Below are 56,418 nucleotides of genomic sequence, written 5' to 3'. Positions count from 1 at the left end.
CGAGATCGCGGTCAACTGGGCGCTCGACGGCCACGGCATCCTGATGCGGGCCGAGTGGGACATCGAACGCTATCTTCGCAACGGCCGGCTGGTGCCGGTCCTTCCGCAGTACTACACGCCCGACGCGGACATCTACGCCGTGTACCCGCAGCGGCACCAGCTGGCCGCCCGGGTCCGGGCCTTCGTGGACTTCCTGGCGCTGTCATTCACTCAGCAAGTGGCGGCTGCTAAAACGTAGTGCAGCCGTGTTGAACCAATGCTTTGGTCCGGAAGCGCGGGTTGGGGTGGGAGCGCTCGGCCACATACTCCAGGCGCCGCAGATCCTGGATGGTCATGCGGACATCCGCCGCCTTCGGCCCCTTGGCCATCGGGTGCTCTATCCGCACAACCACAGCGTAGCGATCGCGCAGCAGTTCGACGCGCTCTACAACGGCGACGGCTGATCGCAGGTTCCGGGGTGACATGGCATGCTGATCAGTGATGGAGCAATCAGCAATAACTATTTCATGCTTCCATCAATCAAATCTCAGAATGTCGACCGCAGGGGCACAGGCTCCTCAAGTCAACCACTTCTGAAAGCCGTCATGAAACTTATCGAGGCCATTACCGTCGTTGCAATCGTGGGGCTGCAGGCGCTGGGGGCGGCGCATGCGCAGCCCAAGGACACCTTGCAGAAGATCAAGGAAACAGGCGTCATCAATCTCGGCGGTCGGGAGGCATCCTTTCCGTTCTCGTACAAGCTGAGTTCGGACGACAACCCGGTCGGCTTCTCTGCCGACCTCTGCATGAAGGTTGTCGACGCGGTGAAAGCCAAGCTGGGCATGCCGAACCTGAAGGTGCACTACACCATCGTCACGCCCACCAACCGCATACCGCTGGTGCAGAATGGCGCCGTGGACCTCGAGTGCAGCACGACGACGAACACCGTCGCCCGCGCGCAGCAGGTGGAGTTCGCGCCGACGCACTTCGTGGCCAGCGTGGCCGCCGCCGTCAAGAAGAGTTCGGGAATCAACAGCATGGCCCAACTCGAAGGCAAGACGGTGGCAACCGTCACCGGAAGCACCTCGATCCAGCTGCTTCGCGCTTTCCGCAAGAATGAGAAGCTCGAGATCAACGAGATCTCGGCAAAGGACACGTCGGATGCGTTCCTGCTCCTTTCCTCCGACCGCGCGACGGCCATGATCGTGGAAGACGTGCAGTTGGCCGGCTTGATCGCGCGAACGAGCAACCCGGGTGAGTACAAGATCCTCGACGAGCGCCTTCGAGAAGAACCCTATGGGTTCATGTATCGCAAGGACGATCCGCAGTTCAAGGCGCTGGTTGATGCGACGCTCGCTTCGCTCATGAAGAGCGGTGAGATCAATGAGCTGTATGCGAAGTGGTTCACCCGGCCCGTGCCTCCGGCTGGAGCGAACATCAATCTCCCGATGTCAAACGCCGTCAAAGAGGCCTACAGGAACCCGAACAACCGGGGCGTCTGAAGCGGCAGCCCGGCTGTTCCGCGAACACTGCTTGCGCCGATCCTTTTCGATCACGATGCCGTCGCCATCCGGCAGGCCGCAGCAAAGCGGGGCGCTCGTCGGTTACGACGAGGTGTTGTTCGAGTTGGGCTGATGGAGGCGTCGGTCTCAGGGGCCGAGCCAACGTCCCTCCAGCCATGTGCCGGAGTCGATCGCGCGCCGCGCTTCCCTGACCAGCAGGTCCACCGCGCAGCGTACATGCCGCCCCGTCGCGCGGTCGGCCGGAAGGGCGAGCACGATGGTGCGGGCGATCGGCGGATCGGCCAGGGGCGCGCCCGACAGCTTGCCGGTGCGGAGGTCCTCGGCCACGGCGATCGGTGGAAGGATGGTCAGGCCGTGGCCACCGAGGACGAGACTGCGCTGCACGCTCAGTGCGTTGGTCTCTGCGCAAATGTCCAGCGTGACATTGGCAACCGCGCACGCATGCTCCACCAGTGCCCGGATTCCATGCGGCGCGCTGGGCAGCACGACTTTCTTTCCGGCGAGCTTCGCCAGAGGCATCGGCTTGCTCTTGCGCAGCTTGGCTTCCTTCGGGCCGATGACCCAGAGCGACTCTTCGATCAGTGGTGTGGTCTGGACTTCGGCCGAGCGTGCGGCGCCGTAGAGCAGGGCTGCATCCACCTCGCCGCATTCGAGCCAGCGCAGGAGCGTGCCCGCGTAACCCATCGCGATGCGGACGCGGACACCCGGATATTCGGCTGCCATGGCCGCGACGAGCGGGCTGGACAGCATGTCGATGGTGCTGGGCAGGAGGCCCAGGGTGACCAGGCCGCTCACGCCATTGCCGTTGTCGCTGCCGCCGATCTCCGCGCGGGCGCGCTCGAGTTCCAGCATCGCCCGGCGCGCATAGCCCATCAGCGACTGGCCGGCCGGCGTCAGCACCATGCCGTGCCGGCCACGGTCGAAAAGAGGTGCGCCGATGTCCTCTTCGAGAAGGCGCAGTTGGCGCGAGACCGCGGGTTGCACGAGATGCAGGACCTCGGCGGCCCGGGTGACGTTGCCGGTCTCGGCCACGGTGAGAAAGGCGCGCAGCTGTTTGAAGTCCATGGATGGAATCTCGAATCGTGATGGTTGAATGCCGAATTTCTATTTCTCATGAGGATAGATCAAAAACTATGATTCCTGCACCCGATACCACCCAAAGGCTCGACACGGCTATGAATCACACACCCGCACCGGCCCCTGCCTGGCAGGAGGTCATCTTCAAGGTTCTCAAGGAGGGGGGCGTCAATCAGATCGCGTACGTTCCCGATGCCGGCCATTCGCACGTCATTCGCAGCGCGATTGCCGACCCCGACATCCAGGATGTCGTTCTCACGACGGAGGAAGAAGGCGTCGCCGTTTGCAGCGGCGCATGGCTTGGCGGCGATCGTGCCGTGCTTCTGATGCAAAGCAGCGGCGTAGGCAACTGCGTGAACATGTTCTCGCTGCTGCAGGCGGCCGACTTCCCGTTCTTCACGCTCGTCACCATGCGCGGGGAGTATGCCGAGTTCAATCCGTGGCAGGGGCCGATGGGCAAGGCCACGCAGGCTGCCCTGGAGCTGATGGGCATCCACGTACTCCGAGCTTCGAAGCCCGAGGAAGTGGAAGAGATCGTCAGCGCGGGCTTCGATGCCGCGTTCGAGGCCGGCGAAAAGGTCGCCGTGCTGTTGGGACAAGAACTGATCGGCCGCAAGAAGTGGGAGCGCAAGTGATGAGTCGAGACGCATTGAACAAGCGCGCGGATCGCCGCGAATTCGTAGCCAAGCTCTTGGCTGCGACCCCTGATGCCCTGGTCGTCACTGGCCTGGGCTCGGCTTCTTACGACGTGTTCGCCGCCGGCGATCGGGACAAGAACTATTACCTCTGGGGCGCCATGGGCGGTGCCACGTCGCTGGGCCTGGGCCTGGCCTTGGCGCAGTCCGACAAGCCGGTGGTCGTGATCACCGGCGACGGCGAACAACTGATGGGCATCGGCAGCTTGGGCTCGATCGCGGTGAAGCAACCCAAGAACCTCACGATCGTCGTGCTGGACAACGGGCATTTCGGTGAGACGGGCATGCAGCGCAGTCACTCCAGCCTCGGAGCAGACCTGGTGGCCATCGCCAAGGGTTTCGGGATCGCCGACGCCTATTCGACCAGCAGCGTCGATCTCGTCGACGAGATTGCTCAGGGCATCAATGCGCGCCGAGGGCTGGCCTTTGTGCAGGTGTTCATCGAAGCCGATGAGCCGCCGCGCGCACTGCCGCCGCGCGATGGCCCGTTCATCAAGAACAGGTTCCGTGCCGCGCTCGGCCTCAAGCCGTTCTGAAACCCCGGCCATCGCGCTTGGAAAGACAATGAATGGAGACGGCATGAAGCGCTATCTGCTGCGCATCGGCGGCCAGGCCTGCGAACCTCGCGGCGGCCAGTGGTTTGACACACAGAACCCTTTCACCGGCGAAACCTGGGCGCAGATTCCGCGCGGCGATGCGAGCGATGTGGATGCCGCCGTTCAGGCCGCGCACCAGGCGCTGACGCAAGGTCCGTGGGCCGAGCTCACGGCAACCCAGCGCGGCGCCCTGATGCGCAAGCTCGCCGACCTGATCGCTCGCGACGCCGTCAAGCTCGCCACGACCGAGGTTCGCGACAACGGCAAGCTGCTGGCGGAGATGCAGGGGCAGCTTAACTACATTCCGCAGTGGTTCCACTACTACGGCGGTCTGGCCGACAAGGTGCAGGGCAGCACGCTGCCGCTCGACAAGAAGGGGTATTTCGCCTTCACCCGCCATGAGCCGGTCGGTGTGGTGGCAGCCATCACGCCCTGGAATTCGCCGTTGATGCTGCTGACCTGGAAGGTCGCTCCCGCCCTGGCCGCAGGCTGCACCATCGTGGTCAAGCCCTCGGAGTTCACTTCCGCCTCCACACTGGAGCTTGCGGAGCTTTTCGAGGAGGCGGGCTTTCCGCCGGGCGTGTTCAACGTCGTCACGGGATTCGGTGCCGAGGTGGGCACGCCGCTGGTCGAGCACCCGCTGGTGAGCAAGATCAGTTTCACCGGCTCGGACAGCACGGGTCGCCTGATCAACGAGAAGGCGGGTCGCCACCTCAAGCACACAGCGATGGAGCTGGGTGGCAAGTCGCCCAACGTGGTGTTCGAGGATGCCGATCTGGAACAGGCTGCCTTTGGCGCCATTTCGGGCATCTTTGCCGCGACGGGCCAGACCTGCATTGCGGGTTCGCGTCTGCTGGTGCAAGACAGCATTCACGACGCCTTCGTCGAGCGCCTGCTCGCGGTGGCGCGTGCCGCCCGCATGGGCGATCCGATGAGTCCGGACACCCAGGTGGGCCCGGTGACCACGCCGCCGCAGTACAAGAAGGTGCTGGAGTACATCGACATTGCCCGCAGCGAAGGCGCAACCGCCGTGCTCGGCGGCGAGAAGGGGAGCGCGCCCGAGTGCGGCAAGGGCTGGTTCGTGCAGCCGACGATCTTCACCGGCGTGCGCAATGACATGCGCATTGCACAGGAGGAGGTGTTCGGCCCGGTGCTGTCGATTATCCGCTTCAAGGACGAGGCCGACGCACTGCGCATCGCCAACGACGTGCGTTTCGGCCTGGCGGCGGCCGTCTGGACCAAGGACATCGGGCGCGCCATCCGCATGTCCGAGAAGCTGCAGGCCGGCACCGTGTGGGTCAACACCTACCGTGCCGTGAGCTTCATGGCGCCGTTCGGCGGTTACAAGGATTCCGGCCTGGGTCGCGAGAACGGCATCGACGCGATCCGCGAATACCTGCAGACCAAGTGCGTGTGGATCAACAGCGGTGCGGTCACAGGCAACCCTTTCGTGATGCGCTGACACATTCGAATCAATAGACGGAGACAAGAGCATGAGTGCATCGACGCTATCCCGGCGCGACCTGATGAAATGGGGCGTGGCCGCCACGCTGGGCGCGCCCCTGCCGCACGCCTTTGCACAGTCGGTCCTGCCCAAGGGACCGATCACGCTGGTGGTTCCCTTCTCCGCCGGGGGCGCCACCGACGTGGTTTCCCGCCTGGTCGCGCAAAAGCTGTCGGAGCGCATCGCGCACAGCGTGGTCGTGGAGAACGCCGCCGGCGGCGGCGGCGCCATCGGTGCCGCCAAGGTGGCGAAGGCCGCAGCCGATGGCAGCGTGCTGCTGATGGGCACGGTCGCGACGCACGCGATCAATCCGCTGTCGACGCCGCCATCCCCCTACGATGCCCAGCGCGACTTCGCGCCCATCTCGCTCATCGCGACCGTGCCCAACGTTCTGCTTGTGAGCGCCTCCGTCAAGGCACAGAACGTGCAAGAGCTCATTGCCCAGCTCAAGGCACAGCCGGGCAAATTCAGCTACGGCTCGTCCGGTGTGGGTACACCCCCGCATCTGTCGGGGGAGTTGTTCAAGTCCATGGCCGGCGTGGACATCGGTCACGTGCCCTACAAGGGTGGTGGGCCGGCCATGACCGATCTGGTCGGCGGCCACATTCCCATCCTGTTCGACGTCCTGACGGGGGCGGCATCGCACATCCGCGCCGGTTCAGCGCGTGCGCTGGCGGTAACCACCAGCAAACGCTCGCCGTCCTTTCCGGACGTTCCGACCCTGGCCGAAGCGGGTCTTCCCGGATATGAAACCTATACCTGGAATGCCGTTTTCGGGCCCGCAAAGCTGCAGCGCCCGCTGGTCGAGTTGTTGAGCCGCGAGTTGCAGGCGGTGGTGGCGATGCCGGACGTGCAGGCGAAGTTGAAGGACCTGAGCGCAGTGCCGGTAGGGTCGACGCCCGAAGTGCTGGATGCGCTGGTCAAGTCCGAACTCGGCAAATGGGGCGCGGTCATCAAGTCCATCGGCGGTCTCAAGAGGGAGTGAGCCATGTGTGCCATCACACTGGAGAGAGCATGATGCTCAAGACCGCCGCATTGCTGGAGCGATTCGCCGGGGTTGTCGGCCCCGCACGCGTGTTGACTGATCCGGGCGACACGCAACCTTATCAGCAGGACTGGCGCGGCCGGTACAAGGGCGCGGCCCTCGCGGTCCTGATGCCCGGCAGCACGAGCGAGGTGGCGGAGCTCGTGAAGGCCTGCGCGAGCCTGGGGGTGGCGATTGTTCCGCAAGGCGGCAACACGGGCCTGACGGGCGGTGCTGTGGCGGGCGCCGAGCGGCCGGCCGTGATCCTCAACCTCTCGCGCATGAACCGGATTCGGGACATCGATGCAACAAACAACTCGCTGACAGCCGAGGCCGGCTGCATCCTGGCGAACGTGCGGGAGGCCGCCGATGAGCGCCAGCGCCAGTTCCCACTGCTGCTGGGCAGCGTCGGCAGCTGCGAGATCGGTGGCCTGGTGTCGACCAATGCCGGGGGCACCGGCGTGCTGCGTTACGGCAACATGCGAGAGCTGGTGATGGGCCTCGAGGTGGTGCTACCCGATGGCCGGGTATGGGACGGCCTGCGGGCGCTGCGAAAGGACAACGCCGGCTATGACCTGAAGCAGCTGTTCATCGGCGCCGAGGGCACGCTGGGCGTGGTGACGGCCGCGGTGCTGAAGCTCTTTCCCCGTCTCAATGTCTCCGCAACTGCCATGGTGGCGCTGACGGGTGTCCAGCAGGCGGTCGACCTCCTGCGCTTCATGCAGCAACAGGTGGGCAACCGGATCGAGGCATTCGAGATCATGTCGCGTTCGCAGGTCGAGATGGTGCTGAAGCATGGTCACGGCCTCCAATCGCCGATCGAAATGGACAGTCCGTGGTTCGTGCTGATGGAGATCGCGGACAGCTCGCCGCAGTGGGATGCCGTTGCCGAGCTCGAAAAGACGCTCGAGACCGCCTTCGAGCGCGAATTGATCACCAACGCGGCGGTCGCCACCGACGTGGCCAAGGCCAACCGCATTTGGGAACTGCGGCACAACATCTCGGAGGCCAACAAGCGCGCGGGCTTCACCGTCTCGAACGACACCTCGGTGCCGGTCTCCAAGCTCCCTCGCTTCATCGATCTCGTGACCGAGCGCATCGAGCAGCAGGTGGCGGGGGCCGCGGTGTGTCACGCGGGACACATCGGCGATGGCAACATCCACGTCATCGCGGTGCTGTCGCGTTCGGTCCATGGCACGCCGGAGCAGTGCGAAGAAGCGGCCGCGAAGGTCAACCTGATCGTCCATGAAGCGAGCGTGGAACTGGGCGGCAGCATCAGCGCAGAGCATGGCATCGGCAGGATGCACGTCGAGCGCCTGGAGCTGTTCAAGCCGGCCATCGACCTGCAGATGATGCGGATGATAAAGGCGACCTTTGACCCATCGAGCCTGATGAACCCCGGAAAAATCCTACGGGCCACGCCGTTCAACGCGTGAACTCGAGTTTCCGATCCATCGAGCGGGCCAGGCGCCTGAGTGAACCATCTGTCGCAGAACATCATGCACGAGCACGCCGACTGCAGATTTCGCCAAGGTGTCCGGCCTCGCCGTATTGGTTGCGCAGACCACCCGCCTCGACATTGCGGGACTGTCGATCACGGCGGTACGAAGCCGTCCTGCTGCCACTTCTTCAGCCACGGATCCAAGGGGCAGGATCGTTTCGCCAATCCCCGCCTCCGCGGCACGCTTGACGCTTCCGAGCGATTCGATCTCCGCTACCACATTCAATTGCAGGTTCAGTGGGGCGCACGCCTCATCGATGATGCGTCGCAAGCCGTGATCTCTACCGGGAAGCACCAAGGGGCGACCGGCCAAGGAGGACAGCAAGAGCTTTCGTGGCATTCGTCCTGTAGATACGCCCGATACCAGCACGAGCTTGTCGTCGAGCAGGGGGCGTTTGGAGAGCCCGGCCTCGGGCTCATCGCCGTACATCAGGGCAAGGTCGAGCCTGCCCGACTGAAGCCATTCGCGAAGGAAGCCGCTGTAGGCTTCAATGATCTTCAAACGAACTTCCGGCAGCTGTGTCCGACACGCGCTGAGGATGGGCATGGTTGCCGTCAAGGCCACGGTCGTAGGGAAGCCGATCGCGACATCTCCCCGGGGCACCGTGTCGCATTCCCTCACCGCCGAGCGGGCGCGGTCGAGGTCGGCAAGCACGACCTTCGCATGCTCGAGGAAGACCTTTCCGGCTTCGGTCAGCGTGATGCCGCGGCTCGACCGATCGAACAATTGGGCCCCAAGTTCGCGCTCCAGTGCGGCGATCTGATGGCTGAGCGCCGGCTGAGCCACGTGCAGCTTGCCAGAAGCCTTGAGCAGGCTCCCGGCCTCGCTTGCTCCAATGAAGTACCGAAGTTGTCGCAGTTCCATCGCTATCGGATCCCGGTCTAGCTGATGGCCAGATTATCCATTCTCCAAGTACCTCGCCGCTCTTGGTCAGCGATGCCCGGGCTATCCGATTGGGCGATAGCCGATAGCTGAAATCGGTATTTCCAATATATCGGTGCGCAACCCAGAATTGAGCAACCAGGAGACAAGATCATGAGCATTGACATCGAGCATCTGCGCACGTGGATGGACCGCACAGCAGTCATCGAAGACGTCGTGACCCCCGCGCCGCTTCGCGCAATGACCGCGACCCTAGATCGAGACGATCCGCCGACCGCGCCAGCCGACGCGTTGCCGCCTTGCTGGCATTGGCTCTACTTCCTGCCGATGCATCGGCAATCCGAGATCGGTCCCGATGGCCATCCGATGCGGGGCGGCTTCCTGCCCCCGGTGCCGTTGCCGCGCAGGATGTGGGCTGGAAGTCAACTTCGATTCCTGGGCCCGCTGCGCGTCGGCCAAGCGATTTCGCGCACCTCCCGCATTGCTGACGTGCGAATGAAGGAGGGGCGCACCGGGCCCCTGGTCTTCGTCAACGTGGACCATGAGATCCGAGCGGACGGCGAGCTGGCCGTCGTGGAGCGCCACGACATCGTGTACCGCGACAACCCGAAGCCGGGCGACCCCATGCCCGCGCCGCAGCCCGCGCCGAATGAAGCCGCGTGGACGCGCGACATCGTGCCGGACGATGTTCTTCTGTTCCGCTACTCAGCGCTCACGTTCAACGGTCACCGCATTCACTACGACCGCAAGTACGTGACCGAGGTGGAGGGCTACCCCGGCCTCATCGTGCACGGTCCCCTGATCGCCACGTTGCTGCTGGACCTGTTGCGGCGCAACCTGCCCGGCGCGGCGGTCAAGGCCTTCTCGTTCCGGGCTGTCAAGCCGCTATTCGACATTGCGCCCTTTACCGTTTGCGGCCTCCAGGAGGATGCAGAGACGGTGAAGCTCTGGGCGCGTACCCCGGAAGGCCATCTTGCGATGGAAGCAACTGCCAACCTGTATTGAACGCACCTTCAAGGAGACACACATGTTCAACGAGACCGACGACCACCAGGAAATCCGCGACGCCGTGCGCGCACTGTGCCGGCAGTTCCCCGACGAATACTTCCGCAAGGTCGACGAGCAGAAGGCCTATCCGGAGACCTTTGTCGACGCGTTGATGGAGGCCGGCTGGCTGGCCGCGATGATCCCCGAGGAATATGGCGGGACCGGCCTCGGGCTCACTGCCGCGACGGTGATCATGGAAGAGATCAATCGCTCGGGCGGCAATGCGGGCGCGGTGCACGGCCAGATGTACAACATGGGCACGTTGCTGCGCAATGGCAGCAAGGCCCAGAAGGACAAGTACCTGCCGGGCATCGCGGCCGGCAAGCTGCGCATCCAGTCGATGGCGGTGACCGAACCCACGACGGGCACCGACACGACCAAGATCAAGACCACCGCGGTCAAGAAGGACGGCCGCTACGTCGTCAACGGGCAGAAGGTGTGGATCTCGCGCGTGCAGCACTCGGACCTGATGATCTTGCTGGCGCGCACCACGCCGCTGGCAGAGGTGAAGAAGAAATCCGAAGGCATGTCGATCTTCATCGTCGACCTGAAGCAGGCCATCGGCAACGGCCTGACGGTGCGGCCCATTCCCAACCTGGTCAACCACGAGACCAACGAGCTGTTCTTCGAGAACCTGGAGATCCCGGAAGAGAACCTCATCGGCGAGGAGGGCAGGGGCTTCAAGTACATCCTGGACGGCCTGAACGCCGAGCGCACGCTGATCGCCGCCGAATGCATCGGCGACGGCTACTGGTTCATCGAGCGCGCACGCAAGTACGCCTGCGAGCGCATCGTTTTCGACCGCCCCATAGGCAAGAACCAGGGCGTTCAGTTCCCGATCGCCGACGCCTTCATCGAGGTGGAGGCGGCCAACCTGATGCGTTTCGAGGCGGCGCGGCGCTTCGATGCGCACCAGGACTGCGGCGCGCAGGCCAACATGGCCAAGTTCCTGGCGGCCAAGGCGAGCTGGGAGGCGGCCAACGTCTGCATGCAGACGCACGGCGGCTTCGGCTTTGCGAACGAGTACGACATCGAGCGCAAGTTCCGCGAGACACGGCTCTACCAGGTTGCGCCGATCTCCACCAACCTCATCTATGCCTACGTGGCCGAGCACGTGCTCGGGCTGCCGCGGTCGTTCTGATCCAAGGAGATCCTTCATGAAACGACCCTTGGATGGAGTGACGGTCGTCACGCTGGAGCACGCGATCGCGGCTCCCTTCTGCACCCGGCAACTGGCGGATCTCGGTGCCCGCGTGATCAAGGTGGAACGGCCTGGGGTGGGCGACTTTGCGCGCGCCTACGATGAGCGAGTACAGGGCATGGCATCGCACTTCGTCTGGACTAACCGGTCGAAGGAGAGCTTGACGCTGGACGTCAAGCAGCCCGTCGCCCAGGAGGTGCTCGCCAAGCTGCTCGAAGACGCTGACGTGCTCGTGCAAAACCTGGCGCCCGGTGCAGCTGCAAGACTGGGGCTCTCATTCGAAGCCTTGCACGAGATGCATCCGAGGCTCATCGTGTGCGACATCTCCGGCTACGGCGACGATGGTCCATACCGCGACAAGAAAGCCTACGACCTGCTGATTCAGAGCGAGTCGGGATTCCTGTCGGTGACCGGTTCGGACGCGGAGCCTGCGAAGGCTGGGTGCTCCATCGCCGACATTGCCGCGGGAATGTATGCATACACCGGCATCCTCGCTGCGCTGATCCAGCGCGACAAGACCGGCGAGGGCAGTCGGATCGACGTGTCGATGCTGGAGAGCATGGTGGAGTGGATGAGCTATCCGCTCTACTACGCCTACGAGGGTGCGGCGCCGCCCCCGCGGGCGGGTGCCGCTCACGCCACGATCTATCCGTACGGCCCCTTCCCGGCCAGCGACGGCACGGTCATGCTCGGCCTTCAGAACGAGCGGGAGTGGGGCGCCTTCTGCAAGACCGTCTTGGAACGGCCCGAACTGGCGACTGACGAGCGCTTTGCTTCCAATTCCAGGCGTGTGGCCAACAGGGATGCACTGCGAGCGCTCATCGCGGACGGGTTCTCGTCGCTGACAGTGGAGCAGGTTGTCCAGCGACTGGACACAGCGCAGATCGCCAATGCGAGCGTGAATGACATGCACGACGTCTGGGACCACCCCCAGCTGAAGGCGCGCAATCGCTGGACCACGGTTCCGACGCCGAGCGGGCTCATCTCCGCGCTGTTGCCCCCGGGCAAGACGCAGGCCTACGCACCGCGCATGGACGCTGTGCCGGGTCTCGGTGAGAACACTGACGCCATTTTGCAGGAGCTCGGGTGGTCGAGCGTGGCCATCGCGTCTATGCGCAGCGCGGGCGCTATCTGAACTCTTAACAAATACTGGAGACAAGTGACATGAAGCTGAATCAAACGCCGGTCTGGAAGATGACCGTCTCGACGGTTGTCGGGTTGACCTTGTCTTGTGCCGCCTCGGCGCAGGGCTACCCGACCAAGCCAATTACCCTGGTGGTTCCTTTTGCTGCGGGCGGTCCGACGGACGTCGTGGCGCGGACTTTGGGCGCGGCCATGACCAAGACGCTTGGCCAGTCGGTGATCGTGGAGAACAAGACGGGCGCAGGCGGCACCATTGCCGCCGCCTACACCGCACGGGCCAACCCCGACGGCTACACCTTCCTGATCCATCACAACGGCATGGCGACGGCGCCAGTCCTCTACCGAAAGCTCAACTACAAGCCGCTCTCCGATTTCGAATACGTCAGCCAGGTGATCGATGTGCCGATGACGCTGGTAGGACGCAAGGACCTGCCGGCCAAGGACTTCAAGGAGCTGATGGTCTACGCGAAGGCGAACGGCGACAAGATCAACCTTGCCCATGCAGGGTTGGGCGCGGTCTCCCATCTGTGCGGCGTCCTGTTGCGCCAGGCAATGGGTGTGTCGATGACCACCGTGCCTTATCAGGGCACCGGCCCTGCCATGAATGCACTGCTGGCTGGGCAGGTCGACTTGCTGTGTGATCAGACCACTTCGACCACGCCATACATCAAGGCGGGCTCCATCAAGCTCTATGGCGTCACGACGTCGTCCCGACTCAAGACGCTTCCCGACACGCCAACGCTAGCCGAGCAGGGGCTGAAGGACTTTCAGGTCGTCGTCTGGCACGGCATCTATGCGCCAAAGGGGACGCCCAAGGAAGCGGTGGACAAGTTCGGTGCCGCACTGAAGACCGCGCTGAAGGATCCCACGGTTGCCCAGCGCCTGGTGGAACTTGGGGCAGTCGTTCCCAGCGATGCAAAGTTGACGCCGGCGGGTCTTCAGACGTGGCTCCAGCAGGAGACGACGCGATACGAACCCGTCATCAAGGCGGCAGGCCAATTCGCCGACTGATGCGCCATAGCGCGTGACATGCAGCTGTAAAGGAGAGTGCCCATGAAGGTCCTGGTCCCCGTCAAACGGGTCGTCGATTACAACGTCAAGGTGCGCGTGAAGAGCGACGGCACCGGGGTGGACATTGCCAACGTCAAGATGAGCATGAACCCGTTCGACGAGATCGCCGTGGAAGAAGCCGTTCGCCTGAAAGAAAAGGGCGTGGTCACCGAGGTCATCGCCGTCTCCTGCGGCGATGCCAAGTGCCAGGAAACTCTGCGCACCGCCATGGCCATCGGCGCCGACCGCGGCATCCTGGTCGAGACCACCGAAGAGCTGCAACCCCTGGCCGTGGCCAAGCTGCTCAAGGCGCTGGTCGAGAAGGAACAGCCACAACTCATCATCCTGGGCAAGCAGGCCATCGACGACGACGCCAACCAGACCGGCCAGATGCTCGCCGCCCTGACCGACCTGCCGCAAGCCACCTTCGCCTCCAAGGTCGAAGTGGCCGACGGCAAGGCCACCGTGACCCGCGAAGTCGACGGCGGCCTGGAAACCATCCAGCTGAGCCTGCCGGCCGTCATCACGACCGACCTGCGCCTGAACGAGCCGCGCTACGTCACCTTGCCCAACATCATGAAGGCCAAGAAGAAGCAGCTGGACGTCTTCAAGCCCGAAGACCTGGGCGTGGACGTCAAGCCCCGCCTGAAGACCCTCAAGGTCAGCGAGCCGCCCAAGCGCGGCGCCGGCATCAAGGTGCCCGACGTCGCCACCCTGGTGGACAAGCTCAAGAACGAAGCCAAAGTGATCTGAGGAAGACAACGACATGACCGCACTAGTTATTGCCGAACACGACCACGCGACCGTCAAGCCCGCGACCCTCAACACCGTGACCGCAGCGCTCGCCTGCGGCGGCGACGTGCACGTGCTCGTCGCCGGTGCCAATGCCGCCGAAGCCGGCAAGGCCGCCGCCCAGATCGTGGGCGTGGCCAAGGTCATCGTGGCCGACAGCCCCAGCCTGGCCGAGAACCTGGCCGAGAACGTTGCCGCCCAGGTGCTGGCTTTACAGGGAAGTGGGGCGGCCAACTACAGCCACATCCTGTTCCCCTCGACCGCCAACGGCAAGAACGTCGCGCCGCGCGTGGCCGCCAAGCTGGACGTGGCGCAGATCTCCGACATCACTTTGGTTGTGAGCCCCGACACCTTCGAGCGCCCGATCTACGCCGGCAACGCCATCGCCACCGTGCAGAGCACTGACGCCACCAAGGTGATCACCGTGCGTACCACCGGCTTCGACGCCGCAGCCTCCACCGGCGGTAGTGCAACTGTCGAAACCGCCGAAGGCGTGGCCGATTCGGGCAAGTCCAGCTTCGTGGGCCGCGAAGTCACCAAGAGCGACCGCCCCGAACTCACCGCCGCCAAGATCATCGTCTCCGGTGGCCGGGCGCTGGGCAGCGCCGAGAAGTTCACCGAAGTGATGACGCCTCTGGCCGACAAGCTGAACGCCGGCCTGGGCGCCAGCCGCGCGGCTGTCGATGCAGGCTACGCACCCAACGACTGGCAAGTGGGCCAGACCGGCAAGATCGTGGCGCCGCAGCTGTACATCGCCTGCGGCATCTCGGGGGCCATCCAGCATCTGGCCGGCATGAAGGACTCCAAGGTGATCGTGGCGATCAACAAGGACGAAGAAGCGCCGATCTTCTCGGTGGCCGACTACGGGCTTGTGGCCGACCTGTTCACGGCGATGCCGGAACTGGTTGCATCGCTGGACTAGGACCATGGACACCGCCGCGCGCAGCCTTGAGCTTCGGCAGAGCGGCCCTCGGCTGCTGCAGGGCGCTGCGGGCGACATGGAGGTCATCTTCGATGTCCCGGTTCGTTCGCCACTCGGCATCGCGATCGTGGCCCATCCGCAGCCGCTACTGGGCGGCAATGCCATGCACAAGGTGCCTCACCTGATCGCCCGGGCGCTCTGCGAGGCCGGATGGCTGGTCGCGCGGCCGAACTTCCGGGGCGTAGGGCGCAGTGCAGGCACGCATGGCGAAGGCATCGGCGAGACGGACGACGTGCTGGCGTTGCGCAAACACCTGGTGGATGACTATCCTTCATTGCGTCTCGGTCTGTTCGGCTTTTCTTTCGGCGCCTTCGTCCAGGCGCGCGTGGCAAGCGCACTCGCCGAGGACGGATCTCCGGCGTGGCGGGTCTGCCTCGCCGGCATGCCGGCGGGCGAGGTCGCAGGGCAGCGCCACTACGACACACCCGCGAATGTTCCAGATGCACTCGTCATCCACGGCGAGAGAGACGAGCGCGTGCCGCTGGCCTCCGTCTTCGACTGGGCAAGGCCGCAGCTGCAGCCCGTCGTCGTGGTGCCGGGTGCCGACCATTTCTTCACCGGACGGCTGCACGTCCTGCGCACCCTGGTGCTGTCCCATTTCGCAGGCTGAGCTGCCTGACCTGACCAAACCTATGACACCGACCAATGCCCTTGCGACGGCAAGAACCTTCCTGTTCGTTCCAGGCAACCGCCCCGAGCGCTTCGAGAAGGCATTCCAAAGCGGCGCAGATGCCGTTGTGATCGACCTCGAGGACAGTGTGCCGGCGGCGGCCAAGCCCACGGCGCGCGAGGCCATTGCCCAAGCGTGGCAGGGTCTCAGGAAGTATTCCATCCCGCTCGTGATTCGCATCAACTCCGCCGACCAGGTGGCGGGACGTGAAGATCTTGAATGGCTGGCGGAGCTGAAGGCACCCGATGCGGTCATGGTTCCGAAGGCGGAATCCGTGGAAGCTCTGTCTCACGTGGCTGCGAGCGCGCCAACGGCGGCAATCCTTCCGCTGATTGAAAGCGCGGCGGGATACGCTGCACTTGATTCGCTTGCAGGCGCGGCGAATGTGCTTCGCTTGGTGGTGGGTCATATCGATTTCATGGCTGACACCGGTTTGCAGTGCTCCGAAGGGGAGCCCGAGCTGATGCCCCTGCGCTTCGCCGTCGCCATGGCAACGCGTGCCCACAAGCTGGCGCCCGCCGTGGATGGCGTCACCATCGACATCGCGAACGACGAGTTGTTGCGCGGCGATACGCGGCGCGCGCTTCGACTGGGCTTTGGTGGCAAGCTTTGCATTCATCCGCACCAGATTGCAGTGGTTCACGAGTCGATGTCGCCCAGTGCAGCGGAGGTGGCATGGGCCGAACGCGTGCTTGCCGCCGATGCGGCCTCGGGCGGTGCGGCCGTGCAGCTTGACGGGCGCATGGTGGATCTTCCCGTCGTGCTCCAGGCTCGCCGCACGCTCGCGCGAGTCGGCGGCCGGCTGGCAGGTTGAGTTGCCATGAGCTCTCGCGAACTTCCTGCTTTCATCGAAGGATTCGGCCCGGTACGGCCGTTCCAAGGGCTGGCGCAGGCCCCAGCCGTGATCACGCGGGCAGCGGCGAGGGTCTGTCCCGCCGTCGCCGGCCGGGACAAGATGTTGCGCGACATCGAGGCAGCCTTCGATGCCTGCAACATCGGCGATGGCGCGACCCTGTCGTTCCACCACCACCTGCGCAACGGCGACCAGGTGCTCAATCAGGTGCTTGCCGTCGCAGCGCGGCGCGGGCTCAAAGACCTCGGGATCGCCGCGAGCTCGCTATTCCCGGTGCATGCGCCGCTTGTCGAGCACATGCGCAGCGGCGTTGTCTCGCGGCTCGCCACTGCCTACGTTTCGGGGCCGGTGGCTGTGGCTTTGTCACAAGGCGCGCTGGCAACGCCGGTGGTCATGCAGACTCACGGTGGGCGGGCACGGGCGATCGAGGCTGGCGAACTGCATATCGATGTCGCCTTCGTAGCCGCGCCGGCGGCGGACCGGCATGGCAACCTGAGTGGCGCCTTGGGGCCGGCGGCCTGCGGGCCGCTCGGCTATGCAATGGTCGACGTCCAGTACGCCGATCGGGTCGTTGCCGTTACGGACCATATGCTTCCACACTCGGTGTGCCCGGTGGATATTTCTCAGGAGAAGGTCGACTTCGTTGTTCGCGTTGCTTCGATCGGGGACCCGGCAGGAATTCTCTCGGGCAGCACGCGGCCGACCACCGAGGCGGTGGGTCTGCAGATCGCCTCCACCGCCGCCCAGGTGATTGCGGCGTCGGGGTTGCTGCGTGAAGGCTTCTCCTTCCAGACCGGTGCTGGCGGTGTGTCGCTCGCCACCTCGATCTACGTGAAGTCGCTGATGATCGAAGGCAAGGTACAGGGCAGCTTCGGCGCAGGGGGTGTCACCGGCTACCTCGTCGACATGCTGGAGGCCGGGCTGTTCCGGACCGTTTTCGACGTGCAGTGCTTCGATCTGAAGGCCGTCGAGTCCTACAGGACGGACCGCAGGCATCAGGCGATGTCCGCCTCGCTATACGCCAATCCGCACAACCGCGGTCCTGTGGTCGATCAGCTCGACGCGATGCTGCTCGGCGCCGCCGAAATCGATCTCGACTTCAACGTCAACGTGACGACCGGGACGGACGGCATCATCCTCGGCGGATCTGGGGGGCACGCCGATACGGCGGCCGGCGCCAAGCTGGCGCTGGTGGCAACCCGACTCGCCGCCAACGCAGGGCCGAAGATCGTGGAACGGGTGGGCTGCATCACGACGCCCGGCGCGACCATCGACGCCGTGGTGACCGAAGCTGGCGTCGCCGTGCATCCGTCTCGCGAGGATCTTCGTGATCGCTTGCGCGCCGCCGGACTCGAGGTGCTCGGAATCGAACAGCTCAGGGCACGCGCGCTCTCCAGCATCAGCAGTCCGCAGCTCCATGCTCCGAGTCAACAGGATGCGCGGATCGTTGGCGTCGTCCAATACCGCGACGGCACCGTGATGGACGTGATACGACAGAGCGCCGGGGCACGCCGGTTGGAACGATAGGTTTGACATACGGAAAAGTTCCAGCGAACGGAATTAATTGGTGTCGGGCGCCCTGCAGTGATGCGGGTCTGCATTGTCCGGCTTGATGCGCCGCACATAGCGGCCCATGCACAATGCCGGCGTGCAGAACATCCTCGACCCCAAATGGCAACTGTTCGTGAAAGTGGCGGACGCTGGCAGCGTCTCGGGCGCGGCGCTTGCGCTCGACATGCAGCAGTCGGTGGTGAGCCGGCACATCACGCGCTTGGAGCAGGAGTCCGGGACGCGCCTGTTCCGCCGGACGGGCCGCGGCGTCGTTCTGACTGAATTCGGGCAGCAGGTCTACCCGCGGGTGATGGCGTTGATTCGCGATGCGGAGCAACTGGCCGATGACATGCGCACGAACAGCGGAACGCCGGTGGGCGACGTGCGCTTCGGCCTGCTGCCGTCCACGGTGGCCGTACTGGCCGGCCCCTTGTTCTCGGCCGTCCGCAAGTCCTGGCCTCAGGTCAGATTGCATCTCACCGAAGGATCGAGCGCTCAACTGGAGGAGTGGCTGACCCAGGGCCGTCTCGACCTTGCCTTGCTGCTGCGGGAAGAAGACACTGCCGCGCCGGAAGAGACGGTGCTCACGCGTCTGCCGCTCTATCTGGTGGTGCCGGCCAAGGACCCGCTGGCCGGACGAAAGACGATCGACTTCGATGACGTCGCGGGCTTGCCGTTGGTGCTGCCGAGCGAGCCGCACCCGCTGCGCGCACGCCTCGGGAAACTCGCGCGGCAGAAGGGCCTGACGCTCACGCAGGTGCTGGAGGCCGACTCGATCCGGCTGCAGCACGAGATCACGGCCAGTGGCGGCGGATACGCGATCACGGCCGGCACGCTGACGGCCAACGAGGCGCGCCGGCTCGCGGCTGTTCGCATCGTCCGTCCCGCGCTGTCGCGCGCGGTCGTGCTCGGGGTCACCCAACACCGTGCGCATACCAAGGCAACCTGGGAAGTCATGCGCCTGCTGAAGTCCATGGCGCCAGCCATGCTCAAGTCGGCACGACAGAGCTAACCAGATATCCCGAATCGGGAAAGCTGCTTTCATCGCTGCCGTGTCGTCAGGAGGAGGGCGGTTGCCTACGATCGTGTCCATTACAGGAGACATCGCTTTGGGCACCCCCCTATTTGCAGACACCATCCAGGTGCCGCCGACCCTATTTCTCACGGATGCAGACGTTGCTCGGCTGACGGACTGGCGTGCCGCCTTCGATGCCTTGCGCGCTGCATACGCCAGCACCATTGCCGCGTCCATGGTGCCGCCGCGCTCCATGGCTCGCGGCGACGGCACCTGGCTGCGCGGGCTCACGGCCGTGTCGCCAAGCGGCAGGCACATGGGCTGCAAATTGATCTCCGCCAGCATGAAGGCCCGTCGTGCCAGCTATCTCATCTCGCTCTTCGACCAGGAAACAATGGGCCTGGCCGCTCTCATCGACGGCAACCGCATCACGGGCATCCGCACCGCCGTCACCGCCGCGGTCGCGGTTGATGCTGCGGCACCTTGCAAGCCGCTGAAGGTCGCGGTCATCGGGTCGGGATTCGAAGCGAAGGGACTCCTCGTGGCCCTGGCCGCCGTTCGAGATGTCGCACGCGTTCGTGTCTTCAGCCCGACGCCCGTGAACCGGCAGAGATTTGCTTCGACCATTCACGAGGAGTACGGCCTTCACATCGAAGCTGCTGCGTCGGCGTCCGAAGCGATCGATGGCGCGGACGTCGTGCTCTGCGCCGCGCGCAGCCGCGACGAGTCACCCGTGATCCGCGGCGAATGGCTGGCGCCCGGCATGACCGTGGTGTCGATCGGCTCTACGCTGCCCGAGCAGCGCGAGGTCGATGAGCAGGCCATCGCCCGTGCGTCCCTGATCGTTGCCGACATGCCCGAAGAAGTCGCCCACGACACCGGCGACATGCTGGCAGCGACCCGCGCGGGCGTGCAGTTCGCCGCCAAGCTGGTCTCGCTGGCCGATCTGGTGGGTCGCAAGGCCACGCGAAAGCCGGACGACATCGTTCTCTACAAGTCCGTCGGCTCCGCGCTGCAGGACGTCATCACCGCCGAGATGCTGCTGGCGCGCGCGCGCGCCATGGGAGTCGGTACCGAGCTCGCCCACAGCATTGTGCCGGTCGCCAAGTAATTCATACCCAAGGAAAACCATGCCCAACTATCAACGCAAAGACGCCCGCGCCTGGGCGCGCGAACACCTCGTCGGCTGCTCCGCCGTCACCATACCCAGCTACTCCGCGGACCTGAGCAAGCTGAACGAGAAGGGCATTCGCCACGACATCGCGCTTGCCAAGGAACTCGGCTACAGCTACACGCTTCTTTGCGCCGAAGTGGCGATCACGCCCGAAGAGAATGCGCAGTTCACGGCCTGGGCGCGCGACACGGTGGGCAGTGGCCTGGGCCTTTTTTTCCATGCGGCTTTCGGCACGCTCGCGGAAAACATCCAGGCCGTGAAGCTCGCGGAGAAGGCGGGCGCGGACATCGTGCTGCTGTCCTATCCCCCGCAGTTCTGGCCGACGACAGAGCAGGAGATCTACGACTACACCAAGCAGTTCTGCGATGCGACGGACCTGGCCGTGATGCTGTTCCCGATTCCGCTCTGGGGCTTCGAGCGCGTCCACCCGGCCGGCATGTCCGTCGAGCTGGTGCGCCGCCTGCTGAAGGACTGCCCCAACATCGTGGCGATCAAATCGGAGCAGGGGTTCCCGCTGCCTGCGGGCTTGTGCGAGATGTACCACCACTTCCGCGACGAGGTGGTGATCAGCTGCCCCATCGAGGGCGATGCCATTCCGCTCATGAGCGTGATGAAGCTGCAGTTCTCCGGAACCAGCAACACGCAATGGATGAGCACCTACTACCCGCGCGCCTTCGAGCTGGCGAGCAAGGGCGAGTGGGAAGCCGCAATGGAGCTGTATTGGAAAGCCAATCCGGCGCGCAGCGCCAACGGCGCCGCCGCCCAGAGCTACGCCGGCGGAACCGGCGTGTTGAACCGCACGATGTGGAAGTACCAAGATTGGCTGGCGGGCTTCAATGGCGGGCCCCTGCGTGCGCCGGCGATGCGTGTCCCGGACCGCCTCATGAAGATGCTGCGCCAAGGTCTGGTGGCGTCCGGCCTGCCGGTCACCAAGGACCCGGACAGCGCCTACATGGTCGGCCGCCACCCGTGCTGAAAGAAGGCACCATGCGCCACCTCCTCAAGGACCCGGAACTCTTCCGCGCCGCTGCCCATGTGGGCGGCGAGTGGATCGGCGCCACGCCGCACGGCACGTACACGCTGCGCAATCCGGCCGACAACGCCGTCCTGGCCGAGCTTCCCCGCTTCAGGGAGGCAGAGACCGCCAACGCGATCGAAGTTGCCCACGCGGCTTTTCTGTCCTGGCGCAAGACCACGGCCAAGCACCGTTCGGAAGTGCTCCGCCGCTGGTACGAACTAATGATCCAGCACCGCGACGATCTTGCAACGCTGATCACGCTGGAAGAGGGCAAGCCGCTCGCCGAGGCGAAGGTGGAGATCGACTACGCGGCCTCCTTCTTGCAGTGGTTCTCCGAGGAAGCCAAGCGGGTGCGCGGAGATGTGATCCCGGCACCGAAGGACACCCAGCGCATCGTGGTGCTGAAGGAGCCGATCGGGGTCTGCGCGGCCATCACGCCCTGGAATTTCCCTGCGGCGATGATCACGCGCAAGGCGGGGCCGGCGCTGGCGGCCGGCTGCAGCATGGTGGTCAAGCCCGCGAGCCAGACGCCGCTCACCGCTCTGGCGCTGGCCGAACTGGCCCGGCGCGCCGGTGTGCCCGCGGGGGTGTTCAACGTCCTGACGGGAAACGACACCCGCTACATCGGGAATCAGCTGACATCGCATCCCCTTGTGCGCAAGATCACCTTCACCGGGTCGACGGAAGTCGGCCGCCTGCTGCTCGCGCAGGCCGCGGGGACGGTCAAGAAGTGCTCCATGGAGCTGGGCGGCAACGCGCCGTTCATCGTCTTCGACGACGCGGATCTTGACGAGGCCGCGGATGGTGTCGTCGCTGCGAAGTTCCGCAACACCGGCCAGGCTTGCATCAGCGCCAACCGGGTGCTGGTCCAGTCGGGTGTATACGACGCCTTCGCGGCCAAGCTCGTGGAGCGCGTGGCCAAGCTCCGTGTCGGAAACGGCCTGGAAGCGGGCGTGCAGCTGGGACCGCTGATCGACGACGCGGCCGTGGCGAAGGTCGAGGAACACATCGCCGATGCGATTGCCAACGGCGCCACCGTCTTGCACGGCGGCAAGCGCCATGCGCTGGGCGGCCGCTTCCATGAGCCGACAATCATCTTGGGAGCGACGTCAGGGATGGCCGTGGCTCGCGAGGAAACCTTCGGTCCCGTTGCGCCGCTGTTCCGCTTCGAGCATGACGAGGAAGCTTTCGAGCTTGCGAATGCCACCGAATTCGGCCTCGCCGCCTATTTGTACAGCCGCGACGCGGCCCGCATCTGGCGCGCCTCTTCTGCCATCGAATCGGGAATGATCGGAATCAACTGCGGCCTGATCTCCAACGAGGTGGCCCCCTTCGGCGGCGTGAAGCAGAGCGGCCTCGGCCGCGAGGGCTCGCACCACGGCATAGAGGAATTCCTCGAGATCAAGTACCTTTGCTGGGACGGGCTGGCGCCCGCCTTCGGTTGACGCCTTCCAGAAAAACCAGGAGACAAAAAATGAAGCAACAGCTTCGCCCCGCGTGGCTTTACTTGCTTTTTGCCGCGATCGCCATGGTTGCCATGACCAGCATGGCCCGTGCACAGCCGAACGTGGCCAAGATGGTCGTGCCCTTTCCGGCCGGCGGCGTCACCGACCAGGTGGCGCGCATCATGGCGGAACACATGGGCCGCCAGCTCGGCCAGGTCATCATCATCGACAACAGGCCCGGCGCCGGCAGCCGGCTGGGTGTCGAGGCCGTCATCAAGGCGCCCGGCGACGGCACGACGCTGTTGTTCACCAATTCGAGCTACAGCATCCTCCCGGTGGTCGATCCGAAGATTTCCTTCGATCCCGCGAAGGCGCTGGCGCCGGTCAGCATGGCAGCCACCTATGGCCTGCAGATCGTCACGAAGAAGGACATACCCGCGAACACGCTGGCCGATTTCATCGCGTATGCGAAAAAGAATCCCGGCAAGCTCAGCTACGGCAGCGCGGGCATGGGCAGCGGCGCGCATTTTGCCGGCGAGTACTTCAAGTCGCTGACCGGAACGTTTCTCGTGCACATTCCCTACCGGTCCACGGCAGGGGCGCTGAACGATGTCGCCGGTGGCCAGCTGGACATGGCGTTCGATGCGTCGGCCAAGCCGCTGGTCGACGCAGGGCATGTCAAGCTGCTGGCGGTCACCAGCAGGCAGCGCGATCCGCGCTTTCCTGGCACGCCAACGGCAACCGAGGCCGGGGTCAAGTCCTTCGTGCTCGAATCCTGGGTGGGCTTGCTGGCGCCTGCAACCACCCCTCAGCCGGTACTCGAGAAGCTGAACAAGGCAGCCGCTGCGGCTTTGGCCGACCCCGCGGTGCAGAAGCGGTTCGCAGAACTCGGGCTGCGGCCCGAGGGCGGCAGCTCCGCCCGCTTTGCCGACGCGATACGCGACGACCTCGTGCTCTATCGCGGGATCGCCAAAGAGTCCAAGCTCCAATTCGAATGAGAAACATCATGAATCTTCCAGCCATCCATCGCGTGGTCACCGGCCACGACGCCCTCGGCAATGCCGTCATCACCAGCGATGGACCGCTGCCGGTCGTGGCAGAGATCAAGGCCATTCCGGGCACGGTCTTCCACGAGGTCTGGGCGACCACGGGCGCGCCGGTGCGCGTCGACAACGGCCCGGACCCGACCACCGGAGCGCTGACGCTGCCGCCGCCGGCGCTTGGAACGCGCTTCCGCTTCGTGGACATTCCGCCGGACAGCGACGAGCTGTTCAGCCGCAGCGCCGACCAGCTGCGCGCAGGTTTCAGCGAGATCGGGGACATGGCGGCCTCCACGGCCGACCGTGGCGCGCCGCATCCGCTGATGCACCGCACGGAAAGCGTTGACTACGGCGTCGTGATGGAGGGCGAGATCACGCTGGTGCTGGACCAGGGCGAGGTGCAGCTGCGTGCCGGCAGCGTCGTTGTGCAACGCGGCACCAACCATGCCTGGGCCAACCGCTCCGGCAAGCCATGCCGGATGCTCTTCGTCCTGATCGACGGCGCGTACGATCCCGCCATCGGTCAGGCGCTGGCCGGGCGGGGCTGAGGCGAATGTTGCGATGCTCTTCGAACTGAGAAAAGCATGAAATTGGCATCCCTGAAGGGCGGCAAGGACGGCCGCCTCGTCGTTGTGTCGCGCGATCTGCAGCAATCGGTGGACGCGCGGGCGATCGCGCCGACCCTGCTCGACGCGCTGGAACGCTGGGCCGAATGCGAGCCGCGGCTTCAGAAACTTTATGCACGGCTCAATGCGGGGCACGTGGATGGCGCATCCGCGTTCGATCCGCGCCAGGCTGCCGCGCCGCTGCCGAGGGCGCCGCAGTGGTGCGACGGCTCGGCCTTCCTGAACCACGGCCGCCTGATGGAGACGGCATTCAACCTCTCACCGATCCCCGACATGGAGACGATCCCGTTGATCTACCAGGGCGGCTCCGACGACTTCCTGGGCGCTACCGACGACATCCCGCTGCCGGACGAGGCGCATGGCATCGATTTCGAAGGCGAATACGGCGTGATCGTGCGCGAGGTACCGCTTGGCGCTTCGGCGCAACTTGCGCGCAGCCGCATCGTGCTGCTGGTACAGATCAACGACGTGAGCCTGCGTGCCTTCGGCCCACGCGAGATGAAAACCGGCTTCGGATTCTTCCAGGCGAAGCCTTCCTCCAGTTTCGCGCCGGTGGCGGTGACGCCGGACGAGATCGGCGAGCATTGGCGGGATGCGCGCGTGCACCTGGACCTCCGCATCGAATGCAACGGCACATGGTTCGGCAACCCGAACGGCGCAGAGATGAACTTCGGCTTCGACGAGCTGATCGCGCATGCGGCCGCGACGCGCCGCCTGTCCGCGGGCACGATCATCGGCAGCGGGACGGTCTCGAACGCAGGCGGGCGGAAAGGCTCGGCCTGCATCGCGGAGCGCCGTGCCATCGAGACCATCGAACACGGGGCCCCGAAGACGCCGTTCATGCGCTTCGGCGATCGCGTCCGAATGGAGGCGCGCCAGGACGGCGGACCGGTTTTCGGCGCCATCGACCAGCGCATCGTTCGCGCGCCCACGCCGCCGCAGGCGTGAGCGGCACGTATGCACCATCAACTGGGTTGAATCCGATGCGAATCCTTATCACCGGCGGTGGCGGCTTCATCGGCGCCCACCTCGCCGACCTGCTGCGTGAGCGCGGCGAACTCGGCGGCCGGCGCATCGAAGCACTGGCGCTCGCCGATCAGAGCTTGCCGGACACGGCAGAGGAGGGCGCCATCCGCGGCGATCTTGGGGAGCCTGCCGTGATGGCGGAGATCGCGGCGTTCCGGCCCGACGTGGCCTTTCACCTTGCGGCCGTCCCTGGAGGTGCGTCCGAGGCCGACTACGCGCTCGGGCGGCGGGTCAACCTCGATGCATCGCTTGCGCTTTTCGAAGCCCTGGCTGCGACCGGCACGAGACCCACCGTCGTGTATGCGAGCAGCATCGCGGTGTACGGCACTGACCTGCCGGAACTTGTCACGCCGACAATGCCGCTGCGACCGCCGCTCACGTATGGTGCCCATAAGCAGGTGTGCGAGATCTTGCTGGCGGATTTCACACGCCGTCGTCTTCTCGAAGGCCGATCGGTCCGACTCCCCGGCATCGTCGCTCGCGCGAAGAGCAGCACGGGGCTCACCTCCGCGTTCATGAGCGATATCCTGCATGCGCTGAAGGCGGGCGTCCCTTTCACCTGTCCGGTAGGTCCCGAGGCCACGGCGTGGTGGATGTCGGCGCGGCGCTGCGCCGAGAACTTGGCCCATGCGGCGGTGATGGATGTCTCGCACGCTGACCCCGGGCGGGCTTGGCCACTGCCTGTGCTGCGTCTCTCGATCGGGGACATCATCGACACGTGCTCGGCCCGCTACGGCGAGTCCCGTCGCGCGTTGGTAGCATTCGAGCCCCGACCTGACGTGGAGACGGTGTTCGGGCGCTATCCGCGCCTCGACGATGCATCGGCCCGCGCGCTGGGGCTGCGGGACGATGGCTCGGCGGACGAGTTGGTGCGCCGGGCATTAGGCGAGATCCACTGATTTCAGCGAGCCGCGGCTTCGGCGCGCTCAGTTCACCGGAGGCAGCTCGACCGTGAACGTGGCCGTGCGATCCCCACTTGCCCTCTTGATCCGCAGGCCGCGTGCGTTGATCTTGGCAACGTCGTTCGCATTGCGATGCACGACGGTGACCTGATTTCCAGCACAAGCCAACAGACCCGCGAAGATGGTTCCCATCGCGCCGCACCCTACCACTGCAACTTTCATCGTCTCTTTCCAAACCTCTGTGTTGCATGACCCGTGGGCCATGGATCAAAAGGCGACGTTCCCGCCGGATGCGTTGAACCGTGCCGCTTTTCGCCCGGCCTGGTTAGTCCTTGTACAGAGCTGGTTTCACTACGCCGCCGCAGCTGCCAAATCCGATGGAAACGAACCCCGCCTTGTGCGCGTGCCCTTCGATGACAACTTCGTCCCCATCAAGCAGCCAACCGCGCACTTCGCCGTTGCCCAGGTCGAGTGGCTTGGTGCCGCCCGCAGTGCGCTCGGACAGGCAGGCCATGCTGTCGGGCGTCTCGCCGGACAGGGTGCCACTCGCCAATAGGTCGCCAGCACGCAGGCTGCAGCCGTTGCTGGTGTGGTGTGACAGCATTTGCGCGAACGTCCAGTACATGCACTGGAGATCCGAGACATTCACGCGGCGACCAGGTGCGCCCTGCTCGCGCATGGCCGCCGTACGCAGGTTAGCGGACAACTCGACAGCGAGACGTCCCGAAGCGAGATCGGCTTCAGACACGAGATAAGGAAAGAGCGTCGGATCGTCGTCGGTGCGCACTCTGGCCGGTGAGCGGAATGGCACCAGCGCCTGCGAGGTGACGACCCAAGGCGACACGCTGGTCATGAAGCTCTTGCCCAGGAACGGTCCCAATATCTGCTCGAACCATTGAATGCCTTTGGCAGACCAGTCGTTCACGAGGCAGTACCCGAAGATGTGTTGCTGCGCCTGACCGACTGGAATTGGAACAGCCAGCTCGTTGCCTCGTCCGATCAGTGCGCCAAGTTCGACCTCGTAGTCCAAGGACTCGACAGGCGCGCACACGAGTTTTCCATCGGCACGGCGCCATTGCCCTGTAGGACGAACGACCGGCGTGCCGTTAACCCTGATGGTCGAGCTTCTGCCGTGGTACGCAACGGGCAAACTTTTGAAGGCTGCAGGAACAGGCTCTGCCAGACCTTTGAGCCGCCCCAGCCGGTCTGTATGCGGCAGCGAGGTCAGGAAGTCGGTGAAGTCGCCGATGTCACAGGGCAGCTGCATCGAAGCATCGGATTGGGGTATGAGGGCTTGAGTCAGCTTGCCGGCATTCGGGTTGTGCTCGCTGAGGAGTTCAGAAAGCGCGCTACGCAGGGACGTGGACGCCTCCTTCCCCATCGCCATGAACTTGTTCAGCCTATCGAGCGAGGCAGTCCTTGCGATGTCCACAACGTCTCCGGAGAAGGCCCCGAGTTCCAACGCGGCGTCAAGGTCCAGGATCTGATCGCCAATGGCGACTCCCCCTCGCTGGCGGCCGCCTTGCTTGAAGACGCCGAACGGCAGGTTCTGAATAGGAAACTCACTGTGCCCGTTGGCGGACTGCACCCAACTGCGTCGCGCGGGATCGTGGGTGTGATCAATCAAATCCATCTCATTGCTTTCAACTGAATTGTTTGACATTTTTTTGATTGTTGTAGTCGGCGAGTGCCAGGCTTGAGAGTTGGCAGAGCGTTCTAGTCTTCGACAACCCTTCCTAGCTGCTTGATTTTTCTCAGAGATCCAGCACCAGCTCGGCGTCGAGCGCGCGAGACACGCAAAGGATGATGGAGGTGTTGGCGCTGCGCTCTTCCTCACTCAGGACGAAGTCGCGATGGTCTGCCTTGCCCGCGAGCAGCGGGGTCTCACAGGTGCGGCACAAACCTTCACGACATGAGCACGGCAGCTCTATCCCGTTGTCCTCAAGCGTCTGGAGGATCGAGCGCCCAGCTGGCACCATCAATGTGGTGCCTTTACGGCTCAGCTTGATTCGAAACGCGCCATCCGCAGCGGCGTCGACCTTTGCGCCCTGAGCCGAGAATCGTTCGAAATGCACGGAGCCAGACAGACGGTCTGCGGCTGCGGTTTCGACTGCATCCATCAGGGGCCCAGGGCCACAACAGTAGAGGTGAGCAGCATTCGGCACGGAAGACAGGAGGTGAGCAAGACTGGGAGGTCCCCCTTGCTCTTCGTCGACGTGCAGGTGGACTTGGTCGTAGTGCTCGGCCAGCCTCCAAAGGTAGGCTGCCCGGGCGCGCGTGCGTACGGAGTAGAGGAGACGCCAGCTCTGACCATCGGCCTTGCAGGCTTCAATCATGCTCATGATCGGCGTGATGCCGATGCCCCCAGCGATGAACACATGCTCCTCGGCCTGAAGATCGAGACCGAACAAGGACCGCGGCGCACTGATCTCGAGCCGGTCGCCTTCGCGCAGCCGTTCATGCACATGTCGCGAGCCGCCGCGGGAATCATGCGCAAAGCCGACCCCGATGCAGTAGCGCTCCCGCTCGTGGGGCGCATTGGTGAGTGAGTATTGCCGGCACAGTCCTCCAGGCAAATGCACGTCCACATGTGAGCCCGCGGTGAAGGCGGGAAGCAGTCCGCCATCAGCGGAACGCAATTCAACGCCCACCACCGCCTCGGCCTCATGCGTGAGGCGTGACACAACGACGTCCAACATCATCATGTGCCCCGGCGGGGCGGAGCGATCGACTGCTCGGTCACGCCCGCCGCTGATGAGGCCTCGGCGGCCTCTTGCTCCAAGCGACGTTTGACGGCCCAGCGGAACTGGGACAGCGCAGCATCCATGGCAAAGGGCATCATCTTGAATGCCGGGTCCAGTGAGAGATTCTTCTGTTGGGCGGAGATGATGGCTCGGTCTTCTTCGAAGGCGGTGACCACATTCTGGTGAATCGACTTCGTCACTTCCGGTTTGTCGATCGAGAAGTTGTGCGGGTGCGAGAAGAAATAGTGGGTCGAGTTTTCCGTCTCGGGAGTGATCGCTTGGCAGCCGCGAAACTCCGCTGCGTCAACGCGGCGGCCTTCCGGTGCGCCGGTGCCGGCCGGCGCGTTTCCCGAGTCCATCAAAAGGATGGCGGGGATGGTGAAGTTGTAGATGTTCCAGCGGTCGACCTTTCCATTCCAGTCCTTCACCGCCTTCACAAATGGAGGCGGTTCAGTATTCAGCGCCCAACGCGTGATGCGGACGCCGTCTTCGAGCCGCTCGACCTTGGGAGGATGCTCGGCGTAGTCCACGCCCCCGCCCAGAGTGGTCGGATGTACGAAGGGCAGATGCGAGAAGTCCAGGAGGTTGTCGCAGATAAGGAGATAGTTGACGTCGTAGTGGATGTACCCATCGAGCCCTCGCCAATCAGGATGGTCCAGCCAAGGGGTTTCGGGAATCAGCGCGGGATCAGCCTTTGCGGGATCACCCATCCATATCCAGATCCAACGGTGTTGCTGCACCACAGGAAAGGTTCGAACCTTTGCCTGCGGGGGAACTCTGGGCTGGGCGGGCGCCTCGATGCATTGTCCGGACGCGTCGAATTTGAGGCCGTGATACATGCACCGCACGCAGTCGCCCTCGCGCTTTCCCATCGACAGCGGGGCGCCCCGATGGCAGCAACGATCTTCCAAGACGGTCAGCTTGCCGTCGGACGTGCGGTACATGAGGATGGGTACACCGATGATCGTCCGTGCGAACAGACCGTCCGTTTTGACTTCGTGATCCCAGGCCGCTACGTACCAGGTGTTCTTGATAAACATGCTTGTCTCCTAAGGTGCCCAACTTGCGCAGGCGAGCATTAACGATACGATTGGGATCGAAATGAGTCAACCTCATGGTGCTCATAAATAGAATGAGAGTTGCTCATTCAAATGGCTCCCGAATGCTCAGGAAGCGCTATGCCGACAAACGATGCACGCCTCAGGCAACTGGATCTCAATTTGCTGACGATCTTTGACGCGCTCCTGCGCGAGCAGAGCGTCACACGCGCGGCCGAGGGTCTGGGAGTCACGCAAAGTGCGATCAGCCATGCGTTGAACAGATTGCGCGACTTCTTCGATGATCAGTTGTTTGTCAAGGCGCCAGAGGGCATGGTCCCCACCCGCAAAGCGGAAGCATTGAGAGCTGCGGTTGTCGACGTTGTGGCCGCCGTCAGGCAGCGCATCCTGTCAGAGGCGGCGTTTGATCCGGCCACATCGCGAAGAGCTTTTACGCTTTGCATGACAGATATGGGTGAACTGGTCTTTCTGCCGCCGCTGCTCAAGCAGTTGCGAGCTCTTGCCCCCAACTGCCGTGTTCGAACGCTGCAGGTCCCCTCCGAGCAAATAGAAGGCTTGCTTGCCGCCGGGGAGGCGGATCTTGCGCTCGGATCTATCCGTACAGCGCCCGAAGGCCTGTATCGTCAACGGTTGTTCATGCACTCCCTGGTGACGATCGTGAGTGCCCGCAATCGAGATGTGGGGCAGCGATTGACACTCAGGCAATTCGAGAAGATGTCTCATGTTGTCGTATCGCTCGCCGGGCGCCATGGTGACGCCTACGACAGCGCGATCGAGGAGCAGGGCATCAAGAGGACCGTCTTTTTGGCGACCCCGCACTTTCTGACCGTGCCGTTGTTGCTGGAGCAAGAACCTGACCTGATCGCCACCGTGCCCTTGGAGTTGGCAAACGTTTTTCAACGGTATGGCACCGTGCGCGTTGTCCGGGCACCCGTGGAACTGGTGCCCTATGCTCTCAACCAGCACTGGCACCCTCGCTTCCATCACGATCCTGCGGTGATCTGGATTCGTGAACTGGTAAAGCGGACTTTCGAAGGCTATCCCGACCACGGCCGCGGTCGATGATTCTCCAAGGTTGCTCTGCGCGTCACTCGGTCATGGTTTCAGCGCCCGGGAGAACTGCAATATTCGCGGAGCAGCTCGACAAACGCGTTGGGCGCTTCCAAGGGGGGGAAGTGACCGCACGACAACACGACATGCTTCCCGTGCGGCAGTTTTTCTGCAATGCCGCTTCCTACCTCCGGCGGCACCAAGACGTCCAAGTCGCCCGATACAACCAGCGTGGGCGTGCTCAGCGAAGCCAAAAGAGGCCCCAGGTCGGTATCTCGAAGCACTGCGCATGCGCTCGCGTAACCTTGAGGGTCCATCGCCGCGAAGACGTTCCGAACCGTGTGAATTTCCGGATGTCCTCCGCTGCGAAACGGGCCGCTGACCATCCGCTCGATCATGGCTGACGCCAGCGGCTCCATGCCAAACTCCATGGCCGCCTTTGCGCGCGCGTCCCATCCACCGGGGGGAGGCGAGAGCCGCGACGCGGTGCTGCAGATCACCAATGCGGTGACTCGTTCCGGCGCCAGACTCGCCGCTTGCACCGCGGCCATGCCACCGATGGAGACGCCGCAGGTGGCAAACCGCGGGAGTCCCAGCTTGCTGGCAACGTGCAGGATGTCCTCGGCAAGCAGGGCCAATGTGTATTCGCCGGAAGTTGCCTCGCTGCCGCCGTGTCCGCGCAAATCGAACCGGAGCACTTGAAAGTGCTTGAGAAGCCCGGGAACGACTTGGTCCCAGAGGCTGAGGTCTGAACCGACGGGATGCACCAGGAGCAGGCTTGGCTTGGACGGGTCGCCTTCCAATCGGTAGTGGAGGCGCGCGCCGTTTGCGTTGACTTGTGGCATCGAGGTCGTGGATGAGTTGCAACGGTGAGAGGTTCAAGGCTGGGCATTCATCTCGGCGGCCCCAGCGATCGTTACTCCGCAATGATGATTCTTCGGTCCGCATCGCATCACGCCCGAACGGGCATTACCACGAGCGATGAGGTCCCGCTCGCGATCAGGCGAGAGCGATCTGCATCAAAGAGCTTCGCGTGCGCAAAGGCAATCTGCCGTCCGACCCTGTCCACGCCCGCCACCGCGACGAAATGGCCCTGGTGGCCGGCGCTCTGCATGTTGATGGTCAGGCTAACGGTGGCGCAGGTGTAGCCGGGCTGGAGCCGCGACAGCACTCCCATCGCCATCGAGAGGTCCAGCATGTTTGCCAGCGTGCCGCCACCCACCACGCCGTTGCCCTGCGTAGCACTGTGCGGCGCGGTGAACCTGATCACGAGTTCGCTTTCATCGCTCTCGACCAGCAGGGCAGACAAGCCGGCCAGTGCGGGATTGACCTCCAGGGGAATGTTTCGCCCTCCAGAGGCTACCGCCTCTGCGATGTAGGAACGGGTTGGATTGTCTGCCGCTGGCTGGGTTTCCGACATCTCGCTTCACTCCCGGCTCAGCCCAAAAGGGTCGAGCGCGCATAGTCGGGCGTGGCGACTTGAAATCCGAGGTCCTCGACGATTCTTGCGGCCTTGGTGACGAGCTCCGCGTTGTCGCGCGCGAGCATGCCGGGCGCGACGTACAGGTTGTCCTCGAGGCCGACGCGTACGTGCCCGCCGAGGATGGCAGCCACCGCTACCGTCGGAAACTGCTCCGGGCCGACACCAAAGGCGCTCCAATGCGCTCCCGGGGGAAGCAGGCGCTGCATCTCGGCCAGGACTGTCGGCGTGGCGGGTGCGCCCCAGGGGACTGACATGCAAAGCTGGAAGTACGCGCTTTTTGGAATAGCACCAGTCGCAATCAGATGGCTCGCCAGGCGCGCATGGCCGAAGTCGAAGACTTCCAATTCCATGGTGACGCCGCACGCCTGAATTTGCGCAGCCATTTCGCGCAGATGATTGGCTGGATTGACGAAGACCGCGTCGCCAAAGCTCATGGTGGCGACGTCGAGGCTGCAGATGTCCGGCCTGAGTTTGACGACGTGCGCGACCCGTTCGCTTGGCGTCATGAGTTCCGCGTTGGGAATTGGTGCCACTCGAAACGGAGCATCGGTAGGCACCGTCAGCATCGTGCCCGGACCGGTCGTGAGGTTGATCAGCACGTCGCACCGGGAGGCGCGGATGCGCTGCACGACTTCCTCGTAGTAGGCGAATTTGGTGGAAGACTTGCCCGTCTCCGGGTCTCTCACGTGGATGTGGACGATAGACGCACCAGCTTTCGCGGCATTGATGGCCTGGTCCGCTATTTCCTGAGGCGACGCGGGAACGGCGGGGTTTTTCGCCCGGGTGTCTGCGGCGCCGGTCAAGGCACAAGAAATGATGACGGGGGAACGCTTGCTCATGTATGACTGCCAAGGGTTGAGGTGAAGGAGTGGCTGGAGCGGCACCGTGGTTGCGCGCTCCCGAACTTGTACGAGACGAGCCGTATCGAAATGACTATATGATCCATGTGCGGTCAAGTCAACTGGAGGTGAGTCCAAAATCCCAGAAGTCTTCCTAGGGTAAACACTGAAATACCACGTAGAAAACGAGACGTACAGTATCGTAATTGTCCAACTACAGGAGTCGCAGTGAAGCTCGGAAGATTTGTGATGCAAGGGGTCGATGGCCCCGTTCAACGCATTTGCCTGGTGCAGCCGGAGCAATCTCGTGTCATCGACCTGCGCGCCGCGGAAGTCCTGAGGCAGCAGTCGCGCGGGGCAAGCCGCGACGCCGCACTGCGCTACGCCTCGGCCGTGTTCCCTGAGAGCATGTCGGCAGCCATTGCTCTTGGCGAGGAGTTCCTTGAGACGGCTCACGAAGCCGCCACCCGGTTTGGGAACGATGCCTCGAAGTCGATCGAAGGCTTGCAATGGGCCGCGGCTTGTGACCCGTCCGTGGTGCGCGACGGCCTCACGTTCGTGAAGCACATCCGCCAGTTTCATGAGCGAATGAAGCTCACGCCTGCGCCTGCGTTGCTGCAAGTGCCCGGCTATTTCAAGGGCTCGCCCTGGACGGTGATCGGGCACGAGGCCGAGGTGCCTTGGCCGGCGCGCGCTGAGAAGATGGACTACGAGTTGGAGATTGGGTGGGTCATGGGACGCACCGCCCACAACATCACCCCCGATACAGCACGCTCGCACCTGTTCGGCGTAACGATCTTCAATGACTTCTCGGCTCGCGATCTGCAGGCCAACGAGTTTGCGATTGGCATGGGTCCAACGAAGAGCAAGGACTTTGCTTATGGCATCGGCCCCTGGATCACTACGATCGATGAATTCCCTGACCTCAACCGCATCGGTATGTCCGTTCGAGTGAACGGCGAGACATGGGGCGAAGGCGACAGTTCGGAGATGCTCTGGAGCGTCGAAGAGCTGATCGCCTACGTATCCCTGGGCGACTATGTGCAGCCTGGCGACGTGATCGGTTCCGGCACGATGGGCAACGGTTCTGCGCTTGAACTCGGTCGCAGCCTCAGTCCTGGCGACGTGGTGGAACTGGAGGTCTCGGGTGTGGGCGTGCTGCGCAACCGCATGGGACCGCGGGAGCAAGACACCTGGTGGCCGACCCCGCGCAAGCCTTTCATGTGAGCAGCCAATGAAGACTTTCTCCCTGGGAACCTTCTCTCACGAAGGAGGCGATCGATTTGCCGGCATGTGCATCGGCGATCGTGTCTTGCCCCTGCATGCCCTGTACACCGTGGCGCTGGAATACGGGGCCGAATGGTCCGCGAATGCATCTGTGCTCGACCTGCTGCAGGACTGGGATCGCAACCTGATGGTGCTGCGCGCGCTGCGGGAGCGCATCCCTGCGCAGCACACTTGTGAGGTGCCCATGTCGAACCTGCGGGTGCATCCTCCCGTCGATCTGCCTCGGCAGGTGCTTTGCACCGGAGCCAATTACCGCAAGCATGTGGTCGATCTGACGCTGGACATGGGTGTAGGGCCACCGGGGCTCGAAGGGCCGGCACTGCGCAAGTGGGCCGAAGACATGATGGATGAACGGAAAGCGAACGGCGAGCCCTACGTCTTTCCGAAACTGCCGTCGGCCATCACGGGAGCGTTCGACTCCGTCGTGCTTCCTGCAACCACCCTCAAGCCCGACTGGGAACTGGAGCTCGCCGTCATCATGGGCCGCCCCGCTCGCAACGTGACCCGCGAGCGCGCGCTCGACTACATAGCGGGCTACGCGATCGTGAACGACGTGTCTGCGCGCGACCTGATCGCACGCACGGATTACAAGATGTTGGGAACCGACTGGCTCAGGTCCAAGTCTGCGCCGAGTTTCATGCCCTTCGGCCCCGTACTCGTGCCCGCCTGCTTCGTGCCCGATGCGCAGGATCTGCGCATCACGCTGAAGCTGAACGGGCAGACCATGCAGGACGAGTCCACGGCTGACATGCTGTTCGACGTGGCCCGGCAGATCGAATACATCACCGCGCATGTGCAACTCTGGCCCGGCGACCTCGTCGCGACCGGGTCGCCTGCCGGGAACGGCACCCACTACAACCGATTCCTCCGCGAGGGTGACCTGATGGAGTCGTCCATCGAAGGGCTTGGCAGCCAGCGCAATGCGTGTGTCGGACCCTTGACACCGCAGCCGGCCTGATCGCGCAGCTCGCGCACTTCGCGCAACCGAACAACTCGAAATACCGATACTGAAAAGGGAACTGGGCGTGAATACTGAAGCAACGATCGAGCAACTGCGCGACAAAGTCTCCGCGCACGTACGGCCGGTCCGCCGCATCGTCACCGGCGAGAACGAGAAAGGCAAATCCGTCTTCGTATCGGATGGGCCGGCGCCGAACCACACCACGGATCCGAACACCCCCCTTGCCCACGTGCTGTGGGTGACGGGCGAAGCCTCCGCACCAGGGCCCGATCCGGCTCCCGCTGGACAAGCCTTCGGCTTTCACTCCAAGGGGGGGTCCCTCCTTCGCGTCGTTGACTTCCCGCCCGATGAGGCCTACGAGCCGGCGAAATTGGCGCGGTTCCTGGATGAGCACGGGGTTCGGGACAAAGGCGACGCCCGTCACTTCTGGTTCCACAAGACGCAGTCGCTGGACTATGCCATCGTGTTGGAGGGCGAGATCCATGCCCTCATGGACGAGGGGGAAACGCTGATGCGTGCCGGCGACATCCTGATCCAGAGAGCGACCAACCACAGTTGGGCGAACCGATCAGGCAAGCCCTGCCGAATGGCTTTCGTCCTGCTCGACCTGGATGTCGATGCGGAAGTTGGCTCGAAATGAAAACCTGGCCTCTGTGCTCGGCGGTCGCTGCGCTGTTCCTGGCAGCAGCGTGAGTCACCGCGGCGCGCTCGGCCGCGACCTGATGGTTTTCTAGGACGGGCCGGGGGCCAGATAATGATGCCTACGAAATAGCCATCGGGAATTCCTTGCCTACCAAAACATCTTCCCAAGGGACCGCAGCCAAGGCTCGCGGCCGCTCACCCGCAGTCAAGCTGGCCGCCGCGCCAGGTCCCGTCGCGCCGCGAACACGCTCGCCCGGGCGTGCTCGCAGTGATTCGTCGCGCATGGCCATTCTGGAAGCTACGCTGAAGCTTCTGGAAGCGACGCCTGTGCAGCAGATCTCGATCGAATCGATCGCACGCGAGGCAGGGGTTGGCAAAGCGACCATCTACAGGTGGTGGAACTCGAAAGCTGCGGTGGTCATAGAGGCATTTCTGCACACCCACCTGAGTCACACCACCATGCCGAAGGTCGAGAGCCCGCGCGAGGCCCTCACGCGCCATGTGCATCTGCTGGTCGAGGAGTACAGCGGCTGGTCCGGGCGCATCGTTTCGCAGATCATGGCCGAGGGGCAGAGCGACCCAGATGTACTGCGTGAGTTCCGTGAACGTTTCTGGTACGGGCGGCGAGCGGTTGTCCGCGAGGTTCTTGAAGATGCGCGTCGCCTGGGTGAAATACGCGATGACCTGGACACGGAGTTGCAGATGGACATCCTGTATGCGCCAATCTATTTCCGGCTCCTCATGAGGCACTTGCCATTGGACAAGAAATTCGCAGACCAGCACTGCGCTGCCATCATGCAAATGCTGACGCCCGTCGGCAAGGTTGCTGGCGCAACACAAGCCAAGAAGCGCAAGCTCGCCTGAGGCGGGGGGCGGGGGCGTGCGCGTCAGCGCCCAAGCAGAGAGCTCTCCACCAGCCCCTCGTAGCTCGTATTGGCTCCCGGCAGACCAACGCGGCGTCGCTGCTCGATGAGCAGCTCGATGCCGGCCCGATCTGGAACCAGAGAGGCAGGTGTGGCACCAAGCATGGCGTCCACCGCTGGCGCGGGGAAACCTGCCGACGTCAGTGCCTGTCGTGCGGCCTCAGGTGCGATTCCCATGCTTTGGCGAGCATTCTCGAGGTTGCGAAGCCAGGCCGAAAGAGCAGGGCGCATCCGTTCCAAAGCCGCCGAGCTCACGACAAGGCCCTGTCCCGGAAATGCCGGGTAACGTTCCTGCACCGTCGCGAGCCGGGTAAGACCCGCTGCAATGGCCATTCCGTCAAACGGTGGGCCCAGCAGCGTGGCGTGGCCTTGCCCAGAGATGATGGCTTCGTATCTTTCCTTTACGCCGCCCACGGGGGCCAACACATACGCTTCAGGGCCAACTTCAGCATCGGCGAGCATCGCGCGCAGAGCCACAATGAATCCATTGCGAGGCGCATCGACCAGGATCGTGGCGCCACGCAGATCCTCCAAGGACGTGCGATCTCGCTGTCCGACAACGGTCAAGGGCGTCGTGCGCTCAAGCTGCGCCACAACGCGAAAGTCCTGCGGCCCATCGCGCAGATTCCAGTCCATGACGTTGTCAATGGCCGTGACCACGGCGTCCGATTCACCGGACGCCAGTGCAGCGAACTGTTCATCGGATGACGTGTTGCGCCGGGAGAGGACAGTCACTTCGTTGGCCATCGTCAATCCCTGGGCGACGATGGCCACCGGCGGAGGAACGAACCAAAGAACTCGCAGTGTTGGTGACATAGGGTTTTGTTCGATTCGGTCTCAGGTCAACTCGAGCTTGATTCCGGAACGCTTTACTACCGGAATCCACTTCGCTCGTTCAGAGCGGATGAAGGTGGAGAAGTCGGCAGGCGCGCTCCCCACGGGTTCTCCACCGTAGTCGCGGTACCTGCTTATGACCTCCGGCTTGCGGGCCAAAGCAGCGCACGCAGTAGCGAGCTTGTCCAATATCGGTTTCGGCGTGCCCGCGGGTGCAAGAAGGCCGAACCAAGTCGATGCGTCGTATTCCCCCATGCCCAACTCCTCGAAAGTCGGCACGTTCGGAAGCAGCGGATGCCGCCCCTTGCCGGTCACGGCTAAGGCCTTCAGCCTACCTGCCTGGATATTGCTCATCGAGGCAGCAAGAGCGTCAAACATCACTTGCGTCTCGCCTCCCAGAAGCGCCGTGTACGGACTGGTCGTGTTGTACGGCACAAACTGGTAGCGGGTTCCCGTGATCGCTCCAAACCACTCGCCCAGCAAATGCTGGAAAGTGCCGATACCGAGGGTTCCAGCAGAAATGGCTCCTGGCTTGGCTTTGGCCAACGCCACAAGCTCGGACGCCGTGGAGGCGGGCAGGTTCGGGTGGGCAACGATCACGCTGCGCAAGGTGGTGAGCTGACTGATGGCTTCGAAATCGTCGGGCTTGTACGGAAGCTTCGTGTACAGCTCCGACATGTAGCAAAGCGAACTCGGTATGCCGACAAGCAGGGTGTAGCCATCCGGAGGTGACTTCGCGACCAGCGAAGTGCCTATGGTCGTTGCTCCACCCGGTCGGTTATCGACCAACACAGACTGCCCGAGCAAAGATGTCAGCCCTGCGGCCCAGAAGCGCGAATCCGCGTCGAGTCCCGACCCGGGTGGGTTCGCGACCACGATGCGCACGGGCTTGTTGGGATAGTCCTGCGCTGCCGACGGGCCTGCAAAGGGTGTCATCAGCATCGCGGCGCCAGTGCCCAGCGCCTGCCGTCTCGAGATCGTCATGGGTTGTCTCCGCAGTTGCGACGCAGTGAGTGATTTGCGCCAGGTATTTGCGGTGATTATTGCAATACGCTGCGTATTGCAAATATGGGGAAACCACCTAGGCGCGCTTTGGCGGCTTAGACCGTATTCGCCGCGAATGCAGTAGGCATCTCACAAGACCGATTCGACGTTTCGTCGCGAGGGTTTGCCCTAAATTGTTATCGAGACGAGTCGTCTAGTATTGAATCCGACGCGGTCAACCTCTGACCGGGCTTGCAACATTCGAAAGGAGCAAGGATGAACATCCTCGGACCTGACTCTCTGGTCTTTGGCGTCGATGACGTCGCAGCCTGCATTCAGTACTTCACAGACTACGGCCTGACGCCAGTCGACGTCAGTGATTCCGGTGGCCGCTTTGAGGCTGTCGACGGCACCTCCATCGTCATCGCACGTCGGGACGACGCGTCCTTGCCTGCACCCATGGAGACTGGAACGATGCTGCGCAAGACGATCTATGGCGTCGCGGATCGCCAGTCGCTGGACGCCATAGCCGATGAGCTTGGTCGCGACCGCGAAGTGAAACGCTTGGCTGATGGTTCCATCGAAGCCAGCGACGACATGGGCTTCGTGCTCGGGTTCCAGGTCTCGGTTCGGCGCAAGATCGACTTGCCTGGCGAAGCGGTGAATTCGCCCGGCAGCAAGCCGGCACGCAGCCCGAACGTCCTGGGCGTAAGCCCGAATGCAGAGCACCGGCCTCTGACTCTCTCGCACGTCGTGTACTTCGTACCCGATCAAGCCAAGGCCGCCAAGTTCTACGTGGACCGGCTCGGCTTCCGATGCACCGATCGATTCATCGATGCCGGCAGTTTCCTGCAACCGGCAGGAACGTTGGACCACCACACGCTCTTTCTGATCCAGACGCCGGCCTTCATGAAGGGCGTCGAGCATTTCACATTCCATCTCTCGGGTCCCACCGCGGTGCTTCAACGCGGCACCGCGTTTGCAGCCAAGGGCTACCAGAGCTATTGGGGTCCCGGCCGGCACAAGTTCGGCTCCAACTGGTTCTGGTACTTCAACAGCCCGGTGGGCTGCCACGTGGAATACGACGCGGACATGGACCTGCACGACGACAGCTGGATCGCACGCGAAGCACCCATGCAGGTCGATGAATCGCAGATCTTCCTCTTTCAGCACCGCGAGAAGTGGGCCCCGGGCGGCCCACCGCCGCCGGGAGGCGAGGCGCATTGAAGGACGGGCGTGCGCGCGTACCTGTGCAGGCTCGACGAGCTCCCTGACCAGGCGGCTCGTGGCTTCGCTCCCGAAGGCACCTCGCGAAAAGCGATGTTCGTAGTCCGGCACGGCGGCCGCGTGAGGGGATGGCTCGACGCCTGCCCGCACGTCGACGGCGCACCGCTGGCCTGGCGCAAGGATGCCTACCTGAGCGCCGACGGGAATTCGATCGTTTGCTATGGGCATGGCGCGGTGTTCGACATCGACACCGGGGTCTGCACCAGGGGGCCATGCGTGGGGCAGGCGCTCACGCCTGTGGCGCTGGAATGCGATGAGGGGGCGTTGTGGATCACATCACCGCACGCCGCCAAGTGACAAATTTTCCGAGGGCTTCCAAATGAATTCGACAACTGGTTTGCGGGCGCGTGCTGCCCTCATGGCCGCGCACTGCGCGGGGATGATCGACATCGTTGCGCTGCCCGTGTGGGTCGGAACGCTCATCGCGCGGTTCGGGTTCGACCCGCAGCAGGCGGGTGCGCTGGCCACCCTGTTCCTGGCGGGCGCGGTTGCGGCGAGCTTGAGCCTGGCACCGCGCTTCAATCGCTTGCGTGGCCGCCGCTGGATCGTTCCCGCAGGCTATGCCGTCTCGGCCGCCGCGTTCCTGGCCTGCATGCGCACCAGCCAGTTCGAAACCCTCGCGGTTCTGCATCTGCTGGCGGGCATTGCAACGGGCGTCGGGTTGAGCATCACGCATGGCACCGTCGCACTCACGAGCAATCCGCATCGGCTGTTCGGCTTCATGCAGGTCGCGGTGGGCGTGCTTGGCATTGCCTACATGGCAGCCGCTCCGCAGATCATTGCGCAGGTCGGAGGCGCAGGGCTCTTCGCCATCTTCGGCGCCATCATGCTCGCGGCGAGCGCCGTCACGGCTTTTGCATTCCCGAACGTGCGACTCGCCCAGGCGGAGGCCGCTGTGCCCGGCGTGCGGCCGGCGCGGCTGCCGAAGGCGGCGTGGTGCGCCATGGCAGGCATCAGCCTGATGAACGTCACGCAGGCCATGGTGTTTTCGTTCATGGAGCGGATGGGTGCCGACCGCGGGTTCACACCGTCCGATCTGCATGTCGTGCTGATCGCGGTGGGCGTCGTCAACCTGGTGCCGGGCGCGGTCGCCGCGTTCCTGCAGCACCGGATCGAGGCCCGCCACGTCGTGCTTGCCGGCGCGGCGGCACAGGCCATCCTGGCGGTGGTCCTGGTTTCAAGCACAGCATTCCCCGCCTATGCGGCGAGCGGTGCCTTCTTCGTCTCCGCGGTGATCTTCACGCACATCTTCACCTTCGGCGCACTGGCGAAGCTGGACCCCTCGGGGCGAGCCGTGGCCGCGACGCCCGCCATGCTGATGATCGGTTCCGCCATCGGCCCCATCCTGGGCGGCACCCTGGTGAAGTTCTTCGGCTACGGGGCCATCGGCTGGGCGGCCGTGGCCATCGATGCCGTGGCCTTCTGCTTCTATCTGCAACTGCGAAACCACTCTGCGCAATCCGATGCGCAGGTGGCAAGGATTCACCCACAAACATGACTGAACAGGAGACAAATCCATGAACAAGACCAAGCGCGTGCTCGTGGTCGGAAGCGGTATCGGCGGCGCCACCGCGGCCTATGCGTTGGCCAAGGCCGGCCTGGAGACCCATTGCATCGACATCCAACCGGCGAGGTCGACGCTCGGCTCGGGGATCTGTCTGCTTCACAACACCATGCGAGCCCTTTCGGAGATCGGCCTGGACGAGCCTTGTCTCGAGAGCGGCCTGCGCTTCGAGGTGTTCAAGCAATACGATGCGGCCGGGCAATTGCACATGTCCAACCCGACACCGCCCGGCATCGGCATCCGCCGTCCCGAACTTGCGCGAATCCTCGAGACTTCAGCCGGCGAAGCGGGCGCGAAGGTGGAGCGCGGCCTCACCGCCAAGAGCGTGACCGACCGTGGAGACCACGTGGAAGTCGAGTTTTCCGATGGGCGCGAGGCTGCCTACGATCTCGTGGTTGCAGCGGACGGCGCCTACTCGAAACTGCGCGCGCAATTCTTCGGTGCCGAGCATCGCGTGTGTTTTGCTGGCCAGAGCGCCTGGCGCTTCAATGCACCGCGGCCGCCCGAGGTCGATGGCTTCTGTCTCTATCGCTCGCCCGATGGCAAGCGCACCGTCGGCGCGCTGCCGACGTCGAAGGAGATGTGCTACCTGTTCTTCCTGGAGAACAGTGCCCAGCACCTGCATTGGCCGGACGACCAGCTGGATGTTCTCGTCCGCGAGCGGCTGGCCGGCTTCTCCGCCCCGGTGATCCAGGATGCGCTGGCGCTGGTCACGAGCCCGCAGCAGGTGCTGGTTCGCCCTTTCGACGTCACGCTCGTGCCGGCCCCGTGGCATCGTGGCCGGGTCGTGCTGCTCGGAGATTCGGCGCACTCGCCGACCCCGCAGATGACGTCCGGCGGCGGCATGGCGATTGAGGACGCCGTGGTGCTCGCCCAATGCCTGAAGGGCGAGACCAACATCCCAGAGGCCCTGGCGGCCTATACGAACCGCCGGTTCGAGCGCGTCTCCACGGTGTGGAATGCCTCGTTGCAGCTGTGCAAGTACGAGCAGGAAGCGGTGCCGAATCCGCAAAGATCGGCCGCGCTCATGCTGCAGACCTACCAGTACCTCGGCCAGCCCATGTGAGTGTCCCCCGCGGTCGCGAAGGGCGGAAAATCATGGGCATGAAGTCCATCGTCGACGCGGCCTGGCACCACTTCGTGAAGGTGGCGGAGCTGGGCTCGGTGTCGCGCGCAGCCGTGGCGGCGGATGTTCCGCAATCGGTGGTGAGCCGGTGCATTGCCCAACTCGAGCGCGACGCGGGGTCCCCCTTGTTTCGCCGGACGGGGCGCGGCGTGGTCCTGACCGAACTTGGCGAGCAGCTGTACCCGCGGATTCAGCGCCTGATCGCCGAGTCGGAGAGCTTTGCCGACGAAGTCCGCGCGAGCAGGGGGGTGCCGGTGGGCGACGTGCGCCTGGGTCTGTTGCCCTCGACGGTGCCGTCGCTCGCGGGCCCGCTCTACCAGCGCGTCCTCCAGCAGTTTCCCCAGGTGCGGTTGCACCTGACGGAGGGCTCCAGTTCGCAGCTGCAGGAGATGCTGGACCAGGGGCGACTGGACCTGTCCTTGCTGCTGCGTGACGGTGGCGAGGCGAGCGCGGACGAGCCGGTCCTGATGGAGGGCGCTCTATGCCTCGTGGCCGCCAGCAGCGACCCGCTCGCAAGTCGTCAGGAGATCCGCTTCGAAGAAGTCACCCGGCTGCCGCTGGTGCTGCCGACCGAACCTCATCCGCTGCGCGAGCGGCTGGTTGTACTCGCGCGCAAGATGGGTCTGAGCTTGCGCGTCGTCGCCGAGGCGAACTCGATCCGCCTGCAGCACGAGATCGCGGCGTCCGCTGCCGGCTTTGCGATCACCGCCCCGTCAATCGCTGCGCACGACAAAGGCCGGCTCGCCGCTCTGAAAATCGTGGAGCCTGTGCTGTCGCGCGCGATCGTGCTCGCGGTCGCCCGCCACCGGCCACACACGCTGGCGACGCGAGAGATCCATGCGCTCCTTCTGTCGATGGCACCCGCGATCCTTTCGCAAGAAGGCTCCGCCGCCTGAGCTTTCGCCGGAGTGGATAGCTGCTATCGCGTGCGCACTCTCGCTCGTTGCGCACGGCGAACCTAAAGTGCCTCTCATCGTTGCTGTGCCTCGATGAGGACAGCTTTCAATCCACCACAAACGAATCGAGACAAACATGCTTCCCTACAAGCGCGCAGACGCCCGGGCCTGGGCCCGTGACAACCTGGTCGGCTGCTCTTCCGTGACCATCCCGAGCTATTCCGCCGATCTCAAGCGACTGAACGAGCGCGGCATCCGCTATGACGTCGCGCTGGCCAAGGAGCTCGGGTTCAAGCACACGCTGCTGTGCGCCGAAGTCGCTATCTCGCCGGAGGAGAACGCGCAGTTCACTGCCTGGGCAGCGGAGACCGCGGGTCCGGACTTCGGCCTGTTCTTTCATGCCGCCTTCAACACGCTGGCGGAGAACATCCAGGCCGTGAAGCTGGCGGAGGCGGCCGGCGCCACCATGGTGCTGCTGTCCTATCCCGCGCAGTTCTGGCCGACGACGGAGCAGGAAGTCTTCGACTACACCAAGGAACTGTGTGACGCGACCAAGCTGGGCGTGATGCTGTTTCCGTTGCCGGCTTGGGGCTTCGAGCGCATCCATCCGGCAGGCATGTCGGTCGCGCTGGTGCGGCGGCTGCTCGAGGCCTGCCCGAACATCGTGGCGATCAAGTCGGAACAGGGCTTTCCGCTGCCGGCCGGCATCTGCGAGATGTACCACCACTTTCGCGACGAGGTCGTCATCAGCTGCCCGATCGAGGGCGACGCCATCCCGCTCATGAGCCTGATGAAGATGCAGTTCTCCGGCACCAGCAACACGCAGTGGATGGGCGACTACTATCCGCGCGCCTTCGAGCTGGCCCGCACCGGAAAGTGGGAGGAGGCGATGGAGCTGTACTGGAAGGTCAACCCGGCACGCGGCGCCAACGGGGCGGCCACCCAGGCCTACATCGGCGGCACATCGGTGTTGAACCGGACCATGTGGAAGTACCAGGACTGGCTTGCCGGCTTCAATGGCGGGCCGCTGCGGGCTCCGGCCATGCGCATCCCCGATCGGTTCCTGAAGATGCTTCGTCAGGGGCTGGTGGCTTCGGGACTGCCGGTGACCTCCGATCCGGACAGCGCCTTCATGGTCGGGCGGCATCCTTGCTGACGCGGTTGCTGGATAGCCAATGCTAGAAAAACGAGACAAGACCATGACATTCCTGAGACGCCGCACATTCATCGGCGGGGCAGGCGGCCTGCTGCTTTCATCGGTGCGCGCCGCGGAGGCTGTCCGTGTGATCGTGCCTTATGCCGCGGGCGGTTTCACCGACATCGGCGCGCGAGTCATCTGCGAGCAGCTCGGCCAAGCGCTGGGACAGCCCGTGATCATCGAGAACCGGCCAGGCGGCGGCACGCGGATCGGAACTTCCGCCGTGTTCGGCGCCAAGCCGGACGGCAACACGCTGCTGCTCACCAACATCGCCTACAGCATCCTCCCGCTGGTCGATCCTTCGGTGAAGTACGACGCGCCAACGGCCGCCGCACCGGTGGGCATCGCTTCGGTCTATCCCATCGCGGTGGTCGTCAATGCGCAGCTGCCCGTCAAGACGCTGCAGGAATTCGTCGACCACGCACGCAAGAACCCGGGCAAGCTGACCTACGGCAGCGCCGGCCCGGGCAGCGGGGCGCACCTGGGAGGCGAGCTGTTCAAGTCATTGACCGGCACCGATCTGGTCCACGTGCCGTTCCGGTCCACCTCGAACGCGCTCACCGAGGTGGCCGCGGGCCGGGTCGATCTCACCTTCGACGGCACGGCGCTCGAACTCGCGAAGACCGGCAAGGTCAGGATCCTCGCGGTGTCGGGCACCGACCGCGATCCGCGCATGCCGGACGTTCCCACCGTCGCGGAAGCCGGGCTCAAGGGCATGGAGACGAACTCCTGGCTCGGCATCTTCGCGCCGCCGGGCACGCCCGCGGCAGTGGTCGAGCGGCTGAACCAGGCGCTGAACACCGTCCTGCAGAAAGAAGCGCTGAAGGCCCGCTTCCGCGAACTCGGCATGGTCCCGCGTTCCGGCCCTCCAAGCCTGCTGATCGATCAGGTGCGCCACGACACCGATCTGTACAGGCGCGTCATCCACGAAGCCAAACTGAAATTCGAATGAGCTCCACCAACCCCAAACTTCCCGAGAGCGCCGCGGCCGAAGCGCCCGTGTTCGTCTCCTCCGAAACCGCGGCTGCCGTTTTCCAGTGGCTGCCGGCGGTGCGTGCCTTGCAGGACACCTATGCACGGCCGATGGGACCGAACGCGGTGCCTCGGCGCACCATTGCCGCGGGCGCCGCGGAGCGTGCTTCGCTGCGGACCATGACCGCGGTGCCGCCGGGCTCGCGCTACTACGGCGCCAAGCTGATGGGCATGGCCTTCGGTGCGGCGGGCCGGCAGCTCGAGTACGCCGCCGTCCTGTTCGATGCCACCACAGGCTCGCTGGCCGCGATCGTGGACGGCAACCTCGTCACCGCCTACCGCACGGCCGCCACGTCGGCCGCCGCCCTGGATCGGCTGGCGCCGGAGCGCCCTGCAAGCCTCGCCGTCCTCGGCAGCGGCTTGGAAGCGCGCATGCACACGCTCGCCATCGCCGCGGTGCGCGAGCTGCACGAGATCAGGGTCTACAGCCCGACGAAGGCTAAGCGCGAGGCCTTCGCCGAGGCACTGGGCGCTGAGCTTGGGGTTCGTGCGCACGCCGTCGAATCGCCCGCAGAAGCCGTGGGCGGCGCCGACATCGTGCTGGCGGCGGCCCGTTCTTATGGCGAGGAACCCATCCTGCACGGCGAGTGGCTCGCGCCTCATGCAACGGTGGTTTCCATCGGATCGACGCTGCCCGACCAGCGCGAAGTCGACAGCAGCGTGGTGGCCCGCGCCGGCCTCATCGTCTGCGACAACGTGGAGGAAGTGCTCGAGGAGTCCGGGGACATGCTGGCGGCCCGGCGGGACGGTGTCGAGCCTGACGCCAAGTGCATCAGCCTCAATGACCTGATGTCCGGCAAGGCAAGCGGCGCCCGACGCGAAGGCGAGGTGGCCATGTACAAGTCGGTCGGATCCGGCCTTCAGGACGTGGTGGTCGCCGGGATGATCCTCGATCTTGCGCGCGCCGCCGGCCTGGCGACGCCGCTACCGATCCGATTCGAAACCAAGCGCATCGGCTGATGCAAAGAATCATGAAGAACCTGCTCAAAGACCCCGAACTGTTCCGCGCCGCCGCCTTCGTGGGCGGCGAGTGGATCGATGCCACGCCGCACGGCAAGTACACCTTGCGCAACCCGGCCACCGATGAACCGCTTGTCGAGCTCCCCCGTTTCCGGCAGGACGAGACGGCGCAGGCCATCGAGGTGGCGCACCGCGCCTTTCTCGACTGGCGCAAGACCACGGCCAAGCACCGCTCCGAGGTGCTGCGCCGCTGGTACGAGCTCATGGTCCTGCACGGCGACGATCTGGCGACCTTGATCACCCTGGAGGAGGGCAAGCCGCTGGCCGAAGCCAAGACCGAGGTGCAGTACGCGGCATCGTTCCTCCAGTGGTTTTCCGAGGAAGCCAAGCGGGTGCGCGGCGACCTGATTCCCGCGCCCAAGGACACCCAGCGCATCGTGGTGCTGAAGGAGCCGATCGGCGTCTGCGCGGCGATCACGCCCTGGAATTTTCCCGCGGCCATGATCACGCGCAAGGCCGGTCCCGCGCTGGCCGCGGGCTGCAGCATGGTCGTCAAGCCCGCGAGCCAGACGCCGCTCACCGCACTGGCATTGGCGGAACTGGGCCGGCGCGCCGGCGTGCCCGCGGGTGTGTTCAATGTGGTGACCGGCAACGACACGCGCGACATCGGCAGCCAGCTCACGTCGCACCCGCTCGTGCGCAAGATCACCTTCACCGGCTCGACCGAAGTAGGGCGCGTGTTGCTCGCGCAAGCCGCGGGCACCATCAAGAAATGCTCGATGGAACTGGGAGGCAACGCACCCTTCATCGTCTTCGACGATGCGGATCTGGATGCGGCCGCGGACGGCGTGGTGGCGGCCAAGTTCCGCAACACCGGCCAGGCCTGCATCAGCGCCAACAGGGTGCTCGTCCAGGCGGGCGTGTACGACGCATTTGCCGCGAAGCTGGTCGAGCGCGTTCGCAAGCTGCGCGTCGGCAATGGCCTTGAGTCAGACGTGCAGCTCGGCCCGTTGATCGATGACGGGGCCGTTCGGAAGGTCGAAGAGCACATCGCGGATGCCGTCGCGCACGGTGCGACCGTGCTGCATGGCGGGCACCGCCATCCGCTGGGAGGCCGCTTCTTCGAACCCACCGTGGTTGCGGGTGCCACCTCGCAGATGGCGCTGGCGCGCGAAGAGACCTTCGGCCCTCTCGCGCCGCTCTTTCGCTTCGAGAAGGACGAGGAGGCGTACGCGATCGCCAACGCGACCGAGTTCGGGCTTGCCGCCTATCTCTACAGCCGCGACGCCGCGCGCATCTGGCGGGCTTCGGCGGCCATCGAGTCCGGGATGATCGGCATCAACTGCGGGTTGATCTCGAACGAAGTGGCCCCGTTCGGCGGCGTGAAGCAGAGCGGGCTGGGGCGCGAAGGCTCGCACCACGGCATCGAGGAGTTCCTGGAGATCAAGTACCTGTGCTGGGATGGCCTTGCGCCAGCGTTCAGCTAAACACTCAGGGTTTCGGTTGGGCGCAGGGCTGCGGCGGTCGATGGGCCCTTGGCGCCCATCGGCAGCAGGAAGTACGCGAGGGCCGGCAGCAGCACCAGCGCGCCGAGCATGTTCCAGAGGAACATGAACGCGAGGAGCACACCCATGTCGGCCTGAAACTTGATCGGGCTCGCAATCCAGGTAATGACGCCCACCGCAAGCGTGAACCCGGTGAGCATCACCACCTTGCCGGTGAAAAGCAGAGACTGGTGATAGGCCTCCGACAAGGACTTGCCATCTCGCAGTTGCGCGAGCGTCACGGACAGGATGTACAGCGCGTAGTCGACCCCGATGCCGACCCCCAGGGCGATGACGGGCAGGGTCGCCACCTTGATTCCCATGCCCAAGGCAACCATCAAGGCTTCCGCCAGGAAGGAGGTGAGCACCAGTGGTAGCACGGCAACCACCACTGCACGCCAGGACCGGAACGTGACGAAGCACAGGACCACGACAGCGCCATAGACGAGGAAGAGCATCTGCCGCCATGCGTCCTTGACGACGATGTTGGTGGTGGCTTCAATGCCAGCATTTCCTGCAGCCAACAGGAAGCGCACGTCAGTGGTGTCGTTCTCACGGGCGAAATTCTCCACGTGCTCCCGCACGCGGGTCAGCGTGTCGGCGCGGTGATCCCTGAGAAACACATACATCGTCAACAGGTTGCACGCCTCGTTGTAGAGACCCCTTGGGGCGCCGGCCGTCACTGTGTTCAGCATGTCCTGATTCGGAAGAAACTCGAACCATTTCGGATTTCCCTCGTTCAAGCCGGTGAGCACGCGTCGATTCAGCAGTGCGAGCGTGTTGGTGCTCTCGACACCTTCCAGTTGGCGCAGCTCCCACTCCAGCGCGTCGACCTTGTTGAGTGTTTCGTACACGGAACACTGGCCGTCCGGTACCTTCACCATGATGGCGAGCACATCACTGGACGCGCCGTAGGCGGCATTCATGAAGGCGACGTCGCGGTTGTAACGGCTGTGGGAGCGCAGCTCCGGGGCCCCTGGATCCAAATCGCCGATCTTCAGGTGCGTGCTCGCAAACATCCCTGCGACCGCCATGATCAGGCCCGTGATCACCGCCACACTGGCGTATCGCTTGCGCGTGAACAGATCGAGCACGGCCCAGACGGGGTGTTTCGTCCGGCCGGGTTGCTGCGATCTGAGGCTGCGTTCGGCCGCCTTGGCGCTGACACCGGTGTAGCTTAGAAGCACCGGCAGCAGGATCAGGTTGGTGAAGATCAAGGCGCCGACTCCCAGACTGGCCGCGATGGCCAGTTCACGGATGGACTGGATGTCGATGACCAAGAGCACGGCGAACCCGACGACGTCGGCGAGCAGCGCCGTCAAGCCCGCGAGAAAGAGGCGCCGAAACGTGAGTCGGGCCGCAACCAGCTTGTGCATGCCGCGGCCGACGTCCTGCATGATGCCGTTCATCTTTTGCGCGCCGTGGCTCATGCCGATTGCGAAGACGAGAAACGGCACGAGTATCGAATACGGGTCGAGCGCGAATCCGAGCGTCGGGAGGAGCCCAAGCTCCCACACCACGGCGGTGAGGGATGCGACCAGTACGAGCGCAGTCGATCGAAGGCATCGCGTGTACCAGAAGACCATGCCTGCCGCGATCACGACGGCGAAGCCGAAGAACATCACCACGGAGCGCACGCCTTCGATCAGATCGCCGACGATCTTGGCGAAGCCGACGATATGTATGGTCAGGCCTTGCCCCTCGTATTTGTTGCGAAGTTCCTCGAGGCGGGTGGCCAGCTGGGTGTAGTCGAGAGGTCGTCCCTCGGGGTCTTTCGCCAGCAAGGGAACGTAGATCACGCTGGAACGGGCGTCCAATGCCACGAGCTGCCCAATTTCTCCGGATCGAGCGATATTGGATTGCAGATTCGCGAGGCTTGTGGCCGAGCCGTCGTATCCGTCGGGGATCACCGGCCCACCTTCGAGACCGTCTTCCGTGACACCAACCCAGCGGGTCGTGGGCGTCCACAGTGACTTCATCTGGTTGCGTGCCACACCGGGGATGAGGAATACCTCGTCGCTGAGCCGGCGCAGCGCATCAAGATACGCGGATTCGTAGATCGTGCCGCCGGGGTTCGCTACCGCGATCCGAACGGCATTGCCGAGGCCGCTCAGGTCCGTCTGGTGCTTCAGATAATTCTGAACGTATGGATGATGGACAGGAATCGTTTTCTCGAAACTCGCGTTGAGCTGCAGCCGCGTTGCTTGCCAGCCGAGCACGAGGGTGATCAGTGCGCACAGACACATGATGACCCGCCGATGATTGAAGATCGCGCGCTCGAGAAACGAGCCGGAAGCCGGATCTAGTTGCGCCGCGGAATCGGCTCCGCTGCCGTTGGAAGGATGCATGATGATCAGGAGGTGGTCTTGCCAGCAAGGGGCGGGAAGAGATGCGCGCCCTCGACGCTGAGGGCGAGAAGTGCTTCTCCGGGAAGAGGCAGCACCCCGGTGAGAGGCGGAAGCGGCGGAAGCTTCATCACCTCCAGTGAGGCGCCCGTGTCGGAGATCAACTGCCCTGCCTGGCTCGCAAGCACGAAGCTGCCGTCGGGGCGCAGGCCGGAGGCAACGATGGCCGCCGCCGAAGGGGATGGAAGCTGCTGCCAGGTGCTGCCGGCGTCAGGGGAGCGCCAAACATTTCCGCGCATGCCTGCCGTGACCATGCCCTCTCCGGAAGGCAATTCAAGGGTGAAAAAACTGCCTTGGTAGGGCAGGCTCAGCTTGCGGAAGCTGCGGCCACCATCGTCGGAGCGCAAGACGAGGCCCTGTTCGCCAGCGATTGCGACGACCTGGCCGCGGCGTCGCACTGCGTAAAGATGCAAGCCCTTCGGATTGTCCAGCAGGCTTGAGCGCACCGACCACGTGTGACCCCCATCTGAGGTGGTGAGTGCGAGGCCGTAGGCGCCCACGACGAACACTTCGGAGGGGCTGGAGACGACGAGGTCCAGCAATGGCTTGTCAGGGCCGTCCGCCATCATCCGATCGGCAGCCTGGCGCTGGGCTGCATCTCCCCCGCGCATGGCAGCTTCCTGCATCTTCAGGGCGATCGCGCGTCCGTCCAGGAGGCGTGTCCAGGTCAGACCGCCGTCCGTGGTACCGAGGACGGTGCCACCGTGACCCGTCGCATAGCCCCGCCGATCATCCGCGAACGCGACGGCAGTGAGCGACACGCTGACCGGCACCTGGGCTTGCCCCCACGTGCGACAGCCGTCGTCCGAAATCACTGCAATGCCTCGCTCGCCGACCGCCACAAAGCGGTCTCCTGCGCGCGCGACGCCCAGCAACACCGCGCGAGAGGGCGCCCGCACCGTCAAGGCGCGTCGATCCAGAGCGGGACTCACCGGGGCGGCCCAGGCACCGCCGCACGTTGACAGCGACACAACGAATGTGCGCCGCTTCATGCCGCGATCTCTTGCACGCGCGAGCGCCTTCCCGTCCGGGAATAGCCGCAGGGCAGTTGCGGCACAGGACATTGTCTGGAACTCACTTGAACGTCTCCATTGCTTTTTTTGGGGGGCGGCTCGGAGCCACTCCACGAGATTGTCGTTAAGAAACGAGACGAATCGTCGCGTAGCTGATATTAGGTTCTGATGTTTGCAGCGTCAATCGGGAATGCACTCGACAACTAGTTCGTCGCTCTTGGGGTAAACACCACATCGCGTTTGATGATTCGATACGTACAGTTTTGTAATTAGCTCGGCCTACATCGGCCGCGCTGAACGAGGCCCAGCTGCGGTGCGCCGGAACGTGGCTTCCGGTACCGACGCGATCAAGCACTTCCAGTACACCAACGAGGAGATCCAAGTGAAAAGAAATCGTCTGCCGTCGTCCGCAAAACTGCGGCGGCTTGCGCTGGGGGCGACCGCATGCGTAGCCGGAGCCAACGCCTTCGCCGTCGAGTTCGATACGGGGAACCCCGATCTCAGTGTTCGATGGGACAACACGGTCAAGTACAGCGCCGCCGCCCGTCTGCAACGGCAAGATGCAGCCTTGCTCAGCCGTCCGAACAACGATGACGGAGACCGCAACTTCAACAAGGGCCTGGTCTCGAATCGTCTCGACCTGCTTTCCGAGTTCGACGCTGTGTACGCGAAACGCTTCGGCCTGCGCTTCAGCGCAGCTGGCTGGTACGACGACGTCTACAACCGGGCGAACGACAACCCCGGGTTCTCCGGCGGGGCGTTTCCCAATCAGGCTTCGGTACCGTTCAACGCATTCACGAACACGACGCGGCGGTTGCATGGCCGCAAGCTTGAGGCGCTGGACGGATTCTTGTTCGGCGGCTTCGACATCGGTTCCGTTCGGACCACGGTGAGGTTCGGACAGCACAGTCTGGTCTGGGGTGAAAGCCTGTTCTTCGGAAACAACGCCATCGCGGGCGGCATGAACCCGGTCGACGTGACCAAGCTCGTATCCGTCCCGAATACGCAGTTCAAGGAGGCGATTCGTCCGGTGCCGCAGGTATCGGCTCAGTTCCAGATCACTCCGTCCTTCTCGGTCGGTGCGTATTACCAGTTCAAGTGGCGCCCCAATCGTCTGCCGGCAGCCGGGAGCTACTTTTCGGGAGTGGATACCAATCCTGAAGGTGCGGAGCGACTTCTGCTCGCGGGGCCGGGCAGTCCCTTCGCGGCAAATGCCCCGCGCCTGGACGACCAGCGCGCACGCAACAGTGGCCAGGGCGGTATCCAGCTACGGCTGCGCTCCGACGAGACGGACTATGGCCTGTATCTGATCCGCTTCCATGAAAAGACCTTCCAGCAGGTCATCTCCGTTGGAATGGCGCCCAGCGCCTTCGGCGGCGTCATCCCGGGTCCGCTCAGCTACCGGCTGGTGTATCCCCAGGGGATCACGGCACTTGGCGCGAGCGCTTCACGCACCTTCGGAGATGTCAATCTGGCCGTCGAAGGATCGATCCGCCACAACCAGGATCTCGCCAGCAGCAGCGGTGCCGTAGACAAGTCTTTCTTTGGCGGGCCGGCGAGCAATAACAGCGACAACCCGGCCTATGCGGTCGGAAAGACGGCACACCTCAATTTCAATGTGCTGTGGACTGTCCCGCGCACGTCGCTCTTCAACGAGGCGACGTTCCTGGGCGAGATTGCCTGGAACCGTGTTCTGTCGGTCAGCAAGAACCCCGGCGCGGTAGATGCCAACTCCACCCGCGACGCCGTCGCGCTGCGCATGCAATTCGAGCCGTTGTATCGGCAGGTCGTCTCCGGACTGGATATTGGCGTTCCCATCGGCATCGGCTATAGCCCCAAGGGCTCTCGCTCACGCGCGCTGGGTGTCGCCATGCCTCCGGAGAACGGTGGCGACCTCACTGTAGGTCTGAACGGCACATATCTCGGGGTGTGGAAGTTCAGCCTGGCCTACACGCGGTTCTTCGGGCCCAAGGGGACGTTGTTGGACGCGGAGAACAATTTCTCCTATCGCCAGTTCCTGCGCGGTCGTGATTTCGCCGCTCTCTCGATGAGTCGCACCTTCTAACATCTTCCACAAGGACATTTCCATGACATTGACCACGATCAAACGGAGCGCTGCCATTCTCGCTGTGCTCTCCTTCGTCGGGGCTGCCCAAGCCGGTGTGAGCGCCGCCGAGGCTGCCAAGCTCAAGGGCGAGCTGACCCCCCTGGGAGCCGAGCGAGCCGGCAACCGTGACGGCTCCATCCCGGCATGGACTGGCGGCCTGACGGCAGCGACACAGGATTTCCGCAACGGCGGCCGCAGGACAGATCCTTTTGCATCCGAGAAAGCGACGCTGCAAGTCACGGCCAAGAATATGGATCAGTTTGCCGACAAGCTGACGGAGGGTACAAAGGTCATGCTTCGAAAGTATCCTGACAGTTTTCGGGTGGATGTGTACCCCACGCATCGCACTGCCGCGGCTCCGCAATGGATGTACGACAACACCTTCCAGAATGCGACACGAGCCACTGTTCAAGAAGCATCCGCCGGCCCGGTAACCAAGGGCGCGTATGGAGGCATCCCGTTTCCGATTCCGAAGACCGGGGCCGAAGTGATGTTGAACACCCAGGTCCGTTGGCGCGGTGCAGCGTGGAATCAGCAAAGCAGTGGCTACCAGGTGACTGCGGATGGCCGTCCGGTTCTGGTGCACACAGTGAATGTCGATAACGTTGCACCCTATTACTACCGGGAAGGTTCGGCAGAGAACTTCGATGGCGCTTACTGGATGGTGCGAGTTGCCACTTCGGGCCCGGCTCTGCGGGCTGGGGAAGCGATCCTTGGGCACCTTCTCGTCGATGAGAGCAAGACCGCGACCTGGGTCTACTTGACGGGACAGCGACGTGTCCGCAAGCTGCCCAACTCTTGTTGTGACACGCCACATCCCACGTCAGCAGGCATCGTGACATTCGATGAGATCGAGACCTTTGCGACCCGGTTGGATCGCTTCGATTGGAAGTTGGTGGGCAAGAAGGAGATGTATATCCCATACAACTCAAACCGGCTTCTCGTGCCAACGAAGGACACCGATGTGCTGGGCGCGCACCATCTTCAGCCTGAGCATGTCCGCTGGGAACTGCACCGCGTTTGGGTTGTGGAGGCCGAGCTGAAGCCAGGGCAGCGTCACACTTCCACGAAGAGCCGCTACTACATCGATGAGGACAGCTGGTGGCCGGTTCTCGCCGATCGCTGGGACGCAAATGGACAACTCTGGCGCATGCCTTTTTCCATTCCCGTTGCGATGCCCGATATTCCCGCGGTCGTAGGCACCGCCTGGGGCACCTACGATCTGCTGTCGGGAACGTATTTCATCGCCGAATTGATGAACTCCTCCAAGGAGCAATACCGCATGTTGCCCCAACCCTTGCCTGAGAAGCATTTCTCTCCTGACGCCTTGGCAGGGGACAGCGTGCGTTAGGTTCTAGTCCCAGGTCGCATCAGAAGGGGCTTCACTGACCCGGCAAGCCTCAGCGCCCTCACTTCACCGCAGGCAGTTCGACCGTGAACTCCGCGCCGCCTCCCGGGTGATTGCGAACGCTCAACGTTCCGCCGTGCTGATCGATGATCCCGTAGCTGATCGAAAGGCCAAGCCCGGTGCCTTTGCCGACTGGCTTGGTGGTGAAGAACGGATCGAAGATCCGGGACAGCAATTCCGGCGCAATGCCCGGTCCGTTGTCGCGCACGGAAAGTAGGTTGCTCGTGGAGCCGGCCCGGGCCTGGATCCACAGATGCGGCGCGCGCGGAGGCTGGGCCGTGCTGGCCGCATCCACGGCGTTCTGGATCAGGTTCATCACGACCTGCTGCAATTGTCCGAGGCTGCCTGCGACCACGCAGGGCGAGGTCGGCTGCCAATCGACCTTCAGCGGCTGCGCGGAGCCCTTGGACACCCAGAGAATGGCACGTTCGGCGACGTCGTTGAGATCCACTCGTTCCCGCTCTTCCGGATCCATCGCCGAGAACCGCTTCAAGCCGTTCACGATAGCTGCGGTGCGCTGCGCACCCTCCAGCGTGCCTTCGATCAGGGAGGGCAGGTCGTCCAGCAGATGCTCGATGCGCAGCCGGGTGCGCAGCTCAAGCAAGGTCTGCGGGTCCTTGCCTTCGTGAACGGCCGCCATGTAGGTGCGCAGCTTGTCGCTGTAGCGACTCAGCGCATGCACGTTGCCGAGCACGAAGCTGATCGGGTTGTTGAGTTCGTGCGCGACGCCCGCCACCAGCCGGCCCAGCGACGCCA

General features: G+C 64.0%; 55 protein-coding genes (2 of these 55 only partly in view). 41 read left to right on the top strand and 14 right to left on the bottom strand.

Features of this window, described 5'->3' with window-relative positions:
- The 3 genes from BLR24_RS06610 to BLR24_RS06600 form a co-directional block, all read left to right on the top strand.
- On the top strand, nt 1–238 hold the 3' end of the coding sequence (locus tag BLR24_RS06610) for a LysR substrate-binding domain-containing protein (protein ID WP_093014402.1). Its footprint begins 692 nt before the window's first position; only the last 238 of its 930 coding nucleotides appear in the window; the start codon falls outside the window, past its left edge; it ends in the stop codon at nt 236–238.
- Nucleotides 239–248: 10 nt separating this feature from the next.
- A complete protein-coding gene (locus tag BLR24_RS30620; RefSeq protein WP_175543199.1) occupies nt 249–443 on the top strand; it encodes a hypothetical protein in 195 nt (64 codons plus the stop codon).
- Between the two features lie 141 nt (nt 444–584).
- Nucleotides 585–1,481, top strand: a complete 897-nt coding sequence (locus BLR24_RS06600) for an amino acid ABC transporter substrate-binding protein (RefSeq protein WP_093014396.1) — start codon at nt 585–587, stop codon at nt 1,479–1,481.
- Between the two features lie 147 nt (nt 1,482–1,628).
- On the opposite strand, the gene BLR24_RS06595 is transcribed toward BLR24_RS06600, so the two are convergent.
- Nucleotides 1,629–2,567 (bottom strand): LysR family transcriptional regulator, encoded by a 939-nt coding sequence (locus BLR24_RS06595; RefSeq protein WP_093014393.1) that lies wholly within the window; start codon nt 2,565–2,567, stop codon nt 1,629–1,631.
- Nucleotides 2,568–2,677: 110 nt separating this feature from the next.
- Here BLR24_RS06595 and BLR24_RS06590 point away from each other — a divergent pair, with 110 nt between their 5' ends.
- From BLR24_RS06590 to BLR24_RS06570, 5 genes are read left to right on the top strand one after another with little or no spacing between them, the layout of a single operon-like run.
- The gene (locus BLR24_RS06590; protein ID WP_093014817.1) at nt 2,678–3,214 is read left to right on the top strand and encodes a thiamine pyrophosphate-binding protein; all 537 of its coding nucleotides are present in this window, start codon (nt 2,678–2,680) and stop codon (nt 3,212–3,214) included.
- Nucleotides 3,214–3,810, top strand: coding sequence for a thiamine pyrophosphate-dependent enzyme (locus BLR24_RS06585; RefSeq protein ID WP_175543198.1), 597 nt, complete (start codon nt 3,214–3,216; stop codon nt 3,808–3,810). Before BLR24_RS06590 ends, BLR24_RS06585 begins: the two co-directional genes overlap by 1 nt.
- Nucleotides 3,811–3,853: 43 nt before the next feature.
- Nucleotides 3,854–5,332, top strand: a complete 1,479-nt coding sequence (locus BLR24_RS06580) for an aldehyde dehydrogenase (protein ID WP_093014811.1) — start codon at nt 3,854–3,856, stop codon at nt 5,330–5,332.
- 31 nt (nt 5,333–5,363) lie between these two features.
- On the top strand, nt 5,364–6,359 hold the full coding sequence (locus BLR24_RS06575; protein ID WP_175543197.1) for a Bug family tripartite tricarboxylate transporter substrate binding protein: 996 nt from the start codon (nt 5,364–5,366) through the stop codon (nt 6,357–6,359).
- 29 nt (nt 6,360–6,388) lie between these two features.
- The gene (locus BLR24_RS06570) at nt 6,389–7,834 is read left to right on the top strand and encodes an FAD-binding oxidoreductase (protein WP_254787190.1); all 1,446 of its coding nucleotides are present in this window, start codon (nt 6,389–6,391) and stop codon (nt 7,832–7,834) included.
- Here BLR24_RS06570 and BLR24_RS06565 read toward each other — a convergent pair.
- Entirely contained in the window at nt 7,808–8,764 is a 957-nt protein-coding gene (locus BLR24_RS06565) for a LysR substrate-binding domain-containing protein (RefSeq protein ID WP_093014386.1), read from the bottom strand. The genes BLR24_RS06570 and BLR24_RS06565 overlap by 27 nt on opposite strands.
- A gap of 171 nt (nt 8,765–8,935) precedes the next feature.
- On the opposite strand from BLR24_RS06565, the gene BLR24_RS06560 reads away from it, so the two are divergent.
- From BLR24_RS06560 to BLR24_RS06480, 17 genes are all read left to right on the top strand, one after another.
- On the top strand, nt 8,936–9,787 hold the full coding sequence (locus BLR24_RS06560; RefSeq protein WP_093014383.1) for an HTD2 family dehydratase: 852 nt from the start codon (nt 8,936–8,938) through the stop codon (nt 9,785–9,787).
- A 22-nt stretch (nt 9,788–9,809) separates the two neighbouring features.
- Nucleotides 9,810–10,970, top strand: coding sequence for an acyl-CoA dehydrogenase family protein (locus BLR24_RS06555; RefSeq protein ID WP_093014380.1), 1,161 nt, complete (start codon nt 9,810–9,812; stop codon nt 10,968–10,970).
- Between the two features lie 16 nt (nt 10,971–10,986).
- Nucleotides 10,987–12,165 carry a CaiB/BaiF CoA transferase family protein gene (locus BLR24_RS06550; protein WP_093014377.1) on the top strand — a complete coding sequence of 393 codons (1,179 nt, stop codon included), beginning with the start codon at nt 10,987–10,989 and terminating at the stop codon, nt 12,163–12,165.
- Nucleotides 12,166–12,224: 59 nt separating this feature from the next.
- A complete protein-coding gene (locus tag BLR24_RS06545; protein ID WP_254787202.1) occupies nt 12,225–13,184 on the top strand; it encodes a tripartite tricarboxylate transporter substrate-binding protein in 960 nt (319 codons plus the stop codon).
- A 42-nt stretch (nt 13,185–13,226) separates the two neighbouring features.
- Nucleotides 13,227–13,976, top strand: a complete 750-nt coding sequence (locus tag BLR24_RS06540) for an electron transfer flavoprotein subunit beta/FixA family protein (protein WP_093014371.1) — start codon at nt 13,227–13,229, stop codon at nt 13,974–13,976.
- Nucleotides 13,977–13,989: 13 nt separating this feature from the next.
- Nucleotides 13,990–14,937, top strand: coding sequence for an electron transfer flavoprotein subunit alpha/FixB family protein (locus BLR24_RS06535; protein ID WP_093014368.1), 948 nt, complete (start codon nt 13,990–13,992; stop codon nt 14,935–14,937).
- A gap of 4 nt (nt 14,938–14,941) precedes the next feature.
- Nucleotides 14,942–15,607 (top strand): alpha/beta hydrolase, encoded by a 666-nt coding sequence (locus BLR24_RS06530; protein WP_093014365.1) that lies wholly within the window; start codon nt 14,942–14,944, stop codon nt 15,605–15,607.
- Nucleotides 15,608–15,629: 22 nt separating this feature from the next.
- On the top strand, nt 15,630–16,481 hold the full coding sequence (locus tag BLR24_RS06525; protein WP_093014362.1) for an HpcH/HpaI aldolase/citrate lyase family protein: 852 nt from the start codon (nt 15,630–15,632) through the stop codon (nt 16,479–16,481).
- 6 nt (nt 16,482–16,487) lie between these two features.
- Nucleotides 16,488–18,047: a citrate lyase subunit alpha gene (gene citF, locus BLR24_RS06520; protein WP_093014359.1), complete on the top strand. Its 1,560-nt coding sequence runs from the start codon at nt 16,488–16,490 to the stop codon at nt 18,045–18,047.
- A 106-nt stretch (nt 18,048–18,153) separates the two neighbouring features.
- Nucleotides 18,154–19,083, top strand: coding sequence for a LysR family transcriptional regulator (locus tag BLR24_RS06515; RefSeq protein ID WP_093014356.1), 930 nt, complete (start codon nt 18,154–18,156; stop codon nt 19,081–19,083).
- Between the two features lie 97 nt (nt 19,084–19,180).
- Nucleotides 19,181–20,197 carry an ornithine cyclodeaminase family protein gene (locus tag BLR24_RS06510; RefSeq protein WP_093014353.1) on the top strand — a complete coding sequence of 339 codons (1,017 nt, stop codon included), beginning with the start codon at nt 19,181–19,183 and terminating at the stop codon, nt 20,195–20,197.
- A 19-nt stretch (nt 20,198–20,216) separates the two neighbouring features.
- Nucleotides 20,217–21,236 carry a dihydrodipicolinate synthase family protein gene (locus BLR24_RS06505; RefSeq protein WP_093014350.1) on the top strand — a complete coding sequence of 340 codons (1,020 nt, stop codon included), beginning with the start codon at nt 20,217–20,219 and terminating at the stop codon, nt 21,234–21,236.
- Nucleotides 21,237–21,247: 11 nt separating this feature from the next.
- The gene (locus BLR24_RS06500) at nt 21,248–22,723 is read left to right on the top strand and encodes an NAD-dependent succinate-semialdehyde dehydrogenase (protein WP_093014805.1); all 1,476 of its coding nucleotides are present in this window, start codon (nt 21,248–21,250) and stop codon (nt 22,721–22,723) included.
- Between the two features lie 29 nt (nt 22,724–22,752).
- On the top strand, nt 22,753–23,721 hold the full coding sequence (locus BLR24_RS06495; protein WP_093014347.1) for a Bug family tripartite tricarboxylate transporter substrate binding protein: 969 nt from the start codon (nt 22,753–22,755) through the stop codon (nt 23,719–23,721).
- Between the two features lie 8 nt (nt 23,722–23,729).
- Nucleotides 23,730–24,311, top strand: coding sequence for a cupin domain-containing protein (locus tag BLR24_RS06490; RefSeq protein ID WP_093014802.1), 582 nt, complete (start codon nt 23,730–23,732; stop codon nt 24,309–24,311).
- A 36-nt stretch (nt 24,312–24,347) separates the two neighbouring features.
- Nucleotides 24,348–25,337, top strand: coding sequence for a fumarylacetoacetate hydrolase family protein (locus BLR24_RS06485; RefSeq protein WP_093014344.1), 990 nt, complete (start codon nt 24,348–24,350; stop codon nt 25,335–25,337).
- Between the two features lie 35 nt (nt 25,338–25,372).
- Complete coding sequence (locus tag BLR24_RS06480; protein WP_093014341.1) at nt 25,373–26,314, top strand: NAD-dependent epimerase/dehydratase family protein; 942 nt, start codon at nt 25,373–25,375, stop codon at nt 26,312–26,314.
- Between the two features lie 27 nt (nt 26,315–26,341).
- Here the strand turns inward: BLR24_RS06480 and BLR24_RS06475 are convergent, their stop codons facing one another.
- The 4 genes from BLR24_RS06475 to BLR24_RS06460 form a co-directional block, all read right to left on the bottom strand.
- Entirely contained in the window at nt 26,342–26,539 is a 198-nt protein-coding gene (locus BLR24_RS06475) for a ketopantoate reductase family protein (RefSeq protein ID WP_093014799.1), read from the bottom strand.
- A gap of 103 nt (nt 26,540–26,642) precedes the next feature.
- Nucleotides 26,643–27,980 carry a fumarylacetoacetase gene (gene fahA / locus BLR24_RS06470; RefSeq protein WP_254787189.1) on the bottom strand — a complete coding sequence of 446 codons (1,338 nt, stop codon included), beginning with the start codon at nt 27,978–27,980 and terminating at the stop codon, nt 26,643–26,645.
- Between the two features lie 91 nt (nt 27,981–28,071).
- Nucleotides 28,072–29,022: a PDR/VanB family oxidoreductase gene (locus BLR24_RS06465; RefSeq protein ID WP_368086191.1), complete on the bottom strand. Its 951-nt coding sequence runs from the start codon at nt 29,020–29,022 to the stop codon at nt 28,072–28,074.
- The gene (locus BLR24_RS06460) at nt 29,019–30,101 is read right to left on the bottom strand and encodes an aromatic ring-hydroxylating dioxygenase subunit alpha (protein ID WP_093014335.1); all 1,083 of its coding nucleotides are present in this window, start codon (nt 30,099–30,101) and stop codon (nt 29,019–29,021) included. The genes BLR24_RS06465 and BLR24_RS06460 overlap by 4 nt, the downstream gene beginning before the upstream one ends.
- Before the next feature lie 138 nt (nt 30,102–30,239).
- Here BLR24_RS06460 and BLR24_RS06455 point away from each other — a divergent pair, with 138 nt between their 5' ends.
- Nucleotides 30,240–31,184, top strand: coding sequence for a LysR family transcriptional regulator (locus tag BLR24_RS06455; protein WP_093014332.1), 945 nt, complete (start codon nt 30,240–30,242; stop codon nt 31,182–31,184).
- 38 nt (nt 31,185–31,222) lie between these two features.
- Here the strand turns inward: BLR24_RS06455 and BLR24_RS06450 are convergent, their stop codons facing one another.
- From BLR24_RS06450 to BLR24_RS06440, 3 genes are all read right to left on the bottom strand, one after another.
- Nucleotides 31,223–32,014, bottom strand: a complete 792-nt coding sequence (locus tag BLR24_RS06450; RefSeq protein WP_093014329.1) for an alpha/beta fold hydrolase — start codon at nt 32,012–32,014, stop codon at nt 31,223–31,225.
- Between the two features lie 107 nt (nt 32,015–32,121).
- Entirely contained in the window at nt 32,122–32,589 is a 468-nt protein-coding gene (locus BLR24_RS06445; protein WP_093014326.1) for a PaaI family thioesterase, read from the bottom strand.
- A gap of 17 nt (nt 32,590–32,606) precedes the next feature.
- On the bottom strand, nt 32,607–33,491 hold the full coding sequence (locus BLR24_RS06440; protein WP_093014322.1) for a beta-keto acid cleavage family enzyme: 885 nt from the start codon (nt 33,489–33,491) through the stop codon (nt 32,607–32,609).
- A gap of 249 nt (nt 33,492–33,740) precedes the next feature.
- Here BLR24_RS06440 and BLR24_RS06435 point away from each other — a divergent pair, with 249 nt between their 5' ends.
- The 4 genes from BLR24_RS06435 to BLR24_RS06420 all read left to right on the top strand — a co-directional run bounded on the left by BLR24_RS06435 (nt 33,741) and on the right by BLR24_RS06420 (nt 37,245).
- Nucleotides 33,741–34,718, top strand: coding sequence for a fumarylacetoacetate hydrolase family protein (locus BLR24_RS06435; protein WP_254787188.1), 978 nt, complete (start codon nt 33,741–33,743; stop codon nt 34,716–34,718).
- A gap of 7 nt (nt 34,719–34,725) precedes the next feature.
- Complete coding sequence (locus BLR24_RS06430; protein ID WP_093014319.1) at nt 34,726–35,736, top strand: fumarylacetoacetate hydrolase family protein; 1,011 nt, start codon at nt 34,726–34,728, stop codon at nt 35,734–35,736.
- A gap of 67 nt (nt 35,737–35,803) precedes the next feature.
- The gene (locus BLR24_RS06425; RefSeq protein ID WP_254787187.1) at nt 35,804–36,379 is read left to right on the top strand and encodes a cupin domain-containing protein; all 576 of its coding nucleotides are present in this window, start codon (nt 35,804–35,806) and stop codon (nt 36,377–36,379) included.
- A gap of 284 nt (nt 36,380–36,663) precedes the next feature.
- Nucleotides 36,664–37,245, top strand: coding sequence for a TetR/AcrR family transcriptional regulator (locus BLR24_RS06420; protein ID WP_093014316.1), 582 nt, complete (start codon nt 36,664–36,666; stop codon nt 37,243–37,245).
- A 23-nt stretch (nt 37,246–37,268) separates the two neighbouring features.
- Here BLR24_RS06420 and BLR24_RS06415 read toward each other — a convergent pair whose 3' ends face one another.
- Nucleotides 37,269–38,078, bottom strand: coding sequence for an ABC transporter substrate-binding protein (locus BLR24_RS06415; protein WP_254787186.1), 810 nt, complete (start codon nt 38,076–38,078; stop codon nt 37,269–37,271).
- Nucleotides 38,079–38,141: 63 nt separating this feature from the next.
- On the bottom strand, nt 38,142–39,122 hold the full coding sequence (locus tag BLR24_RS06410) for a Bug family tripartite tricarboxylate transporter substrate binding protein (RefSeq protein ID WP_093014310.1): 981 nt from the start codon (nt 39,120–39,122) through the stop codon (nt 38,142–38,144).
- A 276-nt stretch (nt 39,123–39,398) separates the two neighbouring features.
- On the opposite strand from BLR24_RS06410, the gene BLR24_RS06405 reads away from it, so the two are divergent.
- The 9 genes from BLR24_RS06405 to BLR24_RS06365 all read left to right on the top strand — a co-directional run bounded on the left by BLR24_RS06405 (nt 39,399) and on the right by BLR24_RS06365 (nt 48,672).
- A complete protein-coding gene (locus tag BLR24_RS06405; protein ID WP_093014307.1) occupies nt 39,399–40,349 on the top strand; it encodes a VOC family protein in 951 nt (316 codons plus the stop codon).
- A gap of 9 nt (nt 40,350–40,358) precedes the next feature.
- Nucleotides 40,359–40,706: a Rieske (2Fe-2S) protein gene (locus tag BLR24_RS06400; RefSeq protein WP_093014304.1), complete on the top strand. Its 348-nt coding sequence runs from the start codon at nt 40,359–40,361 to the stop codon at nt 40,704–40,706.
- Nucleotides 40,707–40,728: 22 nt separating this feature from the next.
- On the top strand, nt 40,729–41,907 hold the full coding sequence (locus BLR24_RS06395) for an MFS transporter (RefSeq protein WP_093014301.1): 1,179 nt from the start codon (nt 40,729–40,731) through the stop codon (nt 41,905–41,907).
- Nucleotides 41,908–41,926: 19 nt separating this feature from the next.
- Entirely contained in the window at nt 41,927–43,039 is a 1,113-nt protein-coding gene (locus BLR24_RS06390) for an FAD-dependent monooxygenase (protein ID WP_093014298.1), read from the top strand.
- 38 nt (nt 43,040–43,077) lie between these two features.
- A complete protein-coding gene (locus tag BLR24_RS06385; RefSeq protein WP_153283694.1) occupies nt 43,078–43,995 on the top strand; it encodes a LysR family transcriptional regulator in 918 nt (305 codons plus the stop codon).
- Nucleotides 43,996–44,131: 136 nt separating this feature from the next.
- Nucleotides 44,132–45,151, top strand: a complete 1,020-nt coding sequence (locus tag BLR24_RS06380) for a dihydrodipicolinate synthase family protein (RefSeq protein ID WP_093014291.1) — start codon at nt 44,132–44,134, stop codon at nt 45,149–45,151.
- Between the two features lie 43 nt (nt 45,152–45,194).
- On the top strand, nt 45,195–46,145 hold the full coding sequence (locus BLR24_RS06375) for a Bug family tripartite tricarboxylate transporter substrate binding protein (RefSeq protein ID WP_175543196.1): 951 nt from the start codon (nt 45,195–45,197) through the stop codon (nt 46,143–46,145).
- On the top strand, nt 46,142–47,185 hold the full coding sequence (locus BLR24_RS06370) for an ornithine cyclodeaminase family protein (protein WP_093014285.1): 1,044 nt from the start codon (nt 46,142–46,144) through the stop codon (nt 47,183–47,185). The genes BLR24_RS06375 and BLR24_RS06370 overlap by 4 nt, the downstream gene beginning before the upstream one ends.
- 11 nt (nt 47,186–47,196) lie before the next feature.
- A complete protein-coding gene (locus BLR24_RS06365; protein WP_093014282.1) occupies nt 47,197–48,672 on the top strand; it encodes an NAD-dependent succinate-semialdehyde dehydrogenase in 1,476 nt (491 codons plus the stop codon).
- Here BLR24_RS06365 and BLR24_RS06360 read toward each other — a convergent pair.
- Nucleotides 48,669–51,077 carry an efflux RND transporter permease subunit gene (locus tag BLR24_RS06360; RefSeq protein WP_093014279.1) on the bottom strand — a complete coding sequence of 803 codons (2,409 nt, stop codon included), beginning with the start codon at nt 51,075–51,077 and terminating at the stop codon, nt 48,669–48,671. The genes BLR24_RS06365 and BLR24_RS06360 overlap by 4 nt on opposite strands.
- Nucleotides 51,078–51,082: 5 nt before the next feature.
- Nucleotides 51,083–52,126: a WD40/YVTN/BNR-like repeat-containing protein gene (locus BLR24_RS06355; RefSeq protein ID WP_093014787.1), complete on the bottom strand. Its 1,044-nt coding sequence runs from the start codon at nt 52,124–52,126 to the stop codon at nt 51,083–51,085.
- Nucleotides 52,127–52,472: 346 nt separating this feature from the next.
- Here BLR24_RS06355 and BLR24_RS06350 point away from each other — a divergent pair, with 346 nt between their 5' ends.
- Entirely contained in the window at nt 52,473–54,212 is a 1,740-nt protein-coding gene (locus tag BLR24_RS06350) for a DUF1302 domain-containing protein (RefSeq protein ID WP_254787185.1), read from the top strand.
- Between the two features lie 22 nt (nt 54,213–54,234).
- Nucleotides 54,235–55,605, top strand: coding sequence for a DUF1329 domain-containing protein (locus BLR24_RS06345; RefSeq protein WP_093014276.1), 1,371 nt, complete (start codon nt 54,235–54,237; stop codon nt 55,603–55,605).
- A 58-nt stretch (nt 55,606–55,663) separates the two neighbouring features.
- Here BLR24_RS06345 and BLR24_RS06340 read toward each other — a convergent pair whose 3' ends face one another.
- A protein-coding gene (locus BLR24_RS06340) for a PAS domain-containing sensor histidine kinase (protein ID WP_093014273.1) crosses the window boundary here: on the bottom strand, nt 55,664–56,418 show its 3' portion. It continues 586 nt past the right edge of the window; 755 of the gene's 1,341 nt are visible here — the last part of the coding sequence; the start codon falls outside the window, past its right edge — the gene reads right to left on this strand; its stop codon occupies nt 55,664–55,666.

It is taken from the genome of Variovorax sp. OV700 (genome assembly GCF_900099805.1).
Classification (GTDB): domain Bacteria; phylum Pseudomonadota; class Gammaproteobacteria; order Burkholderiales; family Burkholderiaceae_C; genus Variovorax.
Note: the sequence above shows the minus strand (reverse complement) of the source record. Positions and strands in the feature narration are given on the sequence as shown.

Excerpts from the sequence above, each read along its gene's own strand:
- BLR24_RS06600 (WP_093014396.1), top strand. The coding sequence starts at position 585 with ATGAAACTTATCGAGGCCATTACCGTCGTTGCAATCGTGGGGCTGCAG.
- BLR24_RS06595 (WP_093014393.1), bottom strand. The coding sequence starts at position 2,567 with ATGGACTTCAAACAGCTGCGCGCCTTTCTCACCGTGGCCGAGACCGGC.
- BLR24_RS06590 (WP_093014817.1), top strand. The coding sequence starts at position 2,678 with ATGAATCACACACCCGCACCGGCCCCTGCCTGGCAGGAGGTCATCTTC.
- BLR24_RS06585 (WP_175543198.1), top strand. The coding sequence starts at position 3,214 with ATGAGTCGAGACGCATTGAACAAGCGCGCGGATCGCCGCGAATTCGTA.
- BLR24_RS06580 (WP_093014811.1), top strand. The coding sequence starts at position 3,854 with ATGAAGCGCTATCTGCTGCGCATCGGCGGCCAGGCCTGCGAACCTCGC.
- BLR24_RS06575 (WP_175543197.1), top strand. The coding sequence starts at position 5,364 with ATGAGTGCATCGACGCTATCCCGGCGCGACCTGATGAAATGGGGCGTG.
- BLR24_RS06570 (WP_254787190.1), top strand. The coding sequence starts at position 6,389 with ATGATGCTCAAGACCGCCGCATTGCTGGAGCGATTCGCCGGGGTTGTC.
- BLR24_RS06565 (WP_093014386.1), bottom strand. The coding sequence starts at position 8,764 with ATGGAACTGCGACAACTTCGGTACTTCATTGGAGCAAGCGAGGCCGGG.
- BLR24_RS06560 (WP_093014383.1), top strand. The coding sequence starts at position 8,936 with ATGAGCATTGACATCGAGCATCTGCGCACGTGGATGGACCGCACAGCA.
- BLR24_RS06555 (WP_093014380.1), top strand. The coding sequence starts at position 9,810 with ATGTTCAACGAGACCGACGACCACCAGGAAATCCGCGACGCCGTGCGC.
- BLR24_RS06550 (WP_093014377.1), top strand. The coding sequence starts at position 10,987 with ATGAAACGACCCTTGGATGGAGTGACGGTCGTCACGCTGGAGCACGCG.
- BLR24_RS06545 (WP_254787202.1), top strand. The coding sequence starts at position 12,225 with ATGACCGTCTCGACGGTTGTCGGGTTGACCTTGTCTTGTGCCGCCTCG.
- BLR24_RS06540 (WP_093014371.1), top strand. The coding sequence starts at position 13,227 with ATGAAGGTCCTGGTCCCCGTCAAACGGGTCGTCGATTACAACGTCAAG.
- BLR24_RS06535 (WP_093014368.1), top strand. The coding sequence starts at position 13,990 with ATGACCGCACTAGTTATTGCCGAACACGACCACGCGACCGTCAAGCCC.
- BLR24_RS06530 (WP_093014365.1), top strand. The coding sequence starts at position 14,942 with ATGGACACCGCCGCGCGCAGCCTTGAGCTTCGGCAGAGCGGCCCTCGG.
- BLR24_RS06525 (WP_093014362.1), top strand. The coding sequence starts at position 15,630 with ATGACACCGACCAATGCCCTTGCGACGGCAAGAACCTTCCTGTTCGTT.
- citF (WP_093014359.1), top strand. The coding sequence starts at position 16,488 with ATGAGCTCTCGCGAACTTCCTGCTTTCATCGAAGGATTCGGCCCGGTA.
- BLR24_RS06515 (WP_093014356.1), top strand. The coding sequence starts at position 18,154 with ATGCACAATGCCGGCGTGCAGAACATCCTCGACCCCAAATGGCAACTG.
- BLR24_RS06505 (WP_093014350.1), top strand. The coding sequence starts at position 20,217 with ATGCCCAACTATCAACGCAAAGACGCCCGCGCCTGGGCGCGCGAACAC.
- BLR24_RS06500 (WP_093014805.1), top strand. The coding sequence starts at position 21,248 with ATGCGCCACCTCCTCAAGGACCCGGAACTCTTCCGCGCCGCTGCCCAT.
- BLR24_RS06495 (WP_093014347.1), top strand. The coding sequence starts at position 22,753 with ATGAAGCAACAGCTTCGCCCCGCGTGGCTTTACTTGCTTTTTGCCGCG.
- BLR24_RS06490 (WP_093014802.1), top strand. The coding sequence starts at position 23,730 with ATGAATCTTCCAGCCATCCATCGCGTGGTCACCGGCCACGACGCCCTC.
- BLR24_RS06485 (WP_093014344.1), top strand. The coding sequence starts at position 24,348 with ATGAAATTGGCATCCCTGAAGGGCGGCAAGGACGGCCGCCTCGTCGTT.
- BLR24_RS06480 (WP_093014341.1), top strand. The coding sequence starts at position 25,373 with ATGCGAATCCTTATCACCGGCGGTGGCGGCTTCATCGGCGCCCACCTC.
- BLR24_RS06475 (WP_093014799.1), bottom strand. The coding sequence starts at position 26,539 with ATGAAAGTTGCAGTGGTAGGGTGCGGCGCGATGGGAACCATCTTCGCG.
- fahA (WP_254787189.1), bottom strand. The coding sequence starts at position 27,980 with ATGTCAAACAATTCAGTTGAAAGCAATGAGATGGATTTGATTGATCAC.
- BLR24_RS06465 (WP_368086191.1), bottom strand. The coding sequence starts at position 29,022 with ATGATGATGTTGGACGTCGTTGTGTCACGCCTCACGCATGAGGCCGAG.
- BLR24_RS06460 (WP_093014335.1), bottom strand. The coding sequence starts at position 30,101 with ATGTTTATCAAGAACACCTGGTACGTAGCGGCCTGGGATCACGAAGTC.
- BLR24_RS06455 (WP_093014332.1), top strand. The coding sequence starts at position 30,240 with ATGCCGACAAACGATGCACGCCTCAGGCAACTGGATCTCAATTTGCTG.
- BLR24_RS06450 (WP_093014329.1), bottom strand. The coding sequence starts at position 32,014 with ATGCCACAAGTCAACGCAAACGGCGCGCGCCTCCACTACCGATTGGAA.
- BLR24_RS06445 (WP_093014326.1), bottom strand. The coding sequence starts at position 32,589 with ATGTCGGAAACCCAGCCAGCGGCAGACAATCCAACCCGTTCCTACATC.
- BLR24_RS06440 (WP_093014322.1), bottom strand. The coding sequence starts at position 33,491 with ATGAGCAAGCGTTCCCCCGTCATCATTTCTTGTGCCTTGACCGGCGCC.
- BLR24_RS06435 (WP_254787188.1), top strand. The coding sequence starts at position 33,741 with ATGCAAGGGGTCGATGGCCCCGTTCAACGCATTTGCCTGGTGCAGCCG.
- BLR24_RS06430 (WP_093014319.1), top strand. The coding sequence starts at position 34,726 with ATGAAGACTTTCTCCCTGGGAACCTTCTCTCACGAAGGAGGCGATCGA.
- BLR24_RS06420 (WP_093014316.1), top strand. The coding sequence starts at position 36,664 with ATGGCCATTCTGGAAGCTACGCTGAAGCTTCTGGAAGCGACGCCTGTG.
- BLR24_RS06410 (WP_093014310.1), bottom strand. The coding sequence starts at position 39,122 with ATGACGATCTCGAGACGGCAGGCGCTGGGCACTGGCGCCGCGATGCTG.
- BLR24_RS06405 (WP_093014307.1), top strand. The coding sequence starts at position 39,399 with ATGAACATCCTCGGACCTGACTCTCTGGTCTTTGGCGTCGATGACGTC.
- BLR24_RS06395 (WP_093014301.1), top strand. The coding sequence starts at position 40,729 with ATGAATTCGACAACTGGTTTGCGGGCGCGTGCTGCCCTCATGGCCGCG.
- BLR24_RS06390 (WP_093014298.1), top strand. The coding sequence starts at position 41,927 with ATGAACAAGACCAAGCGCGTGCTCGTGGTCGGAAGCGGTATCGGCGGC.
- BLR24_RS06385 (WP_153283694.1), top strand. The coding sequence starts at position 43,078 with ATGAAGTCCATCGTCGACGCGGCCTGGCACCACTTCGTGAAGGTGGCG.
- BLR24_RS06380 (WP_093014291.1), top strand. The coding sequence starts at position 44,132 with ATGCTTCCCTACAAGCGCGCAGACGCCCGGGCCTGGGCCCGTGACAAC.
- BLR24_RS06375 (WP_175543196.1), top strand. The coding sequence starts at position 45,195 with ATGACATTCCTGAGACGCCGCACATTCATCGGCGGGGCAGGCGGCCTG.
- BLR24_RS06370 (WP_093014285.1), top strand. The coding sequence starts at position 46,142 with ATGAGCTCCACCAACCCCAAACTTCCCGAGAGCGCCGCGGCCGAAGCG.
- BLR24_RS06365 (WP_093014282.1), top strand. The coding sequence starts at position 47,197 with ATGAAGAACCTGCTCAAAGACCCCGAACTGTTCCGCGCCGCCGCCTTC.
- BLR24_RS06360 (WP_093014279.1), bottom strand. The coding sequence starts at position 51,077 with ATGCATCCTTCCAACGGCAGCGGAGCCGATTCCGCGGCGCAACTAGAT.
- BLR24_RS06355 (WP_093014787.1), bottom strand. The coding sequence starts at position 52,126 with ATGAAGCGGCGCACATTCGTTGTGTCGCTGTCAACGTGCGGCGGTGCC.
- BLR24_RS06345 (WP_093014276.1), top strand. The coding sequence starts at position 54,235 with ATGACATTGACCACGATCAAACGGAGCGCTGCCATTCTCGCTGTGCTC.